The 57,671-nt window shown below is 71.7% G+C and carries 48 protein-coding genes (1 of these 48 running past the window's edge); 18 read left to right on the top strand and 30 right to left on the bottom strand.

Translation table 11 applies throughout. The annotated features are described in order from the left end of the window. Positions 1–1,523: the 3' portion of a cellulase family glycosylhydrolase gene (locus tag AB0K14_RS28620; protein WP_360465602.1), read on the top strand. It extends 466 nt beyond the left edge of the window; 1,523 of the gene's 1,989 nt are visible here — the last part of the coding sequence; its start codon lies beyond the left edge, outside the window; it ends in the stop codon at positions 1,521–1,523. Positions 1,524–1,684: 161 nt separating this feature from the next. Then, positions 1,685–2,464, top strand: a complete 780-nt coding sequence (locus AB0K14_RS28615; protein WP_364339238.1) for a Calx-beta domain-containing protein — start codon at positions 1,685–1,687, stop codon at positions 2,462–2,464. Here AB0K14_RS28615 and AB0K14_RS28610 read toward each other — a convergent pair. Then, positions 2,448–5,378, bottom strand: a complete 2,931-nt coding sequence (locus AB0K14_RS28610) for a BTAD domain-containing putative transcriptional regulator (RefSeq protein ID WP_360464514.1) — start codon at positions 5,376–5,378, stop codon at positions 2,448–2,450. The genes AB0K14_RS28615 and AB0K14_RS28610 overlap by 17 nt on opposite strands. A gap of 105 nt (positions 5,379–5,483) precedes the next feature. Here AB0K14_RS28610 and AB0K14_RS28605 point away from each other — a divergent pair, with 105 nt between their 5' ends. Continuing rightward, positions 5,484–5,927: a hypothetical protein gene (locus tag AB0K14_RS28605; protein WP_360464516.1), complete on the top strand. Its 444-nt coding sequence runs from the start codon at positions 5,484–5,486 to the stop codon at positions 5,925–5,927. On the opposite strand, the gene AB0K14_RS28600 is transcribed toward AB0K14_RS28605, so the two are convergent. Next, positions 5,908–6,756, bottom strand: coding sequence for a hypothetical protein (locus tag AB0K14_RS28600; RefSeq protein ID WP_360464519.1), 849 nt, complete (start codon positions 6,754–6,756; stop codon positions 5,908–5,910). The genes AB0K14_RS28605 and AB0K14_RS28600 overlap by 20 nt on opposite strands. An 82-nt stretch (positions 6,757–6,838) precedes the next feature. On the opposite strand from AB0K14_RS28600, the gene AB0K14_RS28595 reads away from it, so the two are divergent. After that, the gene (locus tag AB0K14_RS28595) at positions 6,839–7,792 is read left to right on the top strand and encodes a helix-turn-helix domain-containing protein (RefSeq protein WP_360464522.1); all 954 of its coding nucleotides are present in this window, start codon (positions 6,839–6,841) and stop codon (positions 7,790–7,792) included. Between the two features lie 117 nt (positions 7,793–7,909). Here AB0K14_RS28595 and AB0K14_RS28590 read toward each other — a convergent pair whose 3' ends face one another. The 4 genes from AB0K14_RS28590 to AB0K14_RS28575 all read right to left on the bottom strand — a co-directional run bounded on the left by AB0K14_RS28590 (position 7,910) and on the right by AB0K14_RS28575 (position 14,559). Then, on the bottom strand, positions 7,910–9,751 hold the full coding sequence (locus AB0K14_RS28590) for an RICIN domain-containing protein (protein WP_360464525.1): 1,842 nt from the start codon (positions 9,749–9,751) through the stop codon (positions 7,910–7,912). A 366-nt stretch (positions 9,752–10,117) separates the two neighbouring features. Beyond that, positions 10,118–11,440 (bottom strand): cellulose binding domain-containing protein, encoded by a 1,323-nt coding sequence (locus tag AB0K14_RS28585; protein ID WP_360464528.1) that lies wholly within the window; start codon positions 11,438–11,440, stop codon positions 10,118–10,120. A 145-nt stretch (positions 11,441–11,585) separates the two neighbouring features. Then, on the bottom strand, positions 11,586–11,792 hold the full coding sequence (locus AB0K14_RS28580) for a hypothetical protein (RefSeq protein WP_360464531.1): 207 nt from the start codon (positions 11,790–11,792) through the stop codon (positions 11,586–11,588). A gap of 625 nt (positions 11,793–12,417) precedes the next feature. Then, the gene (locus AB0K14_RS28575) at positions 12,418–14,559 is read right to left on the bottom strand and encodes a glycoside hydrolase family 36 protein (protein WP_360464534.1); all 2,142 of its coding nucleotides are present in this window, start codon (positions 14,557–14,559) and stop codon (positions 12,418–12,420) included. 180 nt (positions 14,560–14,739) lie between these two features. On the opposite strand from AB0K14_RS28575, the gene AB0K14_RS28570 reads away from it, so the two are divergent. Beyond that, on the top strand, positions 14,740–15,735 hold the full coding sequence (locus AB0K14_RS28570; RefSeq protein ID WP_360464537.1) for an acetylxylan esterase: 996 nt from the start codon (positions 14,740–14,742) through the stop codon (positions 15,733–15,735). On the opposite strand, the gene AB0K14_RS28565 is transcribed toward AB0K14_RS28570, so the two are convergent. Both AB0K14_RS28565 and AB0K14_RS28560 read right to left on the bottom strand, forming a co-directional pair. Then, positions 15,693–16,772 (bottom strand): LacI family DNA-binding transcriptional regulator, encoded by a 1,080-nt coding sequence (locus tag AB0K14_RS28565; protein ID WP_360464540.1) that lies wholly within the window; start codon positions 16,770–16,772, stop codon positions 15,693–15,695. The two genes, AB0K14_RS28570 and AB0K14_RS28565, sit on opposite strands and share 43 nt — an antisense overlap. 46 nt (positions 16,773–16,818) lie before the next feature. Further along, positions 16,819–18,450, bottom strand: coding sequence for a cellulose binding domain-containing protein (locus AB0K14_RS28560; RefSeq protein WP_360464543.1), 1,632 nt, complete (start codon positions 18,448–18,450; stop codon positions 16,819–16,821). Between the two features lie 524 nt (positions 18,451–18,974). On the opposite strand from AB0K14_RS28560, the gene AB0K14_RS28555 reads away from it, so the two are divergent. Continuing rightward, entirely contained in the window at positions 18,975–20,360 is a 1,386-nt protein-coding gene (locus tag AB0K14_RS28555) for an endo-1,4-beta-xylanase (protein WP_360464546.1), read from the top strand. A gap of 176 nt (positions 20,361–20,536) precedes the next feature. Continuing rightward, a complete protein-coding gene (locus AB0K14_RS28550) occupies positions 20,537–21,967 on the top strand; it encodes an Nramp family divalent metal transporter (RefSeq protein WP_360464549.1) in 1,431 nt (476 codons plus the stop codon). A 48-nt stretch (positions 21,968–22,015) separates the two neighbouring features. Here AB0K14_RS28550 and larE read toward each other — a convergent pair whose 3' ends face one another. From larE to AB0K14_RS28490, 12 genes are all read right to left on the bottom strand, one after another. Further along, on the bottom strand, positions 22,016–22,834 hold the full coding sequence (larE, locus tag AB0K14_RS28545) for an ATP-dependent sacrificial sulfur transferase LarE (RefSeq protein WP_360464552.1): 819 nt from the start codon (positions 22,832–22,834) through the stop codon (positions 22,016–22,018). Beyond that, the gene (gene larC / locus AB0K14_RS28540) at positions 22,834–23,982 is read right to left on the bottom strand and encodes a nickel pincer cofactor biosynthesis protein LarC (protein ID WP_360464555.1); all 1,149 of its coding nucleotides are present in this window, start codon (positions 23,980–23,982) and stop codon (positions 22,834–22,836) included. The genes larE and larC overlap by 1 nt, the downstream gene beginning before the upstream one ends. Next, on the bottom strand, positions 23,979–24,662 hold the full coding sequence (gene larB, locus AB0K14_RS28535; protein WP_360464558.1) for a nickel pincer cofactor biosynthesis protein LarB: 684 nt from the start codon (positions 24,660–24,662) through the stop codon (positions 23,979–23,981). Before larB ends, larC begins: the two co-directional genes overlap by 4 nt. Further along, positions 24,640–25,944: a nickel-dependent lactate racemase gene (larA, locus tag AB0K14_RS28530; protein WP_360464561.1), complete on the bottom strand. Its 1,305-nt coding sequence runs from the start codon at positions 25,942–25,944 to the stop codon at positions 24,640–24,642. The genes larB and larA overlap by 23 nt, the downstream gene beginning before the upstream one ends. Then, complete coding sequence (locus AB0K14_RS28525) at positions 25,944–26,795, bottom strand: amidohydrolase family protein (RefSeq protein ID WP_360464579.1); 852 nt, start codon at positions 26,793–26,795, stop codon at positions 25,944–25,946. Before AB0K14_RS28525 ends, larA begins: the two co-directional genes overlap by 1 nt. A 5-nt stretch (positions 26,796–26,800) precedes the next feature. Continuing rightward, complete coding sequence (locus AB0K14_RS28520) at positions 26,801–27,652, bottom strand: fumarylacetoacetate hydrolase family protein (RefSeq protein WP_360464564.1); 852 nt, start codon at positions 27,650–27,652, stop codon at positions 26,801–26,803. A gap of 37 nt (positions 27,653–27,689) precedes the next feature. Then, complete coding sequence (locus tag AB0K14_RS28515) at positions 27,690–28,676, bottom strand: aldo/keto reductase (protein WP_360464567.1); 987 nt, start codon at positions 28,674–28,676, stop codon at positions 27,690–27,692. A gap of 32 nt (positions 28,677–28,708) precedes the next feature. Beyond that, positions 28,709–29,461: an SDR family oxidoreductase gene (locus AB0K14_RS28510; protein ID WP_360464570.1), complete on the bottom strand. Its 753-nt coding sequence runs from the start codon at positions 29,459–29,461 to the stop codon at positions 28,709–28,711. A gap of 126 nt (positions 29,462–29,587) precedes the next feature. Then, the gene (locus tag AB0K14_RS28505; RefSeq protein WP_360464573.1) at positions 29,588–30,769 is read right to left on the bottom strand and encodes a mandelate racemase/muconate lactonizing enzyme family protein; all 1,182 of its coding nucleotides are present in this window, start codon (positions 30,767–30,769) and stop codon (positions 29,588–29,590) included. 1 nt (position 30,770) lies between these two features. After that, entirely contained in the window at positions 30,771–31,598 is an 828-nt protein-coding gene (locus AB0K14_RS28500; RefSeq protein WP_360464576.1) for a carbohydrate ABC transporter permease, read from the bottom strand. Next, a complete protein-coding gene (locus AB0K14_RS28495; protein WP_364339224.1) occupies positions 31,598–32,413 on the bottom strand; it encodes a sugar ABC transporter permease in 816 nt (271 codons plus the stop codon). Before AB0K14_RS28495 ends, AB0K14_RS28500 begins: the two co-directional genes overlap by 1 nt. Before the next feature lie 176 nt (positions 32,414–32,589). Then, positions 32,590–33,861 (bottom strand): extracellular solute-binding protein, encoded by a 1,272-nt coding sequence (locus tag AB0K14_RS28490; protein WP_360465419.1) that lies wholly within the window; start codon positions 33,859–33,861, stop codon positions 32,590–32,592. 151 nt (positions 33,862–34,012) lie between these two features. Between AB0K14_RS28490 and AB0K14_RS28485 the strand changes: the two genes are divergently transcribed. Beyond that, on the top strand, positions 34,013–34,786 hold the full coding sequence (locus AB0K14_RS28485) for a FadR/GntR family transcriptional regulator (protein ID WP_360465422.1): 774 nt from the start codon (positions 34,013–34,015) through the stop codon (positions 34,784–34,786). A gap of 179 nt (positions 34,787–34,965) precedes the next feature. Here AB0K14_RS28485 and AB0K14_RS28480 read toward each other — a convergent pair whose 3' ends face one another. Beyond that, positions 34,966–35,511 (bottom strand): GrpB family protein, encoded by a 546-nt coding sequence (locus AB0K14_RS28480; RefSeq protein WP_360465425.1) that lies wholly within the window; start codon positions 35,509–35,511, stop codon positions 34,966–34,968. Between the two features lie 538 nt (positions 35,512–36,049). Here AB0K14_RS28480 and AB0K14_RS28475 point away from each other — a divergent pair. From AB0K14_RS28475 to AB0K14_RS28435, 9 genes are all read left to right on the top strand, one after another. Beyond that, on the top strand, positions 36,050–37,075 hold the full coding sequence (locus AB0K14_RS28475) for a hypothetical protein (RefSeq protein ID WP_360465428.1): 1,026 nt from the start codon (positions 36,050–36,052) through the stop codon (positions 37,073–37,075). After that, positions 37,065–38,744, top strand: a complete 1,680-nt coding sequence (locus AB0K14_RS28470) for a polyprenyl synthetase family protein (RefSeq protein ID WP_360465431.1) — start codon at positions 37,065–37,067, stop codon at positions 38,742–38,744. The genes AB0K14_RS28475 and AB0K14_RS28470 overlap by 11 nt, the downstream gene beginning before the upstream one ends. Continuing rightward, a complete protein-coding gene (locus tag AB0K14_RS28465) occupies positions 38,741–41,470 on the top strand; it encodes a hypothetical protein (RefSeq protein ID WP_360465434.1) in 2,730 nt (909 codons plus the stop codon). The genes AB0K14_RS28470 and AB0K14_RS28465 overlap by 4 nt, the downstream gene beginning before the upstream one ends. A gap of 202 nt (positions 41,471–41,672) precedes the next feature. Beyond that, the gene (locus AB0K14_RS28460) at positions 41,673–42,830 is read left to right on the top strand and encodes a M6 family metalloprotease domain-containing protein (protein ID WP_360465437.1); all 1,158 of its coding nucleotides are present in this window, start codon (positions 41,673–41,675) and stop codon (positions 42,828–42,830) included. Between the two features lie 149 nt (positions 42,831–42,979). Continuing rightward, on the top strand, positions 42,980–44,197 hold the full coding sequence (locus tag AB0K14_RS28455; protein WP_360465440.1) for a cytochrome P450: 1,218 nt from the start codon (positions 42,980–42,982) through the stop codon (positions 44,195–44,197). Between the two features lie 241 nt (positions 44,198–44,438). Next, the gene (locus tag AB0K14_RS28450) at positions 44,439–45,485 is read left to right on the top strand and encodes an ATP-binding protein (RefSeq protein WP_360465443.1); all 1,047 of its coding nucleotides are present in this window, start codon (positions 44,439–44,441) and stop codon (positions 45,483–45,485) included. Continuing rightward, the gene (locus AB0K14_RS28445) at positions 45,478–46,581 is read left to right on the top strand and encodes a hypothetical protein (RefSeq protein WP_360465445.1); all 1,104 of its coding nucleotides are present in this window, start codon (positions 45,478–45,480) and stop codon (positions 46,579–46,581) included. The genes AB0K14_RS28450 and AB0K14_RS28445 overlap by 8 nt, the downstream gene beginning before the upstream one ends. Beyond that, on the top strand, positions 46,560–47,216 hold the full coding sequence (locus AB0K14_RS28440) for a response regulator transcription factor (protein WP_360465448.1): 657 nt from the start codon (positions 46,560–46,562) through the stop codon (positions 47,214–47,216). Before AB0K14_RS28445 ends, AB0K14_RS28440 begins: the two co-directional genes overlap by 22 nt. Before the next feature lie 147 nt (positions 47,217–47,363). Beyond that, on the top strand, positions 47,364–48,014 hold the full coding sequence (locus tag AB0K14_RS28435) for a hypothetical protein (protein ID WP_360465451.1): 651 nt from the start codon (positions 47,364–47,366) through the stop codon (positions 48,012–48,014). A 117-nt stretch (positions 48,015–48,131) separates the two neighbouring features. Here AB0K14_RS28435 and AB0K14_RS28430 read toward each other — a convergent pair whose 3' ends face one another. Then, positions 48,132–48,422 carry a hypothetical protein gene (locus AB0K14_RS28430; protein ID WP_360465454.1) on the bottom strand — a complete coding sequence of 97 codons (291 nt, stop codon included), beginning with the start codon at positions 48,420–48,422 and terminating at the stop codon, positions 48,132–48,134. A 137-nt stretch (positions 48,423–48,559) separates the two neighbouring features. On the opposite strand from AB0K14_RS28430, the gene AB0K14_RS28425 reads away from it, so the two are divergent. Next, positions 48,560–49,828, top strand: a complete 1,269-nt coding sequence (locus tag AB0K14_RS28425) for a lysyl oxidase family protein (protein ID WP_360465457.1) — start codon at positions 48,560–48,562, stop codon at positions 49,826–49,828. Between the two features lie 99 nt (positions 49,829–49,927). On the opposite strand, the gene AB0K14_RS28420 is transcribed toward AB0K14_RS28425, so the two are convergent. The 8 genes from AB0K14_RS28420 to AB0K14_RS28385 are packed head-to-tail and all read right to left on the bottom strand — an operon-like array spanning position 49,928 to position 57,401. Then, positions 49,928–50,878, bottom strand: a complete 951-nt coding sequence (locus AB0K14_RS28420) for a PDR/VanB family oxidoreductase (protein WP_360465460.1) — start codon at positions 50,876–50,878, stop codon at positions 49,928–49,930. 12 nt (positions 50,879–50,890) lie between these two features. Then, the gene (locus tag AB0K14_RS28415; RefSeq protein ID WP_360465463.1) at positions 50,891–51,115 is read right to left on the bottom strand and encodes a hypothetical protein; all 225 of its coding nucleotides are present in this window, start codon (positions 51,113–51,115) and stop codon (positions 50,891–50,893) included. Then, a complete protein-coding gene (locus tag AB0K14_RS28410) occupies positions 51,112–52,164 on the bottom strand; it encodes an aromatic ring-hydroxylating dioxygenase subunit alpha (RefSeq protein ID WP_360465466.1) in 1,053 nt (350 codons plus the stop codon). The genes AB0K14_RS28415 and AB0K14_RS28410 overlap by 4 nt, the downstream gene beginning before the upstream one ends. Next, positions 52,161–53,513: an MFS transporter gene (locus AB0K14_RS28405; RefSeq protein ID WP_360465469.1), complete on the bottom strand. Its 1,353-nt coding sequence runs from the start codon at positions 53,511–53,513 to the stop codon at positions 52,161–52,163. The genes AB0K14_RS28410 and AB0K14_RS28405 overlap by 4 nt, the downstream gene beginning before the upstream one ends. Positions 53,514–53,563: 50 nt before the next feature. Then, positions 53,564–54,022 (bottom strand): MaoC family dehydratase, encoded by a 459-nt coding sequence (locus AB0K14_RS28400; protein ID WP_360465472.1) that lies wholly within the window; start codon positions 54,020–54,022, stop codon positions 53,564–53,566. Positions 54,023–54,054: 32 nt separating this feature from the next. Then, a complete protein-coding gene (locus AB0K14_RS28395) occupies positions 54,055–55,581 on the bottom strand; it encodes a long-chain fatty acid--CoA ligase (RefSeq protein WP_360465475.1) in 1,527 nt (508 codons plus the stop codon). 10 nt (positions 55,582–55,591) lie between these two features. Continuing rightward, positions 55,592–56,476 (bottom strand): amidohydrolase family protein, encoded by an 885-nt coding sequence (locus AB0K14_RS28390; protein WP_360465478.1) that lies wholly within the window; start codon positions 56,474–56,476, stop codon positions 55,592–55,594. 13 nt (positions 56,477–56,489) lie between these two features. Then, a complete protein-coding gene (locus tag AB0K14_RS28385) occupies positions 56,490–57,401 on the bottom strand; it encodes an SDR family NAD(P)-dependent oxidoreductase (RefSeq protein WP_360465481.1) in 912 nt (303 codons plus the stop codon). Between the last annotated feature and the right edge of the window lie 270 nt (positions 57,402–57,671).

The raw sequence follows: 57,671 nt of genomic DNA, 5'->3' as shown, positions 1-57,671 counted from the left end.
GCAGCGACGAGACGTCCTGGGGCAACCCGCGCATCACGGAAGCCCTGTTGGACAACGTGAAGGCGCAGGGCTTCAAGAGCGTCCGCCTTCCCGTCACCTGGAGTGCGCACCTCGGCCCGGGGCCGGACCACGCGATCGAGGCGGCGTACCTGGACCGCGTCAAGGAGGTCGTGCGCTGGGCGCTGGCGCGCGACCTGTACGTCATGATCAACCTCCACCACGACTCGTGGCAGTGGGTCTGGAACATGCCGGGCGACCGCACCGGCGTGCTCGACCGGTTCAACCGGATCTGGACGCAGCTGGCGGGCGCCTTCACCGAGTTCGGGCCCAAGCTGACGTTCGAGAGCTGGAACGAGCCGCAGTTCACCGGTAGCACGGGCAAGCCGCAGGAGATCCAGCTGAACGCCGAGCTGAACGCGTCGTTCCACGACATCGTGCGCCGGTCGGGCGGCAACAACGCCACCCGCCTGCTGGTCCTGCCGACCCTGCACACCTCGTCCGAGCAGACGTACGTCGACCCGCTGGTGGAGCAGATCCAGGGGTTCGGCGACCCCAACCTGATCGCGACCGTGCACTACTACGGCTACTGGCCGTTCAGCGTGAACGTCGCGGGTGGCACGCGCTTCGACGCGGTTGCCCAGAAGGACGTCACCGACACGTTCGACCGCGTCCGCACCAGCTTCGTCGCGCGCGGCATCCCGGTGATCATCGGTGAGTACGGCCTGCTCGGCTTCGACCGGCACACCGGGACCATCGAGCAGGGCGAGAAGCTGAAGTTCTTCGAGTACTTCGGCCACCAGGCGCGCGTCAACAAGGTCACCACGATGCTCTGGGACAACGGCCAGCACTTCAACCGCAACGCGTTCCAGTGGAGCGACCCGGAGCTGTACGCGCAGATCAAGTCGAGCTGGACGACCCGCTCCGGCACGGCCTACACCGACCAGGTGTTCACCGCGAAGTCGAGCCCCATCACCGCCAGGACGATCGCGCTGAACCTCAACGGCACGTCGTTCACCGACCTGCACCACGGCAGCACGAAGCTGGTGCGCGGCCGGGACTACACGATCGAGGGTGACCAGCTCACCCTGACCGCCGCGGCGCTGACGAGGCTGAGCGGCTCGCGGGGCTACGGCACGAACGCGGTGCTGACGGCACGCTTCTCCCAGGGCGTGCCGTGGCGGTTCTACGTCATCACCCATGACACCCCGGTGCTGTCCGACGCCACCGGGACGACGGCTTCGTTCGCCATCCCGACGGCCTTCCGCGGCGACCAGCTCGCCACGATGGAGGCCAAGTACGACGACGGCACCAACGCGGGCCCGCACGACTGGACGTCGTTCAAGGAGTACGACCGGGCGTTCACGCCCGACTACACCGACGGCCGCACCACCCTGACACCGGACTTCTTCGCCGCTGTCAAGGACGACTCCCGGGTGACGCTCACGTTCCACTACTGGAGCGGCGACAAGGTGACGTACTACGTCACCAAGTCGGGCACGTCCGTCACCGGGACGACGGCCTGACCTGACCGGGTCGACCAGGAGACCGCCGAAGACCGTTCCCGGTCTTCGGCGGTCTCCGGCGGTCTTCGGCATGGCGCCCACCCCACTCGCCGCGACACCGGTGCACCGCGCTGACCTGCACCACAACCCGGCCACAACCGGCCGGGGTTAGGAATCACCCCATGAAGTTCACGATGAGACTGGTCCTGGCGGTGGTCGCCGCGGTCGGGGTGCTGGTTCCCGTGTCCGCCGCGCACGCCACCGAGTGCTCGCCCGCCCGGGTGGCGGCGGAGGACGTCAACGAGTACGAGGGCACCACGGCGGACAACCGCCTGGTGTTCCAGGTGACCGCGACGGCGGACGCCGGCTGTGAGCCGATCGGCTCGGTGCACTACTACGTCGAGGGCACCACGGCCACCGCGGGCAACGACTTCACCGCCGTCCCCGAGGGCACCCTGACGTGGACCGCCACCTCGTCCGCGACGCGGACGGTGGCGGTGACGGTGCACCACGACGAGCAGCGCGAGTACGACGAGCAGCTGGAACTGCACCTGGTCGGGGCCGGCGGGGTGGTCGTGACGGACCCGGTGGCGATCGGGTGGTTGCGCGACGACGACGGCATGGTCGTCCGCCCGGTCGAGACGGAGGTCGACAGCGGGAAGATCTGCTGGGTCCCGGACGTCTGCCGGGTGCCGATCAGGTTCTCCGTGCCGCTGCGCGCCCCCGTCACGCTGTACTACCGCACGCACGACGTGACGGCGATCGGCGGTCAGGACTACGTCGTGGTGACCAGGGCGAAGGTGACCGCGAAGCCCGGCGTGACGAGCGTGGTCGTGCCGATCAGACTGGTGCCAGACCAGTCACCGGAGCCGGACGAGGTGTTCGAGCTCGAAGTGCTCACCACGTCCGCCGGTCGGGTGGTCGGCGGCAACGGCTCGGTGACGATCAGGTCCGGTCAGTAGCCGCGGCCTCGGCCGTCGCGCCCACCTGCCGGTACAGCCGGATCGCCCGGTCCCGGTGGTGTCGTGCGGCGGCCCGGTCGCCGCGGCGGTCGGCCAGGTCGGCCAGGTCGCGGTGCACGCCGGCTTCCTCGAAGGCGTCCGGCACGCGGGAGCGCTCGGTCAGGGCGGCCGACAGCGCTCCCGCCGCCGCGTCGAGGTCACCGGCCCGCGCGTGGGCCCGGCCGAGCAGGTTCAGCACCGTGGCCAGGCCGTGGCGGTCGTCCACCTCGTGGCAGATCTCCAGCGCCTGCTCGAAGAACGCCACGCCGTGCCCGTCGCGGTCGAGGTGGGCGGCGCCGATGTCGGCCAGCACCTCCCACTCCAGCCAGCGGTCGCCGATCTCGCGGCTCAGGTCCAGGGCGCGGTCGAGGTCCCGCAGCGCCACGTCCGGTTCACCGCGCCGCAGGTGCGCCTCGCCCAGGGTGTTCAGCGTGCCCGCCTCGAACCTGGTGTTGCCCAGCTCGCGGAACGCCTCCAGCGCGTCGCGCAGCGGCGCCAGGCTCGCGTCCGGGTCGCCCATGCGGATGTAGGTGTGGCCGAGGTTGCGCTGCGACAGCGCCCGGCCCAGCGGGTTGCCCGCGCGGGCGCAGCAGTCCACGGCGCGCAGGTGCGACGGCACCGCCTCGTCGAACCGGCGCAGCTCGGCCAGGGCGTTGGCGATGTTGTTGTGCACGTGGCCCTCGCCGGCCAGGTCGCCGAGGTCGCGGACGATCGCGAGCGCCTGGTGGTTGGCGTCGATGGCCTCCGCCAGCCGGCGGGTCATGAACAGCGCGACGCCCAGCCCACGCAGCATCTCCGCCTCGGCGGCCCGGTCGCCCAGCTCGGCGGCGGCACGGACGGCGACCCGGCACATCGCCACCCGCTCGTGCCAGTGGCCGGTGGCCTCGTAGAAGCTGGTCAACAGGTAGGTCAGGTGCCAGGCGGCGGTCAGGTCGCGCCGCTCGCGGGCGAACTGCACCACGGGTAACAGGTTCTCCCGCTCCCCTTCGAGGAACGCGAGCGCGGCGTGCCGGTCCGGGGGGAACGGCGGCTTCTGCCACGGGTGCCGGATGACGGGGCGGACCAGGTCGCGCGCCGGGTTGGCCACCAGGTTCACCTCGTGCGCGGCCTGCGTGTACCAGTCCAGCAGCCGTTCGCCCGCCTCGGTCCGCTCGTCGCCGGTCGGCAGGCCGCGGGCGAACTCGCGGATCAGGTCGTGGAAACCGAAGCGGTGGGGCCCGACCTCGGTCACCAGGTGCGCGGCGGCCAACGACGCCAGGGGCGCCCGTGCCGACTCCACCTCGGAGACCGCCGCGGCCAACCAGGATGTGAACGTCGCGCCCGGGGTGACCGCGGCTCGGCGGAACACCCGCGCCTGCTCCTCCGCCAGCGGCCGGTAGGCGCCGGCGATCACCGCGCGCACGCTCCGCGAGTCGCCCTCCACCTCCAGCCCGTCGAGCCGGTCCTCGGCCAGCTCGGCCACCAACGCCTCGATCCGCCGCTTCGGGCTGCCCAGCAGGCGGGCGGCGGCGATGCGCAGCGCCAGGGGCATGCCGCCGCACAGCGCGGCCAGCTCGCGTGCCGCCGTCGGCTCGGCCGCGACCCGCCGCTCCCCCAGCACGGCGCCCAGCAGCGCCAGGGACTCCTCGTGCGATAACGCGTCCAGCAGCACCGGGTGGACCGCGTGCCGGGCGGCCAGCGCGGCGGGCGATCGCCTGGTCGTCACCACCAGCAGCGACGCACCGCCGCCCGGCACCAGCGGTTCCACGTCCCGCACGTCCCCGGCGTTGTCCAGCACGACCACGCACCTGCGGTCGTGCACGAGCGTCCGGTACAGCGCGACGCGCTCGGCCTCGTCGGCGGGGATGTGGTCCTCGGGCACGTCCAGCACGCGCAGCACGTGCGCCAGCGCGTGGGCGCCGGACAACGCCTGCTCCGGGTCGTGGCCGCGCAGGTCCAGGAACAGCCGTCCGCCGGGGAACCGGTGCGCGACCCGGTGGCCCCACTCCACCGCCAGCGCCGTCTTGCCCATGCCGGCCGGGCCGGAGATCACCACCACCGACGGGTCGTCGCCCTCGGCGAGGAGCCGGTCGAGCCCGGCCAACTCGTCGTCCCGGCCGGTGAAGTGACCGACCCGCGCGGGCAGCTCGGCCGGCGCGCGGGCGACCGGCGGGTCCAGGTCCGGGTCGCGGCGCAGGATCGCGGTGTGCAGCTCCACCAGCTCGGGGCCGGGGTCGACGCCGAACTCGTCGGCGAGCTGCTCGCGCAGCCGCCGGAAGGCGTCCAACGCGTCGACGTGCCTGCCGGACCGGTACAGGGCGAGCATGTGCAGCCGGGTCAGGCGTTCGCTGGTGGGGTTGGCGGCCAGCAGCGCGGGCAGCTCCACCACCGCCGCCTCGTGGCCGCCGGCGCGCAACTCGGCGTCCCACAGGTCTTCCAGGGTCGCCGACCGCAGCTCGTGCAGCCGCTCCACGTCCCGCAGCGCCCACCCGGCCGGTTCGGCGTCGGCGAGCGCGTCACCGCGCCACAGCTGTGCCGCGGCGCGCAGCAGTTCGGCCGCGCGCCTCGGCGACCGCTCCGCCCGACCGGCCCGCAGCAGCTCCTCGAACCGGCGCGCGTCGACCTCGACGCCGGTCAGCAGGTAGCCGGGTTCCTTGGTGAGCAGCACGTCGGGCAGCCCGCAGTCGGCCAGCGCCCGGCGGATGCGGGCGACGTGGCTGTGCAGGGTCTTGATCGCGGTGCGCGGCGGGTCGTCGCCCCACAGCACGTCGACGAGCCGGGTGAACGGCAGCACGGCGCCGGCGTGCAGGGCCAGCACGCCGAGCACGGCCCGCTGCCTCGTGCCGACCAGCGCGGCGGGGCCGAGCGGACCGACCGCCTCGACCGGTCCCAGCACCCTGATCAGCCCCGCAACCGGCTCGCAACCGGACGACAGCCCACCGTCGGTAGACCTTTCCCCACGACGGTCGACCTGATCGTCCACAAGGGGAAAGGTACCCGGATGAGCGTCGAGGCCCGTACCGGATATCGAGTGCGGCGCAACGTCGTCGTGCCACTGCCGGTGATCGTCGCCACGGGGCCCTGGCAGGCCGTCCCGCGGGCCCGGATCGCGGCGGCCGGCTGCCGGTCGCCGCCGACTCCCGGACCGGTCTCGCCGGAGCGGGGCAACCCGCGGGTCTTCTCGCCGGCCCGGGACGCTGACCACGCCCGCGGCCCGGTCGTCGCGACGGCCGGGCAGCTCGTGACCGCGTCGGCGACCACCCGGGCCGCGCGGTTCGGCGGGCACGGTGCCCTGACCGTCGCCCGGTACCGGGCGCCCGGCTTCGCCGGTGGGTTCCGAACCGGCACCGGAGGGTTCTCCCGGCTGGGGGTCGGGGGAACCCTCCCCTGCGCCACGACACTTCCCGCCCGCGTGGCGCGCCGCGTCAGCCCACACCGGGGATGAGCTCCGTCCGCAGCTCGTGGCTCGCGTCCGGCAGCCGGGCCTCGTAGTAGAGCCGGCACCCGCCGTCCAGGAGCCGCAGGACGTCCACGTACCGGACGTCCACCACCGGCGCGTCCGGCACGGCGACCAACCGGCCGCCGACCGGCGCGGCCAGCCCGGTGCGCTCGAACCAGTTCTCCGCCGGGGTGGCGCGGCCGTCGTAGAACGCGCGGCCGTCGGGCAGCACCGCGGTCAACCGGGCACCGCGGGCGTCCCACTCCCCCGGTCGGCCGCTCAGCACCGTCCCGTGCCACGTCCAGGTGAGCCCGTCGGCGCTGGTCGCGTACGCGGTGCTCATCCGGTCCTCCTCGCCCGGGACGTCCAGGGCGTGGCAGCAGATCCACGCCTCCCAACCCCCGGCCGTGCGGCGCACCACCGGGTCCTTGACGGCCGTGACCGGGTCACCGGAGAAGATCCGCGTGATCGGCGCGAGGGGCAGGGCCCGCAGCGTCGGCGCCTCGACGGCGTCGATCCACCACCGCGACGTCCCGGGCTCCGCACAGCAGACGTAGAGCCGCCACGCCCCGCTCTCGGTCCGCACCAGCGCGGGCCGTTCGAGCATGGAGGCGCCGAAGCGGTCCCTGGTGATCGTCGCGACCGTGGTGAAGTCCTCGCCGTCGGCCGACCGCGCGATGACGTTGTGGTCGCCGTCGCCGCGCACGCGGTAGGCGAGCACGAACGAACCGTCGTCGTCCAGCAGGGCGCACGGAGCACCGGCCCACTGGTGCGGACCGGCGCCCGGCGCGGGCGCCACGACGGTGTAGGGGCGATTGCCCGGGAAGTAGCTCATGACGGCAAGCCTGATGCCGCGGCGCGGGCCCGGTGAGTGGCAGGAATGCCAGGGTTCCGGAGGTTCCTGCCATACTGGTGGCGTGATCCGGAACGTGGTGGCCGTGGTCGGGGAGCGGGCGGCGGTCTTCGAACTGGGCCTGGTGTGCCAGGTCTTCGGGCTGGACCGCACCGACTGCGGGCTGCCCGCCTTCACCTTCGAGGTGTGCGCTCCCGTGCCCGGCCGGATCCCGACGACCTCGGGCTTCGCGCTGGACGTCGAGCACGGCCTGGACCGCGTGGCCGCGGCCGACGTGGTCACCGTGCCCGCCTGGGACGTCGACGCGCCGGTGCCGCCGGAACTCGCCGACGCCCTGCGCGCGGCGGCCGACCGGGGCGCGCTGGTGGTCTCCGTGTGCACCGGCGCCTTCGCGCTCGCGGGGGCCGGGCTGCTGGACGGTCGCCGCGCCACGACGCACTGGCAGTTCGCCCGACTCCTGGCCCGACGCCACCCGCGGGTCCGGGTGGACGCGGACGCCCTCTATGTCGAGGACGGCCCGGTCGTCACCAGCGCGGGCGCGTCCGCGGGCATCGACGCGTGCCTGCACGTGGTGCGGCGGGAGTTCGGCGCGGAGTCGGCCAACGCGCTGGCCCGGCGGATGGTGGTCCCGCCCCACCGCTCGGGCGACCAGGCCCAGTACGTCGAGACCCCCGTGCCCGCCCGGGCCGACCACGACGACCTGGCCCGGCTGTTGGACTGGGTCCAGCAGAACCTCGACCGGCCGCTCCCCGTCGACACCCTGGCCGCACGCGTGCACATGTCTCCGCGCACGTTCGCCCGCAGGTTCCGCGCCGCCACCGGCACCACGCCACACCGCTGGATCCTCGACCAACGGCTGAACCTGGCCGAACGGCTGCTGGAGACCACCGAGCTGACCGTGGACACCGTCGCCGCCCGGGCGGGCCTGGGCAGTCCGGACACGCTGCGGCACCACTTCACCGACCGCCGCGGCATCACACCGACCGGCCACCGCCGGGCGTTCCGGACAGTGCGCTGAGTTGCTGCGCCGGCGCCCTCGACCCGTGGTGGATCAGCCAGCCGGCCGCGGGCCGGTGGTTCTGCCCGACCCCGTCGCCGACGGGTGCGGGGTCGGGCAGAACCGCCGCGTGCGGGTCTAGCGACCGGGCAGTCGCCAGGTCTGGTTGAGCGGGCTGCCCTGGGTCACGGGGTTGCAGGTCCACTGGTGGACCAAGGCGCCCTGCGCGGTGGAGATTCCGCTGACGTCGACGCACTTGCCGCTGTGCCGGGCCACGAGCTGGTGGTCGTCGGGGTCGTTGCCGGCGTAGGTGACCTTCCGCAGGGTGAACTGCTGGTTGGCACCGCTGTTGCAGGCCCACTGGATGACCGCGGCGCCGTCCGCGGTGGACGCCGCGTTGACGTCCAGGCACTTGCCCGACTGCTGGTTGACGACCCTGTAGGTGTCGGCGAGCCCGGCCACCGGGGCGAAGCTCCACCGCTGCTCGTCACCGGTGCCGCAGGTCGACTGCCGCTGCTGGGTGCCGTCGGCGGTGCTGCGGTTGGGGTTGGTCAGGCACTGCTGCGAGTGCTGGGCGACCGCGGTGGACTGGAAGGAGCCGTCACCGGGGCCCGAGGGCGGCAGGACCGTGATGGTGAACGAGTCGTCGACGTTGGAGTGCGGCAGGTTCACGGTGGTGGCGTTGCCGGACAGGGTCACGATCGTGTTCAGCACGGTGACCGGGCCCGAGACCGCCCCGCCGCCGTTGTGCGGGATGCGCTCGGCGAGCACCCGGACCTGGTTGTTCACCACGATGCCCTCGGTGGCGTCCAGGCGGCGGAGGTTGACCGCGATGTTGCCGGTCGTGCGCCCACCACCGACCAGCACCTTGGCCTCACCCGGCGCCTTCGTCGCGAACGCGTCGTAGTTCTGGCTGGGCGTGACCGAGGCGATCTGACCGGTCTGGGAGCCGTAGAACCGGTAGACCCACCACTCGCCCTTCGGCTGGTGCCGGCCCGCCGAGTCGCGGACCAGCAGGTTGCCGAGGTCGTTGTGCAGGTTCCCGGCGCTGGCCCAGTTGGCGCGCAGGCCGTCGGCTCCGGCCCGCTCCAGTCGGGCGATGTACCAGGAGCCGTCGCCCGGGTTCTGCTCGTTGGACGCGCCGTACTCGTTGATCTGGTACGGGCGCGGGTGCGGGATGCCGCGCGCGTCGAGGGTGGCGTTGGCCGTCGCCACGTTCGCGACCGGGTCACCCGGCAGGGAGTGCCAGCTGATGATGTCGGGCACGACGTTGTTGGCCTTGACGAAGTCCAGGTACTGCGTCCACCACCCGGAGGTCGACGGGACGCACGCGCAGCTCGGACCGACGATCAGGTGCGTGGGGAACGCCGCCCGGATGCGCTGGTACGAGCGCCGCCAGAGCTCGAAGTACTGCGCCTGCGGGCGGTTCCAGAACAGCGTGATGTTGGGCTCGTTCCAGATGTCCCACTGCACCGGCGCCCCGGTGGCCCGCACGTCGTTGATCAACCGGGTGAGGAAGTTGTCGTAGTCGGTCCAGTTGCCGTTGTCGCCCGGGAACCGGGAGATCGGGTAGCCGTCGGCGCCCCACAGGTCGTGCGGCAGCAGGACGAACTCGCCGCCCAGCGACCGGGTGCGCAACAGCTGGGCGCGGGTCGCGTTCCACCTGCGGTCGTACTTGCCCGACACCCAGCCACCGGGGCTGTCGAGCTGCGCGCCACCGGCACGCATGTACCGGAACTTCACGTCGCGGAAGAAGTTGTCCGCGGGCGCCGAGGCGTCCTCGGACATGCCGTAGATCCAGCCGGACGCCCGGTAGGTCGGGGAACCGCCCGCCACGGAGAAGTCGACCGCGATCGACTCGTCACCGGCCTGGGCGGGCCCGGACATCGTGATCAGGGACGACGCGACCAAGGTGCCGACGGCGAACAGGCCGGCGAGGCCGCGGCGACGAGGGCGCCGCCTCGGGTTTGTGGTGTCCACAGGAGACTCCTGGTGCAGGGTTGGTGGCCGCGGTTCCCGGACTCCGTCGTGGATGCGGTCGGCCCAGGTCGATCGGACCAGAGATGAGGTCGAACCGATTCGAGTGACAGGGGTCACCGTACGCGCAGTCCTGCCAGGGATGCAACGGTTGTCCGGATCGTCGCAGGCAGCATCGACCGAACCGGTTCGACAACGCGAAGACGAATGGCCGAGCGCAAAACCGCAGGAGCCGCCGTGCGGTCGGCCGGCGCGGGCTGGTTGCCCGCACCCGGCCGATCCGCAACGGCGGCTCCCGCGGTGGTGTTCTGGCGGAACCCGTGGCGCGGGCGCCGGGCCGGGTCTACCGGCCGAGCCCGCGCCGGTGGGTCAGGCGACGGTGCAGGCCGCGCCGTTGAGCGTGAACGACGACGGTTCGCCGGTGTTGCCGGTGTGGGTGGCCTGGAACCCGATGCTCACCGACCCGCCGGGTGCGATGGTGCCGTTGTAGGCCACGTTCCTGGCCGTGACCTGCCCCGACGTGGGCGAGTAGGAGGCGTTCCACCCGGAGGTGATCGCCTGCCCGCCGGGCAGCGCGAACGCCAGCGACCAGCCGCTGACCGGCGTGTCGGCGGTGTTGGTGATGACGATCTCCGACGTCAGGCCGGAGTTCCACGCGTTGATGGTGTCGGTCACCTTGCAGCCGTCACCGGGCGGGTTCGTCGTCGTGGTCGTGGTGGTCGTCGTCGTGGTGGTGGTCGTCGTGCTCGTGGTGGTCGTCGTGGTGCCGGGGGCGCCCTGGAACTGCGAGATGAACTTCCACGCCTCGCCCTTGGTCCAGGTCCGGATGCCGCTCTCGGTGTAGGTGCCGTCCACGGGACCGGGCATGTGGCCGTTGTCGAACGCGGCCCACTGCACCGGGTAGCCCGCCCGGCACGAGTACGTCGTCGTGATGTGGGACATGCTGCCCTGCGCCGGTTCACGCGGGCTCTGCGGCGAGCAACCGTTGTTGGCGACGAACTTGTCCCGCAGCGAACGCCCCATCGAGATGTTGAGCACGTTGTCGGTCAAGCCGTGCATGCCGAAGTAGGCGATCGGTTGGGTACCACCGCTGCACCCGCTCAACTGGGCGCCCGCGTACACCACCACGGCCCGGAACACCGTCGCCCGGGCACATGCGAGCGCGTAGCTCATGCCGCCGCCGTAGCTGAAGCCCATGGCGAACCGCAACGCCGTGTCGACGCACAGGTCGCTCTCGATCCGCCTGATCATGTCGTCGGTGAAGGTGACGTCCTCACCACCGGAGTTCGCCCAGCCGTTGCCCAGGCCCTGCGGAGCGACCAGGATCGCGCTGTTGTTCGACTGCTCCTGCATCCCGTAGTACGACCACGCGGTCCCGCTGGTGCCACCGGAGGAGACGTCGTTCATCGTCCCGCCCCGCCAGTGGAACCCGAAGATCAACCGGTACGGACGCGTGTTGTCGTAGCCGTCCGGCACGCGCAGGATGAAGCTGCGGCTCTTCCCGCCGCTCTGGATCGTGTGGCTGCCGCTGCGCAACGTCGGCGCCTTGCCGCAGCCTGCGCTCGACGCGAGCGCACCGACGTTCGAGGCCGGCGCGGTCTCGCCCAGCCCCCCGCTCAACGCCGTGCCGGTCGCCGCCGCGGTGAGGAGCACCGCGGCGAGCGCGGGCCCGAGAAGCCTACGCGTGATCATCAAGGACTCTTTTCTGCCGTTCGGACATCGAGTGCGTGGGTGGGCGGTCACCGCGGAGGCCGACCACCCGGCGGCGGCGGAAGTGATCAGGTGCGTCCGGTCGGCGCGGGACGTCGTCGTGGCGTCCCGCGCCCGGATCCGCGTGTCAGCAGGGGGAGTTGGTCTGGGTGGGCAGGCCGGGTCGCCAGGGCAGGCGGTCGTAGTCGCCACCGGCGTTGGGGTCCGTGCCCTGGTAGAGGAAGCGGAGGTGGCGAGGGCTGATCTCCATGAGCACGGACGGGGCGCCCACCGGTGGGAACGCCGCGACGGCCGGCTTGGTCCGCCTCGACCTGGGACGTCGTGACAAGAGCATGGCTTTCGCCTTCCTGAGGTGATCGTGCCGGGACCGGCTCACGGGCTCGTGCGGCGATCGGATCGCGGGAGGTGCACCGGATCGACCCGCGCGGACAGACCGTCCTCAAAGGAGGGTTGAGCGCCGGGGAACCGGGCCGGCCCGGGGGCGGGCACCAAGCCGGGTACGACCGGCCGACGACACCAGGGCTCACCGCGACGGGTCGACGGGGAGAGCGCGGAGGAGGGGTGCGCGGCTGACGCGCACGGCGCAGGAGGCGATCGCATCCGTGTCCCCATCGTCGTCGTTGACGGACGGTCGCGGCGGAGTTGCCCGACCGACAGGGTCGAAAGTTTCGATGCAGAGACCACTACTTTCGGAGTCAATCTAGCCGGCACCCCGGCGGTGGTCAACGCTCAAGGGAGCTAAAACTGTTAGCGCTCACTTTCCGCTGTTCACCGCGTTGTTGTCGAATGCCATCGACTGACCTCGGAAGATAGGCAGTGATCAGATAGCGCGTTCGGAGTGACTGCACGGTTCAGGTCAATGAACAAAGACTGCACGACAAGCAGAATTGTTAGCGCAAACACGACGGGTCGCGGTGTGCTGCGGACGCGGTAATCCCCTACCGCGACGCGACGCGCGGCTACTCGGCGTCCGTCGCGGAACGCCTCAGGCGCAACAACACGGCCGACGGCGCCGCCGGCATGGTGAGCGCGAGCTCGGCCCTGTCGGGGTGCCACGTCGTGACGGCCTGAGTGGCGCCCGGGTAGAGCACGTCGACCACGACGTCCGCGCCGCGCAGGTGTGGCAGGCGCAGCGTCGCGGTGTCCTCGGTGCCGGGCCGGCGCCACGCGCTGAGGTAAGTGGTGGCGGGTGCGTGCAGGGCGAGGGCGATCCACGGGTCGTCCCAGGCGGGCAGTCCGAGCGGCCAGGCCGGCACGGCCCGCGGCAGGTCGGCGCGGATGTCCTTGTACACGGTCACGGCCTCGTGCACCAGAGCACGGGCCTCGGGGCCGAGTTCCGTGATCCGCCCGGACAGGTGCACCCGCCCGAGGAGTGCGTTGACCATCGTGAAGGCGATTTCGTCCAGCGAGTCCTCCGGCCGCGGGTAGGCCCAGACCGCGCCCTGCTCCGGGGTCACCGCGGTGGGCGCGGCGGCCGCGATGGGCGCGTAGAGCACCAGGTCCTCCTGGTCGCTGGTGGACTGCAACTGCAGCCGGGACAACAGCGCGTGGTCCATCCGCATGCCGCCGGAAGCGCAGTTCTCCACGACCAGGTGCGGGTACCGGTCCAGGACGCCGTCGAGCCAGTCCAGCTGGGCGCGGTTGTGCCCGAGCAGACCGGCGCCGGGGCTCTCGCCGGGGTGGCCACCGGTGCCGACGCCGACGTCGACGTTGTGGTCCAGCTTGAGGTAGCCGACGCCCCACTCGCCGACCAGGCGGTCCACCACACCGTCGAGGTGGGCGCGGGCGGCGGGGTGGCGCAGGTCGAGGTGGTAGCGGCCCGATTCGACGACGCGCACGCCGTCGCGCCGGAAGAACGCCTCCTCGGGCAGCGCGTCGGCAACCGTGCTGCGGACCCCGATCACCTCCGGTTCCAGCCACAGACCGGGGACCAGGCCGCGTTCCCGGATGCGGTCCAGCACGTCGTGCAGACCTCCCGGTCCGGGGAAGCGGGAGTGGGACGCCTCCCAGAGCCCGACGGAGTCCCACCAGTTCTCGGCCTCTTCGGCGTACCAGCCGGCGTCGATGACGAAGTACTCCGCACCGGCGTCGGCCGCGGCGTCGACCAGGGGCAGCAGCTTGGCGGTGGTGGGGTCGCCCATCAGGCAGTTCATGTAGTCGTTGAAGATGACCGGCAGGCGCTCGTGGTCGGGGTGCGGTCGACGCGTCGCACGGCGGTAGTCGGTCAGCGCGGCGAAGGCGACGTCGGTCCCGCCGTCGGAGCTGAACGCGAGGGACGCGGGCACGGTGCGGAACTCCGCGCCGGGTTCGAGGGCGTGGCGCCAGCCGTGGTGGCCGTCGCAGGGGCCGAACACCGCCAGGTAGGCGGAGTCCTCGCGCTCGCCGCACTCCCAGCGCCAGCCGCCCCCGTTGTGCTCGACCTGCCACACCCACGCCCGACCGGTCCGGCGGTCGGCCAGACCACCCATCGGCAGGTGGCCGCAACTGGACCAGGCGCCCTGGCCGGCCAGCACGAACGCGCCCCGACCGTTGGCCATCCGCACGCGCCGGGTGAGGGCCGGCGAGGTCAGCCGCAGCGGTCGGCGCTGCCAGCGGCACTCGGCGAACCAGTCGTTGTCCGCCCACAGCAGGTCGGCGTCGTCCAGCGCAGCCGCCCGCGCCGGCGTGAGGCCACCCACCGCGAGTGAGCTGACCGCCTGGAGGTGCAAGGTGGTGTCGCCCTCGTTGCGCAGGACGACCTCGCCGCGCAGCGCGGGGACGCCGTCCGGCGAGCCGTAGACCACCTCGGCGACCAGGCCGGTGTCCGGGTCGCCGAGTTCGACGGCGAGCCTGTGCCAACCGTCCTCGTGGGTCGAGCGGTGCGTCCGGTAGCGGAGCCGCTCGCCGATCGTGGAGTGGATGAAGCGGTTGCCCGACCACCGGCGGCCGTGGCCCACCGCCGTCACGGCCACCAGCGGCACCGCCGCGCCCGGCTGGTGCTCATCGGTGGCGTCACCGGGCGAGCCGAGCCGGGCCAGCCGGATGACGCCGTCCTCGGTGAGGTCGAACTCGGCGGCCAGGGTCTCGTGGCCCCACCGGATCGTCTGCGGTTCGTCGGTCACGGTGCATCCCCGGTGTCGAAGCGCTTGACCTGTCGCGTCGAGACTAACCACGCGCATGGACCTCCAACAAGGGCCACAACAGCGCGAAAAGCCGTTGCTGTCACACGATTGACATTCGCGGCGGACGCGTGCGAACGTCGAAGCGCTTCACCCCGCCCGTGCACCACCGGAGGACTCCCCATGCCCCTGACGGACTCGCCGCACGACGAACTGGTCCACTACCGCCCGGACTCCAGCCCTCCGGAGGACTTCGACGCCTTCTGGGAGCGCACCCTCGCGACGGCACGCGCCCGCGGCGGGGCGGTGGAGGTCGAGCGGGTCACCGACCGGCACCTGCTGCGCACCGTCGACGTGGACGACGTGCGGTTCCCCGGCTGGAACGGCGACCCGGTCGCCGCCTGGCTGCTGCGCCCGCGCGGCGCCGAAGGCCCGCTGCCCGTGGTCGTGACCTACATCGGCTACAGCGGAGGTCGCGGACTGCCCACCGACCACCTGCTCTGGTCCGCCGCGGGGTACGCGCAGCTCGTCGTCGACAGCCGCGGGCAGGGCCACGACACCCCGGACTCGACGGAGGGTCCCGGCACGCAGTGGGCCGAGGGCTTCATGACCCGCGGCGTCGACTCCCCCGACCACTACTACTACCGACGCCTCATCACCGACTGCGTCCGGGCGGTGGACGCGGTCGCCGACCTGCCCGGGCTGGACCCCCGGCGGGTGATCGTCACCGGCGGGAGCCAGGGTGGCGGTCTCGCGCTCGCGGTCGCGGGGCTGGTGCGGGACGACGTGGCCGCGGTCCTGCCGGACGTGCCCTTCCTGTGCCACTTCCGCCGGGCTGCGGAGATCACCGACGAGGGTCCGTACCCGGAGCTCGCCAAGTACCTGCGCTGGCACAGCCGCGAGCACGTGGAGCGGACCTTCGCCACGCTGTCCTACTTCGACGGCGTCCACTTCGCCCAGCGGGCGACGGCGCCGGCGCTGTTCAGCGTCGGCCTGATGGACCCGATCTGCCCGCCCTCCACGGTCTACGCCGCCTTCAACCACTACGCGGGCGACGAGCGGACGATGACCGTGTGGCCCTTCGCCGACCACGGTGGTGGCTACGGTTCCAACACGGCCGTGCAACTGGCCTGGCTTCACGAGCGCGGGTTCACCGCCGCGGCGGACGCGTCCGCCTGACCCGACACCCGGTCGAGGCGTCCGCTCGACGGCGGGCGGACGCTGTCGCGCTCCACCAGGGTCGGTGCGATGGTGCGCTGCCAGTCGCCGACCTCGCGGTCGCCGACCTGGGCCAGCAGCAGGTCCAGCGTTTCCCGGGCGACGGCGTCGAAGTCCGGCCGGACGGTCGTCAGCGCCGGGATCAGGTAGCCCGCCTCCGGCACGTCGTCGAAGCCGACCACGCTCACGTCGTGCGGCACGCGCCTGCCGTGCTCGCCCATCGCACGCAGGATGCCGAGCGCCAGGTGGTCGTTGGCCGCGAAGACCGCGGTCACCTCGGGCATCCGCGCGAGCTCCTGCCCCGCCCGGTACCCCGCCGCCGCGCTCCAGTCCGCGGGCAGCGGCGGCGGCGCCTCCAGACCCGCGTCGGCCAACGCCGACCGCCAGCCGCGCACGCGACCCGCGCTGTCGAACCAGTCCGGCGGACCGGACACGTGCCACACCGTGCGGTGGCCCGCGTCGAGCAGGTGGCGGGTCGCGGCGTAGGCGCCCGCCGCCTGGTCGACGGTCACCAGCGGGGTGGACCGCTCCGGGTCACCGTCCACCATCACCAACGGCACGCCGGGTGGGATGGCGTCGATCGCGTCGCTCACCGAGGCGGTGGGTGCGATGACGACGATGCCCGCCACCCGCTGGTCGCGGTGCCACTCCAACGCGCTCGTGACCGACTCGCGGTCCGCCACGTCCACCCGGTGCGCGGTCACCACGAAGCCCACCTCGGCCGCCGCCTGCTCGAACGCCGCCACCAGCGAGACCGGCCCGTACAGGGTGGAGTTCTGCGCCACCACGCCGATCAGCTGCGAGCGCCCCGTCACCAGGGCGCGGGCCAGTCGGTTCGGCCGGTAGCCCAGCTGGTCGATCGCCGCCCGGACCCGCATCCGGGTCTGGTCCCGGACGTGCGGGTGCCCGTTGAGCACCCGCGACACCGTCTGGTGCGAGACCTGGGCGAGCCGGGCGACGTCCGCCATCGCCGGCGGGTTGAAGGTCCTCTTCCCCACTACCGTCCCATCTACGTGGTGCTCGCGCGCTGCTCCGCGGCGGCGGTCAGGCGCTGGTGCAGGTCGCGCCGTTGAGGGCGTACGAGGCCGGCTTGGCCGCGTTGCCGGTGTGGGTGGCCTGGAAGCCGATGGAGACCGACGCCCCCGGCGCGATGCCGGCGTTGTAGGAGACGTTCCGCGCCGTCACCTGCCCTGAGGACGGCGAGTAGCTCGCGTTCCAGCCGGAGGTGATGGTCTGACCCCCGGGCAGGGCGAACGCCAGCGACCACCCGTTGACGGGCGTGGACCCGGTGTTGGTGATGGTGATGTCCGAGGTGAGGCCGTTGCCCCAGGCGTTGGTGGTGTTGGCGACGCGGCAGGAGTCGCCCGGCTGCGGGGTGGTGGTGGTGGTGGTGGTGGTCGTCGTGGTGGTGGTGCTCGTCGGCATACCGGAACCCTTGGCCAGGTAGACGACGGTGCCGTGGGCCGGCACGGAGGCGGAGATGCCGTCGCTCCCACTGCTGACCGCGTTCGTCCAGGCGTCCCGCAGGGTGATCGACACGCCTTCCAGGCCGACCTGGTAGCCGGCGGTGGAGATCGTGGTCGTGGTGGAGCCCTGGTTGAACAGGGCGATCGCGACCTCGCCGTTGTACAGACGTTTCGCCAGCACGCGACGGGTGCCGTCGTTGGAGATCTGCACGGCCTGCAACCCGAGCGGGTCCTGGCTGATGGCGATGAGGTTCGGGTTCTTCAGGATCGTCTGCGTGGCGGCGTCCATGTTCCGCAGGTCGTTGCCCGCGATGAGCGGCGAGGCCATGATCGCCCACAGCGCGAAGTGGCTGCGCATCTCCGTGTCGTTCATGCCACCGCGGCCGACTTCGAGCATGTCCATGTCGTTGAACGACCCCGGCTTGGCGTAGGAGGCCAGTGGCACGGTGACGTTGACGATGTTCTGGATGCCCATCGGGTAGCCGTTGGTCTGCCCGGTGTCCCACTTGTTGGTGATGTCCTCGGTGGTGCGCCACATGTTCGACACGTCGCCCCAGTTGCGCCGGGGCCCGGTCTTGTCGTGGATGCTGTTGGAGTTGATGCTGTAGACGATCGGGCGGCCGGTGGCGCGCAGCGCGTCGCGCATCTTCGCGAACGCGCGCACCTGGTCGTCCATCGACCCGGTCGGCGAGCACCAGTCGTACTTGAGGTAGTCCACGCCCCACGCGGCGAACTGGCGGGCGTCCTGCTCCTCGTGGCCCAGCGCCCCGGTCGAACCGGGGTAGGAGTTGAAGTACTGGGCGCATGTCTCGGTCAACGGCGCCTGGTAGATGCCGAACTTCAAGCCCCTGGCGTGGATGTAGTCGCCGAGGGCCTTCATGCCGCTGGGGAACCGGCCCGGGTCGCCCTGGAGGTTGCCCGCCGAGTCACGGTTCGGGTTCATCCAGCAGTCGTCCACCACCACGTACTGGTAGCCCGCTTCGCGCATGCCGGAGCTGACCATGGCGTCGGTCATCTGCCTGATCAACGTCTCGTTGATGTTGCAGCCGAACGTGTTCCACGAGTTCCAGCCCATCGGTGGGGTGCGCGCCACGCCGTTGTCCAGTGCTCGGGCGGAGTCGGTGTTCAGCACCGTCACCACGCTCGCCGCCACCAGCAGGGCCGCGGACGTGACGAGCGCGAGGCGATGCCGCCGGGGTAGGTGTGCCATGGTTATCGGTCCCTTCGCTGTTCGGTGTCGTGGCTCGCGCGACGCGCGGCGGCCCAGCGTCGTTCGACAGACACCGGCAGGGTCGGGTCGCGGCCCGCTGGGCGACCCCGATTGCCAGTCGAATGTAGCGATACGCGATTCGACCGGTCAAAGCTAAATATGTGAGCGCTAACTTTAGCTACCGCTCCCCGGACTGCGTTGCGCAACTTTTCGAAAAAGCCTCATAAACACAGTTCAAGTACTACCACAGCGCTTAAACTGCTCCATTCAGCTCAATTGACCGCACATTTTTCACGGTTAGACCTTGTGAGCGCGAACAATGGGGTGCGACACTCCTGGCACCAGCTCGCGGATCGCGCCGACCACACCGTGCGCCGTTTCGCGAAGCACCGGCCCGCGCTCACACCGCCGCGACGCTCGCGCGCCGCCCGCACCCGGCGACACGGCGACGCCGGACCGGCCGAACGGTTCTGCCCATCTCACCCGTCACGGACGACGGGTGCCTTTCTGCGAAGGTGTCGAAGATGAAGCTGACAGCGAGGTCAGTGTCACGGGTGGTGCTCGCGGCGACGTTGATCGCCTCGACCACGGGCGGCGTCGCGTTGCTCGCGACCACGTCCGCGAGCGCCGCGAGCACCCTGGGCGCTTCCGCGGCCCAGAGCGGCCGCTACTACGGCACGGCCGTCGCGGCAGGCAGGCTCGGCGACTCCACCTACGTGGGGATCCTGAACCGCGAGTTCGACATGGTGACGGCCGAGAACGAGATGAAGATGGACGCCACCGAGCCCAACCAGAACCAGTTCAGCTTCTCCAACGGCGACCGCATCGTGAACCACGCGCTCGCCCAGGGCAAGCGCGTGCGCGGCCACACCCTGGCCTGGCACTCGCAGCAACCGCGGTGGATGCAGGGCATGGAAGGCTCGGCACTGCGCTCCGCGCTGGTCAACCACATCAACCGGGTCGCCTCCTACTACCGGGGCAAGATCTACGCCTGGGACGTGGTGAACGAGGCCTTCGCCGACGGCGGCTCCGGCGGGCGGCGTGACTCGAACCTGCAGCGCACCGGCAACGACTGGATCGAGGTCGCCTTCCGCACCGCCCGCGCGGCCGACCCCGGCGCCAAGCTGTGCTACAACGACTACAACACCGACAGCTGGGCCGCCGCCAAGACCCAGGGCGTCTACCGGATGGTGCAGGACTTCAAGGCCCGCGGCGTCCCGATCGACTGCGTCGGCCTCCAGTCGCACTTCGGCACCGGCATCCCCAGCGACTACCAGACCACCATCCAGCGCTTCGCGGCGCTCGGCGTCGACGTGCAGATCACCGAGCTGGACATCGCCGGTTCCGGCACCCAGCAGGCCGACAACTACCGCCGCGTGACGCAGGCGTGCACCGCGGTCGCGCGCTGCACCGGCATCACCGTGTGGGGCATCCGCGACACCGACTCCTGGCGCTACCCCAACGACTCGCCGCTGCTGTTCGACGGCTCCGGCAACAAGAAGCCCGCCTACAACGCCGTCCTCGACGCCCTCAACGCCGCGTCGCCGACCACCACGACCACCACGACGACGACCACAACCACCACGACTACCACCACCACGACGCAGAACCCCGGTCCCGGCAGCTGCACCGCGACGGCGTCGCTGAACAGCTGGAACGGCGGCTTCGTCGCCAACGTCAAGGTCACCGCGGGCACGTCGGCGCTCAACGGCTGGTCGGTCTCGGTGTCCCTGCCGTCCGGGACCACCGTCACCAACCAGTGGAGCGCCAACCGCAGCGGCACCACCGGCACCGTCGCGTTCACCAACGTCGACTACAACGGCTCCGTCGGGGCCGGCCAGTCCGTCGAGTTCGGCTTCCAGGCCACCGGCAGCGCCACCGGCCTCTCCCCGACCTGCTCGGCGCGTTGATCCGCGGCCGCCGGTCGGCGCCTCGGCGTCGACCGGCGGCCGGCTCGGCGACGTGACCACTCGTTGGTGCGATCACGCGTCGGGCCGCGAGGCCCGGCCCCTTCCCTCGCCCGATCGTGCGGGTTCCCCGTATGATCTCCACGGAGATCTCCTAGTTCCGGCGAAGGGATCACCAGATGACCAGGCAGCACGACGACGTGACCAGCCGGTTCCCCTCCGGCCGCCACCTGCCACCGCCCGAGGTGCGGCCGTTGCCGGAGGCCCCGACCTCCACCTGGCGGATCATCGGACCGGGCATCATCGCCGCCGGCGTCGGGCTGGCGTCGGGCGAGTTCATCCTCTTCCCCTACATCGCCTCCCAGGTCGGCCTCGTGTTCGTCTGGGCGGCGCTGATCGGGCTGGCCACCCAGTTCTTCCTCAACATGGAGATCGAGCGGTACACGCTCGCCACCGGTGAGACCGCCCTCACCGGCTTCAGCCGCTTCTGGCGGCACTGGGGCCTGGTGTTCGCGGTGCTGACCATGCTCGCGAACCTGTGGCCCGGCTGGGCGACCAGTTCGGCGACCATGGTCACCTACCTGTGGGGCGGCGACGTCCGCTGGATCTCCGTCGGGATGCTGCTCGCCATCGGGCTGATCCTCACGCTGGCGCCGGTGGTGTACGTGGCGCTGGAACGGGCGGAGATGCTGAAGGTCGCGGCGGTGCTCGTGCTGCTGGCGGTCGGCGCGGTGGTCGCGATCTCCGCGGACGCGTGGGCCGACGTGCCCGAGATCGTGACGGGGGCGAGCGTCCCGGTCGGCACGCTCGGCCTCGCGCTGCTGACCGGCGCGCTCGCCTTCGCGGGCGCCGGTGGCGGCCAGAACCTGGTGCAGAGCAACTGGATCCGGGACAAGGGCTTCGGCATGGGCAAGTACGTGCCGCGCATCAAGAGCCCGGTGACCGGCAAGCCCGAGGCCGCGCCGAGCACCGGGTTCATCTTCGAGCCGACCGACGAGAACCTGACCCGGTGGCGCGCGTGGTGGCGGTTCGCGAACCGCGAGCAGCTCTACACCTTCGTGCTGATCACCTTCCTGTCGATCGTGTTCACCTCGCTGCTCGCCTACTCGACCGTCCACGGCCGGCCCGGTCTGCCGAACAACATCGGGTTCCTGCGCATCGAGGGCGAGGTGCTGAAGGAGACCGTCGGCGCCTGGTTCGGCACGCTGTTCTGGGTGACCGGTGCGTTCGCGCTGTTCGCCGCGGCGCTGGGCATCGTGGACTACTCGAGCCGCCTCGTCGCGGACGTGATCAAGACCTCGTACGCCAAGAAGCTCAAGGAGAGCACGCTCTACTTCGCCATCGTGTGGGCGTTGGTGCTGGTGGGCTGCGTGATCGTGCTGGCGGGTCTCGGGCAGCCGCTGCTCCTGCTGGTGATCTCCGCGTGCGTGGGCGCCTTGATGATGTTCATCTACTCCGGGTTGTTGATCGTCCTCAACCGCAAGGTGCTGCCGGAGCCGATCCGCATCCGCGCCGGCCGCATGGCCGTGCTCGGCTGGGCGATCGCGTTGTTCGGCGCGCTGAGCGTCATGACGATCATCGAGCAGACCCGCAAGTTGTTCGGCAGTTGACGTGCGGCCCGGGCGGCACGGTCCTCGGCCGGGACCGTGCCGCCCGGCTCACGGGGTTGGTTCGTGGTTGAGGGCGCCCGACCGGAAGACGGTGATCTCGGCGTGGTCGAAGCCCGCCGCCCGGACGATCCCGGTCAGCGCCGGTGCGATGTCGGGTCGGCGGGCCAGGTGTGGGTCGAGTTCGATCCTGCCGGTGTCCCCCAGGTCACGGACCCGCAGGTCCCGGACGGGCGTGCCCGCGTCGGCGAGCCACGTCCGGACGGCGACCTCGGCACGCTCGACCCGGGCGAGACGGGCCGGGGTGATCGCGATCCCGTAGCGCACCCGGCTGGCCAGGCACGGCATCGCCGGCTTGTCCCACGTCGACAGACCCCACAGGCGACTCACCGCCCGGACCTCGGCCTTGGCCAGGCCCAGATCGCGCAACGGGGTGCGCACACCGATCTCGTCGCCCGCGCGGATACCCGGCCGGAACGGGTCCACCGCGTCGTCGGCGTTCACCCCCGTCGCCACCGCGCGCAGACCGTGCTCCCGCGCGACCGCGGTGATCGCGTCCAGCACCGTCGACTTGCAGAAGTAGCACCGGTCCCGACCGTTGGCCGCATACGCCGGATCGTCCAGCTCAGCGGTCGCGGGCGCCACGTGCCGCACCCCGAGGCCCTCGGCGAACGCGACCGCGTGGGCCAGTTCGGCGGCGGCGAGGCTGGCGGAGTCCGCGGTGACGGCCAGTACCGCGTCGGGGCCGGTGGCGCGCGCCGCGGCGGCCAACACCAGCGCGGAGTCCACCCCACCCGAGAACGCCACGGCCACCGGACCGACCGCCCTCAAGTGGTCCACAAGCCGCTCCGCGACCGCGTCGACGTCCATCACGACTCCCTGGGGTGTTCGGCGGCCTTGGCCAGCACGGTGCGCAACGGCAGACCCGTACGACGGGCGACGGCCACGGCGTCGTCGAACTCCGGCTTGCCGTGGTGCGGCCCGTGCTTGCGCCGTACCGGCATCCCGTCGACCTCGACGGTGTCGATGGTGCGGGGTTGGGCGGTGCGCCGCACGACCGTGCGGCGCACACCCAGAGTGCCCGTCTCCGCCAGCATCCGCCGCTCGACCCCCACCGCGGCCTCCGGCGTGGTCAGCGCGTGCACCACATGCCCCGGCCTGCCCTTCTTCATCACCACCGGCGTGATCCAACTGTCCAACGCACCCGAATCGAGCAGGACGGCGACGAGGTAGCCGAGCACCTCACCGGTCACGTCGTCCACGTTCGTCTCCAACACCACCAGGTCCCGCACGTCCGCGGGCTCCCGGTCGCCGAGCCGGACGACGGCGACATTGGGTCGGTCGGGCAGTGTCCTGGTGCCGACGCCGTAGCCGGTGGCCGACTGGCGCATCTCCGGCGGCGGACCGTAATCGGCACCCACCGCCCGCAACAACGCGGCGGCGGTCGGGGTCACCGTCTCACCCGGCAGGCTGGTGCCCACCACCCGTGCACCCGCCAACAGCGCCGCGGTCGCCGGAGCCGGACACGGCAGCACCCCGTGCGCCGTCCGAACCACCCCCGCACCGATCGGCAACGCCTCACAGTGCACCGCGTCGACCTTCAGGGCACGCAACGCGGCGGCGACACCGACGATGTCCACCAACGTGTCGTGACCGCCGAGCTCGTGCAGGTGCACCCGGTCCGGGTCCTCGCCGTGCAGACGACCCTCGACCTCGGCGATCGCCCGGAGCGCGGCCACCGCCGTCTCCGCCACCACGCGGTCGCGGACCCGTCCGGCCATGGCGATCAACTCCCCCGCCCGACGGCTCGTCGCGTCGTCCGACACCGACACCACCGCCCGACACCCCGTCAACCCGTGCGTCAGCACAGGGGTGACGGACAGGTCCCAACCGGTCAGACCCGTCTCCGCCACCGCCGCCCGGATCCCGTCCAGCGGCGCGCCCGCGTCCACCAGGGCGGCCAGCAGCATGTCCCCCGCCAACCCGGTGAACGGCGACACCACGCACACCCCGCTCACGTCGCCGTCCGCCCCGCCACGCGGGCCAGCCGGAACGCCGCCATCGCCGCACCGAACCCGGAGTCGATGTTCACCACCGTGATCCCCGCCGCGCAGGAGGCGTGCATCGCCAACAACGCCGTCACACCCTCCAACGCGGCGCCGTACCCCGTCGACGTGGGCACCGCCACCACCGGACACGCCACCAGACCACCGACCACACTCGCCAACGCACCCTCCATCCCCGCCACCACGACCACCATGTCCGCCGCCCGCAACCGCTCCCGCTCCCCCAACAACCGGTCCAACCCCGCCACACCCACATCCGTCACCACGGACACACCCAACCCCACCGCACCCGCCACCCCCGCGACCTCCCGCACCACCGGCAAGTCCGCCGTCCCCGCCGCCACCACGACCACACCGAACCCCACCGACATTGCCGGACGCCACACCAGCAACCGAGCCTCATCGTCGTACGAACCACCCGGCACCGCCGCCAACACCGTTGACGCCACACCCGGCCCCACCCGCGTCACCAACACCGGACCCACGTTGTGCACCAACAACGCACCCACGATCCCGATCACCTGGTCGGACGTCTTCCCGCCGCCGTACACCACCTCCGGCAACCCCTGACGCACCTCACGACCCACGTCCACCCTCGCGAACCCGAGATCAACCGCGTCCGGTTCGGTCATGTCCACCCTCCCTGTCGACGTACGGGATCGTCTGGGGGCCTTCGGGCAGCACGCACAGCCGGGCGTCCGGCCCGGCCGCCGCAAGCGCCTCGGCGACGGTCGCGGAGACGTCCGCGGTCTGCTCCAGGTGCGCGGTCGCCAACTCGGCGTCGCTGAGGTAGGAGGTGTGCATGACGACCCGGCAGTCGGCCTGGATGCGCGCCTGGATCTGGACCTGCCACTGGTCCGGCACGGTGGTCGACCGCGCGGAGATCTCCGCGAACAACGCCGCCGGCGAACCCGCCGAAGCGAGCACCTCGCGGTAGGACCCGTGGTCGGGGAAGCCGTCCCGGCACTCGGCCGCGCACACGATCACGCCACCCGGCTTGACCACCTGGTAGGCGGCCGACATCCCCTTCACCGCCTGGTAGAGGTTCTGGTCGAGCGGGTAGCCGGAGTTGGTGGTCACCACCACGTCGAACAGCTGCGGCACCGGCCGCATGGCGACCTCGCGGGCCGTGCGCACCGCCTCGGCGTGCATGGCGAGCAGGTCACCGCCGAACGCGGCGACGACCTCCTTGTCCTGGTTCAGGACCACGTCGAACCCGAACGTCACGCCGGTGGCGGCCGCGATGGCGCGCACGTCGTCGTGCACGGGGTTGCCCTCGATGATCCCCCACGCCGCCCGCGGGTGGCCGATCCGGTGCGCGTCGTGCAGCACCAGCACCGTCTCCAACGCGGCCAGGCCGGGTGCGACCAGCTTCGGACCACCCGAGAACCCGGCGAAGAAGTGCGGCTCGACGAAACCGGTCGTGATGCGCACGTCCGCGGCGACCCACTCGCTGTTGAGCCACACCGGCACGCCCGCGCCGATCTCGCCCATCCACGTCAGGGCGCTGCGGTCGCGGGCGTCGTGGTTGACGATCCGCACCGAGTCGACCACCTCGTCGCCGAACATCCGGCGCAGCTCGGCCTCGGAGTTGCCCCGGTGCGTCCCGGTCGCGACCAGCACCACGACGTCGTCGAGGTCGACCAGGCCGTCCAGCTCCTCCAAGATCGCCGGGATCATCAGTTCCCGCGGCTGCGGACGCGTCCCGTCGCACGCGGAGATCGCCACGGTCTGGCCGCGCCGCACCCGGTCCCGCAACGGCGGACCCGCCGCCGGCGTCCGCAACGCCCGGCGCAGGATCTCCCGCGGCGCCTCGGTGGCCCGGTGGTGCCGGGGCGTCACCACGGTGGTCACCGCCGGGTCGACCCGCAGGTCCAGACCCGTCTCGCCGTAGGCCAGTCGCACGGTGCGCATCAGCTGTCCCCCAACCGGTAGACGCGGGTGGCCGTGCCGCCGAAGACCTGGTCGTGCTCGGCGGTGGTGAGGTCGGCCGTCAACTGCTCGGCGGCGTCGACGACCTGGTCGTAGGTGGCGGCGAGCAGGCTGACCGGCCAGTCGGAACCGACCATCAGCCGGTCCGGTCCGAACACCTCCAGCGCGAGGTCGACGTAGGGCCGCAGGTCGGCCACGGTCCACCGCCGCCGGTCCGCCTCGGTCACGAGGCCGGACACCTTCGCGGCCACGTTCGGCGAGGCGGCCAGCTCGGACAGCCGCGTCGCCCACGGCTCGAAGGTCCCGCCGGCGATGTCCGGCTTGGACAGGTGGTCCAGCACGAACACCAGGTCGGGCATCTCCCGCGCCACCCGCACCGCCGCAGGCAACTGGTGAGGCAGGGTGAGCAGGTCGTAGACCAGTCCCGCGTCCCGCACGGCTCGCAGTCCGGCGAGCACGTCGGGACGCGTGAGCCAGTCCGGGTCCGGTTCGGCCTGCACCAGGTGCCGGACACCCACCAGTCGGTCGCCGCCCGGTCCCGAGCGCAACGCGTCCAGCTGCCCGGTGACGTCGGGCGCGGTGAGGTCCACCCACCCGACGACGCCCGCGACCAGGTCGGACTCCCCCGCCAGCGCGAGGAACTCGACCGTCTCGTCTACGTCGGGGAGCACCTGGACCAGGACCGTGGCGTCCACCCCCGCCGCGCCGGTCACCGCGCGCAGCTCGGCCGGCCCGAAGTCACGCCGGATCGGCTCCAGCTCCGGCCCGTCGAGCCAGTCCTGCGACCGGGCGGAGAGGTCCCAGAGGTGGTGGTGCGCGTCGATCCGGCGCATCGCGGTCACGCCTGCCCGATCAGGTGCCGCTGCACGCCCAAGCGGTCGATGCCGACCTCGACGGCGTCGCCTTCGCGCAGGTAGCCGAAGTCGTTGGCGCCGAGCGCCACACCCGCGGGCGTGCCGGTGTTCACCACGTCACCGGGTTCCAAAACCATGAACTGGCTGAGGTACCAGATGACGTGGTGCACGCCGAACAGCATGTTCGCGGTGTTGCCGTCCTGCCGGAGCTCTCCGTTGACGCTGAGCCGCAACCCGAGGGCCTGCGGGTCGCCCACCTCGTCGGCGGTGACCAGCCACGGCCCCAACGGGTTGAACGTCTCGCAGGACTTGCCCTTGGTCCACTGGCCGCCCCGCTCGAGCTGGAAGTCGCGCTCGCTGACGTCGTCGGAGATCGCGTAGCCCGCGATGACCGCCGCCGCGTCCCGCGGGCTGTCCAGGTAGCGCGCGGTGGCGCCGAGCACGACGGCCAGCTCCACCTCGTAATCGGTCTTCACGCTCGTCCTGGGCACCAGCACGGTGTCGTTCGGCCCGACGACCGTGTTGGTGGCCTTCATGAACACCACGGGTTCACGGGGCGGTTCGGCCGCCGTCTCGGCCGCGTGGTCGGAGTAGTTGAGCCCGATGCACACCAGGGCACCCGGGCGGGCGACCGGCGCGCCGATCCGCATCCCCGTGGTGTCCACGGTCGGCAGGCCGCCACCGGCCAGGGCGTCGCGAACCCGCGACACACCGCCGCCGGCCAGGAAGTCACCGTCGATCCCGCTGGTCACCGACCGCAGGTCACGCGCGTCACCTGCCTCGTCCAGCACCACGGGAACCTCCGATCCGGGATCGCCCACTCGCAGCAGTCGCATGCCGTTCCTCTCTCGTCCGGGTCGTGTTTGTCCTGGGTCACGGGGTCGGCACGTCAGCCGCGAGCAGCCCTTCGCCGCGCAGGTCCGCCCACAGCCCAGGGGGAGGTGGCGCGGTGAGCGCGGCGACGTTCGCGCGGATCTCGGCCTCGGTGCGGGCACCGACGACCGCGCCGGTCACCGCCGGGTGCCCGAGGGGGAACCACAGCGCCGCGGTCGGCAGGGTCGTGCCGTGCCGCGCGCAGACCGCGGCGATCCGCCGGGCGCGGTCGATCAGGTCCACCGGCGCGGCGCGGTAGTCGTGGGTGGCGTCGTCCGGCACCTCCTGCAGGGCCAGCAGGCCGGAGTTGAACACCCCGGCGGCGACGACCTCCACCCCGCGCTCCGCGCACAGCGGGAGGAACTCGGCCAACGCGGACTGCTCCAGCAGGGTGTAGCGGCCGGCGAGCATGACCACGTCCACATCGGACTCGCGCACGAACCGGGCGGGCATCCGCCACTGGTTCATCCCGACACCGATCGCGCCGATCACGCCCTGCTCCCGCAGTTCGACCAGCGCGGGCACCGCTTCGCCCACCGCCTGGTCCCAGTGGTCGTCGGGGTCGTGCAGGTAGACCACGTCCACCCGGTCGAGCCCGAGGCGTTCGAGCGAGGACTCCAGAGCGCGCAGCACGCCGGCCGCGCTGAAGTCCCACACGCGGCGCAGGGTTGCCGGCACCGCGAAGCCGTCGTCGTCCAGCCGCCCCGCTCCCGTCGGATCGGGCACCAGCAGCCGTCCCACCTTGGTGGACAGGAGGAACTCCTCGCGCGGACGGCCCGCCAGCGCGGCGCCGAGCCGTCGTTCCGCCAGACCCAGCCCGTAGTGCGGGGCGGTGTCGAAGCTCCGGATACCGGCTTCCCACGCCGCGTCGACCACGGCGCGGGCCCGGCTGTCGCTCACCTCGGTGTAGAGGTTGCCCAGCGGGGAGGTCCCGAGGCCCAGCCTCGACGAGGGCGACCTGTCGCCGGCGACCTGGTCGGTGGTCATCGTTCCTCGATTCACTGTGCCAGTCGGGTTCGTCAGGCCTGCGGGCGAAGCCGGAGCCCGTCCATGCCGCCGTCGACGGCGAGCACCGTCCCGGTGGTCGAACCCGACACGGGACTGGCGAGGAACGCGATCGCCGCGGCGATCTCGTCGGCCTGGACCAGCCGGCCGTGCGGCTGCCTGGCCTCCAGCGCCGCGCGCTCGGCCACCGGGTCCGGCGCCGAGTCGAGCAGCCTGCGCACCCACGGGGTGTCGGCGGTGCCGGGAGCGACGGCGTTCACCCGGATGCCCTCACGCACGTGGTCGGCGGCGAGCGCACGGGTGAAGGCGTGCACCGCGCCCTTGCTCGCCGTGTAGACCGCCCGCTGCGGCAGACCCGCGGTACCCGCGATCGAGCCGGTGTTCACGATGGCGGCGGCGCGGGAGCCGCGCAGGTGGGGCACGCAGGCGCGGGCCACCCGGGCCATCCCGAACACGTTGACGTCGAACACCCTGAGCCACTCCTCGTCGGTGGCGGCGGTCACGTCGCCCTGTGCTCCGATGCCCGCGTTGTTCACCACCACGTCGAGGCCGCCGAAGCGCTCGACCACCGCCTCCACGGCGTCGCGGACGCTCTGGTCGTCCGTGACGTCCGTCCGCACGAAGAACACGCCGCTCGGGAGGTCGCTCGCGGCCAGGTCGAGCACGGCCACCCGCGCACCGCGGTCGAACAGCAGCTCAGCCGTGCTCCGACCGATCCCCGAACCGCCACCGGTGACCAGGGCCACCAGTCCGTCGAAGTCACGCATGGTCGATCGCTCCATCCACGTCGCTTGACGATGTAGTCGAGGTCCGGCGTAGTCGAGGTCCGGCGCGGTGCGGCCGGGTCGGCGCTGTCCACGTCCGTTTCTCCAGGGGTGTCCGGCGGCACCGGTTCAGGCGTTGAGGGCGGCGCTCGACGGTTCCCCGCGCGCGTCGACCGGGAGCAGGCGACGTCCGGCGCGTTCCGGTCGGATGTGGGCGCCGCCGGACGTCGGGTCGGGGAGTCGGTGCCCGGAGGCGGCGATCGCCTCCTCGTCGAGGCGGATGCCCAGGCCGGGGCGGTCGCCGAGGACGTACGCGCCGTCCTCGACGTGGTGGTCGAGGGAGACCCCCAGCGGTGGCCGGAGGTCCTGCAGTTCGCTGGCCAGGTGGTTGGGCACCGACGTCGCGGCGTGCAGCAGGCCGACCGGTGTGGTGCCGATGGGGCTGACGGGCAGGTCGTGGGCGTGGGCGAAGGCGGAGACCCGCAGGAAGTGGGTGATGCCCCAGACCGCGGCCGTCTGGACGACGTCGACCGCGCCGGCCGCGATGAGCGGGCGGAACTGTTCGAGGCCGGTGAGGTTCTCCCCGGTGGCGACCGAGGCGCGGATGCCGCGACTGACGGCCACGTGCCCTTCCGCGTCCCACCTCCGGACGGGCTCCTCGACCCAGGTCAGGTCCAGGGTCCGTTCGAGTTCGCCGACGTGGCGGACGGCCTGCTTGCGCGTCCAGGTCTCGTTGACGTCGAGCATCAGGCCCGGTCGTGTGCCGCGGCCCGCGTCGGTGAGCACGTCGCGGACCAGGGCGAGGCGGTGCCGGTCGCGCTCGACGTCGAGACCGCCCTTGATCTTCGCCGCGCGCAGCCCGCGGTCGGCGTAGGCCTGGTACACCGCGACGAGTTCGTCGTCGTCCAGGGCGATGTCCAGACCCGAGGCGTAGGCGGGGACGCGGCGGTCGCGGCCGCCGAGCAGCCGCCACAGCGGTTCGCCGGCGGCCTGTGCCTTGATGTCCCACAACGCGGTGTCCAAGGCGCCGATCGTGCCGAACACCGTGCCCGCGTGGCCCGCTTTGAACGCACGGCGCAGCATCCGGTCGTACAGGGCGGTGACGCCGCGCGGGTCCTCGCCCTCGACGGCGGCGAAGATCGCCTCGATCTCCACGTGCGGTCCGAGTCCGACGCCGGTGATGCCCACGTCGGTCTCGACGAGGACGATCGGCACCCGGACGAGGCCCCCGGCGTAGACGCCGTTGGCGTCGCCGATCGGTCGGCCCCAGTCCTGGACCGCGGTGAGGGTCCGGTAACCGGTGATGCGCATGTCAGCCCTTCGTGGACCCGGCGGTGACACCGTCGGCGATCTGGCGTTGCAGGAACAGGTAGACGACCAGGACGGGTACCGCGGCTATGAGCACGCCGGAGGCGAACGTGGGTATGTCGTCGGAGTACTGCCCGCGCAACGAGGTGACCCCGACCATGAGCGTGCGGTGCTCGGCCGACGGCATCATCAGCAGGGAGATGAGCACGTCGTTCCAGCAGAACAGGGCGTTGAGCACCCCCACCGACAACAGCGCGGGTGCGCCCATCGGGAGCATGATCCGCCAGTACACGCCGTACACGGTGTTCCCGTCGATGCGCGCCGCGTCCACGATCTCCGGCGGCACGGTCGAGTAGTAGCTGGTCATCAGGAAGATCGTGAACGGCAGGAACTGCGCCACGTAGGCGAGGACGAGACCGGGGTAGGTGTCGATGAGGCCGGCGTCGGCCATCACCCGCGCCAGCGGGACCATGATGACCTGGAAGGGGATGAACAGCGCCGCGAGGACACCCAGGAACAGCGTTGACGACCCTCGGAAGCGCAGCCGGGCAAGCGCGAAGCCGGCCATCGACCCGAACAGCAGCAGCAACGCCACCGAGCACGTCACCACGATCACCGAGTTCACGAAGTACCGGGACATCCCGACGCTCGTCCACGCCTTGACGATGTTCTCCCAGTGCAGCGAGCCGGACAGGGAGAACCGGTCGAGGACGTACTCGCGGCGGGTCTTCATCGCGACGTTGGCGGTGAACACCAAGGGGTAGACGGTGGCCAGCGCGAGCGCGGCCATGGGGACCGCGACGACCCACTTCGTCAATCGGGTGCCGGACATCAGTCCTCCTTGCCCGCGCGGCGCAGGACGGCGATCTGGGCCAGCCCCACCACGAGCATGATCAAGAACAACGCGGTCGACGCCGCGGACGCGAGCGCCGGCTGGTTGAACTGCCCCTGCTGCACCCAGATGTAGTACTCAGGCAGGTAGGTCGACGCCTCCGGTCCACCGTTGGTCATCACGAACAGCAGGCCGAACATCGACGTCAACATGCCGATCATCGTGGTGACGAACACGAACTGGATCGTGCGGGACAGGCTCGGGATGATCACGTGCCAGATCGTCTGCGGCAGCGACGCGCCGTCCACCTTGGCCGCATCGAGCAGCGAGGGGTCCAGGGTGGAGAACCCGGCCAGGAAGACGACCAGCGCCATCCCGAACGTGGCCCAGACGTGCACACCGACCACCGCGAAGATCGCCACGTCCGGATCGCCCAACCAGTCCACCGGACCGAGCCCCACCGCGCCGAGCACCGTGTTGACCGGGCCGTCGTAGGCCAGCAGCAGGTTGAAGATCGCACCGACGATCACCGGCGACAACACCGCCGGGAAGAAATAGACACCCCGGTACACCCGATGCCCCGGCACCCGCAAATACACGAACGTCGCCAACAGACCCGGAATCGCCACCGCCACTGGAAGCAACAACACCAACAAACCCACATTACGCAACGCCATCCGGAACAACGGATCACCGAACAACGTCACGTAGTTCGCCAACCCCACCCACATGCCGTTACGGACACCGTCACCGGTGAACGAGAAGTTCACCCCCAACACCAACGGCCACAACCGCAACACCACAATGATCAACACCGCCGGCGCCAACAGCACGAACGGCGCCAGACGCTCAGCCCTCGACCCACGACGGTTGCGCCGCGGCGACCGCCCGGCCGGACGCGGTCGGCGTGCCGGTGGGGCGCCGACGGGCCCCTCGGTCGACCCGGCCGGAACCGGGCCGACCGAGGACAGGGAGTGTGCGGCCACGCCGATCAGCCCGTCTTGTCGGAGGCGGCCAGTTGCTGCACGACCTCGTCCACGGTGATCGAGCCGCTGAGCAGCTGCTGCGAGAGGCGACCCATCAGGTCGATCGTCTTGCTGGACAGGGCGACGTGCAAGGCAGGCTTCCCGGACTCGACCTCCGAGACGATCGTCTTGACGGACGGGCCGCCCTCGGAGACGTCGATGGTCGTGTCGGACGCGATCGCGCCCCCGTCGACGTAGAAGGCCTTCAGGGCGTCGGTCGACGTCAACGACCGCACCAGGTCGGCGGCGACCTTCGGGTCCTTGGTCCACTTCGCCACCCCGTAGCCGATGCCGCCGTCGTAGGGCAGGCTCGGCGTCGCCGCGGGGTTGACCACCGGCGCGTCCATCACGCCGACCTTGTCCGCGTCGAGGAACTCGGCGAAGTCCTTCCAGTGCCCGATGTCGGACATCAGGCCGATGACGTTCGCCGCCTTGCCGGACTGGAAGGCCGCGAACGCGTCGTTGAACATCGCGGTGGAGTTGGCGCCGTCGGTGTTCAGGCCGGCGTCGTTGGTCTGCTTCCACAGCTCGAAGACGCGCTTCACGTCCGGCGACGACCAGTCACGCTTCCCGGCGATCCAGGCGTCGTACTCCTGCGGCGTCAGGACCGCGGATCCCATGGCCGACAGGAAGAACTGGATCCCGATGCCCTCCTTGTTGCCCAGCGCGAAGCACTTCGCGCCCGTCTTCTCGGTGATGACGCCGCAGTTCTTGACGAAGTCGTCCCACGTCTTGGCCGGGGCGTCCGGGTTCAGCCCGGCCTTCTCGTAGAGCGCCTTGTTGTAGTAGAGCGGGTGCCCCTGGAGCGTGACCGGCGCGGCGTAGGTCTTCCCGTCCTTGGTGAACGCGTCCCAGCCGGCCAGCCGCTTCTCGTCCTCGGCGAGGTAGGTGTCCAGCGGGGCGAGCGCGTCGACCCGGTCACGGATCTGACCGCCACCGTTGAACAGGATGACGTCCGGTCCCTTGCCGGCCTGGATCGCCGTCCCGAGCAGCGTGTAGTACTGGTCGAACGGCTGGGCCACGAACTCGACCTGGACGCCCGGGTGCTTCTTGGCGAAATCGGCCTTCGCCTTCTCGACGTAGCCGGCCGCCTTCGCGTCACCGGACTTCCAGTCCCAGACCACGAGCTTGTCGCCGGAGCCGCCGGCGGGGGAACCCGGTCCCGCGGCGCTCCCGCAACCAGCGGTCAGGGCCAACCCCACGACCAAGGCGGTCGACCATAGTGTGCGCTGCTTCATCGCTGCTCACTTCTCCCAGATGGTGGCCGGGCGGCGAAGGCCCGACGGGATGCGGTGAACCTAACTCGTATGACGTATGACGTCAACGCCTCCATTCCAGTACACTCGTCCCCACGCTCAGCGCACGTGGGCGAGCGCAACCGGAGGAACGATGACGGCACCAGGCCAGCAACCGACCGCGGGCGCACCCGCCGCCCCGGCGTGGCCACGTCGGCCGGCGAACCTCGCGAGGGCGATCACCGCCGAACTCGTCGGACGCATCGTGCGCGGCGTCCACCCCTCCGGGACGTCGCTGCCGTCCGAGCCCGCGCTCGGCGAGACCTTCTCGGTGAGCCGGACCGTCGTCCGCGAGGCGGTGAAGATCCTCCAGGAGAAGGGCCTGGTCCAGGTGCGCCAGGGCGCCGGCACGGTGATCAACCCGCCGTCGACGTGGAACATGCTCGACGAACTCGTCCTCGGGGCCGTCATCGCCGAGGACGAGACCCTGGGCGTCCTGGACGACCTGGTGGTCACCCGACGGCTGCTCGAATCGGACATGGCGCTGGTCGCGGCCCGCACCGCCGACCAGGACACCGTCGACCGGCTGCGCGACCTCGTGGACCTCATGGACCGGCTCGTGGACGACCCGGTCGCCTACCGCGCCCAGGACCACGCCTTCCACGACGCGATCATGCAGGCGTCGGGCAACCGCATCGCCCGTGGCGTCGTGCGCGCGCTGGAGAGCCAGGTCGTCAACACCGCCCGCTACACGGGCAGGAGCGAACGCGCCCTGTGCGTGGCGTCAAACCAGGGACACCGCCGGATCCACCAGCGGATCGCGGCACGCGACCCGGCGGGCGCCGCCGAAGCCATGTCCAGCCACATCACCGAAGCCTGGCTCGTGCGCCGGAGCGCGCTCGGAGACCCCAGCCGCCTGGAGCGCTAGCCCTGCCGCCGCAGGCTTGCGGTCCGGTGTGGACGGTCCACTCGCGTGAACCCGCTCGGGGAGGAAAGGACACGGGAAGGCCTGTCAGGGCCCAGGGCGAGCGAACCACAAGAGAGTACTACCACCGGCGTCAGTGGTCACTCACCGTTGACACACCGACCGCGTGGAGGCGGGCGTGATCACCGCTTCTCCCACACGGGCTCCGGTGGCAGGCCGAGTCGTGCGCGGGCGCGGTCGGTGAGTTCCTGCACCAGCGCCGTCTTCGCCCGCGCGTACCCGCCCGGTGCCGTGCCGGCGGCGGCGATCGCCCGCTTGAGCCGCGCGTAGCGGGCCGCGTCCTCGGGGTGGGCGCGCAGGTGGTCCCGGAAGATCCGCTGGTTGCGCGCGGGCCAGCTCTCCAGGCTCACCACGTGCAGGATGTGGCTTCGAGCAGCCCTGTCCGCGCGGACGAACAGCAGCCGGTCGGTCATCCCGTTGTCGTGCGGCCGGAAGCCGAGGCGCGCGAGCGCCGACCGGTGCGGACGGACGTGCGCGAGGTCGTGGACGGCGGCCATCAGGTCTATGACGGGCTTGGCCGCCAGTCCGGGAACCGCAGTGGAGCCGATGTGCTCGACCTCCACGAACAGCCCGGGCGCCGCTGCCCGGAGGGCGTCGATCGCGACAGCGGCCTGCCGCGGCCAGTCGGGGTCGTAGTCGACCACGTAAATGCTGCTGGGTTCCGGCACGGCCGTCATCCTGCGCCGCCGCACACCGCGACGTCCACCGGACTTCCGCCGCGCTCGGGGAAGGTCGGCGCCGCCCCGCCGGGCACGGCGCGCGAACCGCCCGCGCGAGTGAGGCGCACACGGTCGTGCGGTGAGCGTGGTGACCGCCGACACGGACCGCGACGACCGTGGAGGCACGCGACATCCGGCATCGGGAAGTCGCGTCCACCCCAACGCACGAAGCGCTCCCCCGCGCCACGCCGCCGATGCACCGGCTCGACGTGGGCGTCCTGCCCGTCCGCGACGACGACCGGCTCGCCGCGATCATCACCGACCGCGACACCGTCATCCGGTGCACTGCTCCCGTTCCGGGGCATGACACTCGATAGGTGGTACTCCCTCGCGCCCACTCAGCCCGGTGCGATATCCCTTGGTCACCCGGGTGCAGCGGACGTCACCGATGCCGGATCCGCAGCGGGTCGGGTTGTCGCTCCGCCCGGTGTGCACGAACGATGTCGAGATGAACCGGCTGCCGCGGCGGCCTCATGAGGAGCGTTGGATGCTGGGCGTGCCAGGCCCTTTTCCCGAGTCGGAGTTGTGCCACCCGCTCGATCGCCAGTGGTTGCACTACGCGTTCCTGTCGTCGACCGGTCCGCACGCGGTGATCGCGAACCTGTCGGTGCTCGGCCCGGAGCCGCCCGCGGACGGGTCGACCGCCCGGTCGGCACCACAGGCCATGGCCATCCTTTTGGTGTACGACCCCGACGGGGGTTGGTCGTCGACCCAGTTCAACGCGAACGCGCCCGACCCGGCGTGGTCGGCGTTCCGGCTGCCGCACCCGCACGCGTCGCCCGGCCCGTTCGAGGTCGCGGCCGTGGCGGGCCGGCCCGCGGTCGACCTGCGACTGTCCCGCACCAGCAGGCCGTGCACGTCCCAGTGCGCCCCGTTCGGGCACGACCAGTTCCTGCGGTGGCAGTCCGAACCCGGCGTGCGCGGCACGGGCACGCTGCGATCACCGCGCGGTGACGCCGACTGCGAGCTGGTCGGCTACCACGAGCGCGTCCGCGGCCGGTGGAGTTGGCCGGTGCTGGGCGGCTGGGTCTTCGGCTTCGCCAACGCACCGTCCGAGGGCGAGGTGGGTCCGCCGCCGTGGTCGGTGGTGTTCACCCTCATCCAGCCGCAGTACCCGCACGACGCCGCCAACGGCTCGGTGATGCTGTGGCGCAACGGTCGGATGGTGCGGCACTTCCCCCGACGCGGGCTGGAAGTGGCCGTGCACGGCGAGCTCGACCGCGACCGGGTGGTTCTGGTACCGCCGCTGGCAGCGACCCTGGCCACCGCGCCCGCCCCGGTGGTGCCCCGCCGGTTGCTGATCACCGCACGACTGGGCCAGGACCGGCTCGTGCTCGACTTCCGGTCCACCACCGCCGCCCGGATCGCCAACCCGTCCGAGACCAGCCTGAAGCCGTTCAGCGTGCACGAACTGCTCGGCGACTGCGCGATCGAGGGCGTGGTCTCGGGGCGCGGGTTCGGCTTCGAGGCGCGCGGCATCGTCGAGTTCGCCGGAGACGCCCGTGACGACTGAAACGCCCGTGACCGCGGCAACCGGGCCGTACACCGGTGCCCGGCTGCTGACCGAGACCGTGACCGCGCTCTCGGAACGCGCGCCCGCCATCGTGGCCGCCGCCGCGGAGGAGCTGCGGGAAATCCGCCTGGGACTGCACTTCCACGACGGCAGCCGGGCGACCATGACCGCCCGCCACAGCCGCCTGCTGGTCGAACCCGACCTGGTCGGCGAGCCGGACGTCGAGGTGGCGTTCGACGACCGCGCGATGAACCTGGTGTTCGACGCCCAGCGCCCCCCGGTGGAGCAGGTGCTGCCGCAGAGCCTGGACGTGCGCGGGGCCCGTGACCGGGTGTTGGCGGTGTGGCGCGCGTTCGTGCTGCTGTCCCAACGCGCCTCGGGTCTGCGGTTCGTGCAGCAGCTGTGGCGCGACTACCGGGACCAGGCGCCCCGGCTGTGGGGCGTGACCGCCGGCGGCCCGGCACCGCGGGTCTCACCGCACGGCGACGAGCCGACCGGCTGGCGCGCCGTCGACTTCCTCGCCGACCGCCGACCGCTCGAACCCGGCGACCAGGCGACCATCGGCGGCACCGCGAACGCCGTGCCCAGGCTGCTCTGGGACGGCCGCCGCAGCACGGGCTGGTGGGAGGTGCGGCCGGTGAGCGACGCCGACCTCGTGGAGACGATGAGGGCCTGCCGCAAGCGGGCCAACCAGGAGATCGACCGGCTGCTGCCCGACCGGGAGCCGAAAGCGGACCTGTACGACCTGATGCGGTCCTACCCGACCCGCCAGGGCAAGGGCCTGCGCCCGACGTTGGTGTTCGCCACCTGCGCGGCCTTCGGCGCGAAACCCGAGAACGCGGTGCGCGCCGCCGCCGCGCTCGAACTGTTCCACAACGGCTTCCTCGTGCACGACGACATCGCCGACGAGTCGACCCACCGCCGCGGCCTGCCCACGATGAACACCGAGTTCGGCAACGGGCTGGCGGTCAACACCGGTGACGGGCTCAACCTGCTCGCGGTGGACGCGGTGCTGGCCAACCTCGAAACGCTCGGGTTGGCCCGGACGCTGGGACTCATCCAGGAGGTCATGCACATGTGCCGGGAGTCCATCGAGGGCCAGGCCATGGAACTGGGGTGGATCCACCGCCGCGTGGTGCCGTCCCGGGACGAGGACTACTTCACCATGAGCACCAAGAAGACCGGCTGGTACACGTGCATCACCCCGTGCCGGATGGGCGCGGTGTGCGCGGGCGTCACCGACCCGGCGGTGCTCGGCCGCTTCGACGAGGCGTTCCGCCTGATCGGCATCGCCTTCCAGATCCAGGACGACATCCTCAACCTCGTCGGCGACGAGGCGCTCTACGGCAAGGAGGCCCTGGGCGACCTGCTGGAGGGCAAGCGCACCGTCATGCTGATCCACCTGTTCCGCCACGCGAGTGGACGCGAGCGGGAACGGCTCGGCGAACTCCTGCACCAGCCGCGGGCCGACAAGACCCAGGACAACGCCGACGAGGTGCTCGCCGCCATGCGGCGGCACGGTTCCATCGAGTACGCCACCGACCTCGCCGACCGGCTGGCCGCCGAGGGCATCGCCCGGTTCGAGCAAGACCTCGCCATCATCCCGGAGAACGAAGGAAAAGCAGTGCTGCGACAGATCGCCCACTACGTCACCACCCGACCGCTGTGACGGGCCCCGACTCCGCCCTGCGCGACGGCGACCGGGTCGCGATGCGTTACCTGGGCAGGATCGGCACCCGGCTGCGCGGGGTGTTGTGCACCCTGGCCCGCCGCGGCGTCGCGGTCCGGCGGGACGACCCGCGGCGCGCCCGGCAGATCCTCGACGCCCTGGCACCGTGGCCGTTCTACAAGGGCGGCCAGTTCCTGTTCGACCTGCTCGAATGGGAGGACTTCATGATCGACGGCGAGCCGCCGCCGGTCGTGTCCCGCGCCGAGCTCGTGGCACTGCTGGACCTGCCGATGCGCTGGGTGGACACCGCGGTCGCCGCGGTCGACGCCCACGTGCCCGGACCGCTCCGGCAGATCGGCGCGAACCCGCAGCTCCGGTGGTTGGCCGCCACCGCGCAGTCCACCCTGCACGGGGTGGTGCGCGGCCTGACCGAGGTGCTCGCGCCACCGCCGGGCACGCCCGGTTCCGACGGCGGTGCGGCCGACGAAGCGCTACCGCCCTTGGAGGGCGGCTTCTACCTCTACGAAGACGTCGTGCTCGGCCTGTTCGACCTCGTCGGCGGCCACCTGCCCCGCACGGCCGAACCCGAAGACCCGCCCCAGTCCCCGTCCCCGTCCCCGGAGGAGCCCGACCAGGAACACGACCAGGAACACGACACCGAAGGAAGTGCGATGACCACCAGCCGACAACCCGCGCCGACCACGAGCGCGCCCTCGACCGAGGTCTTCCCGATCGAGGAGACGTTCCGGGTCAGCCGGGTCGACGACCTCGACCACAACTGGACGTTGCGCGGTGACGCCACCCTGGTGGGCGACGACGGCCTGCAACTGACACCGGCCGCGAACAACAAGGCGGGAACGGCGTTGCTGAACGTCCCGTTCCCCTCCGCGGCCGGGGTCGCCATCGAGTTCGACTTCTACTGCGCCGGCGGCGACGGCGACGGCTTCGCCGTCTACCTCATCGACGGCGCCCACGACACCGACGTCGGCGGCTACGGCGGCGGGCTCGGGTACGGGCTCGGCCCCTCCGGCGCGGGCGTCACCAAGGGTTGGGTCGGCCTGGGCTTCGACAAGTACGGCAACTTCTCCACCGCTTGGGGCGGGCCCACCACCGAGAACGTGGCCAAGCCGAACCGGATCGTGCTGCGCGGCTCCGGTGACCGCGCCGCCGGGTTCAACTACATCTCCGGTGCCGCCGCCCCCGGTGGCTTGAACGCGGTCTGGGCAGACCGGGCGCACGTCCAGGTGGTGATCGTGGACGCCGTGATGACGGTGCACGTGACCCGCGGCGACACGACCACGACCGTGTTCGACGGTCTCGACCTCAAGCTGGCCCAGGGCCAGGCGCCGATGCCGGAGACGTTCAAGCTCGGCCTGTCCGCGAGCACCGGCGCGGCGATCTCCCGGCACTGCCTGCGCAACCTCGTCATCGCCCTGCCCGCCGCCATGCCGCTGACCGTCGACGGACCTGCCGAGGTCCCGGCCGGCGAACAGGTCGCCTTCACGATCGACGTGCGCAACGACGGGCCGAACGACGTCCCCGACGCCATGGTGACCGGCACCCTCGACCCGGCGCTGCCGGACGCGGGCATCGCGGTCTCGCAGACCGGTGGCGGCGGGTCGGCCACGGTTCCGGGCAGCGTCGGTGTCGGCGTCTTCCAGCAGCCCCTCGACCTGCCGGTCGGCAGCACCGCCACGATCACCGTCACCGGCACCGTCGCCCGCGAGGCCACCGGCAAGGTCACGTGCGCGGCCGGGGTCGAGTCGCCCACGCGCAGCAACACCGCCCCGGACAAGTCCGACTCGCACGACACGCTCCTGACCGCGCACATCCCGAAGGACGACCTGCGGGTGTGCCAGCACGCGGCGGTCTCGGTCGCGCCGGGCGCCGAGGGGCACATCGCCTTCAGCGTCGAGAACCCGGACAACAACCCGATCGACCTCGCGAACGCCGAACTGGTCTTCGACGCGCCGACCGGGTTCGAGTGGACCGGCACGATCACGTTCACCTACTACAACGCCGGCGGCCAGACCAAGGGCAGCGGGAAGACCAAGCTGAAGCCCACCCTGGAGAACGGCAACCGACGCCTGCGGCTGACCGGGCTGCAGAAGTTGCAGGCCACCCAGGGCTACGTGCTCACCTACGCCCTGGGCATGAGGGCGAAGGCGGACGCCCAGCCCGGCCGGTACACCGACGGCAAGGCCGTGCTCGGCGACTCGCGGCCGCTGCGCCTGACCGCCACCGTGCAGGGCACCGCGCAACCGCAGACGTTCACCAACAACGACACGGCACTGCCGGTCATCCAACCCGCCCTGCTGGAGGTCAAGCAGGGTGAGTCCGGGTTCATGGCCGTCACCGTCGGTTTCGAGCAGGCAGCCGGCCAGGACGTGAGCAGTCTCGACCAGGTGTTCCGCGCCCCGTCCGGGTCACGCTGGAACGGTTTCGTCTCGTACTCCTACTACAGCGGCGGCCAGACCACCCAGGGCAGCCACGGCGACATCCAGCACCAGGTCACCGGGAACGGCACGGTCCTGAAGATCACCGGGATGCCACCGCTCAAGGTGTCCAAGGGCCTGTACCTGACCTACGTCCTCGGCCTCACCGCGGACGAGGACGCCGTGACCGGCCCGCACGACGACGGCGAGGCCAAGGTCGGCACCGCCCGCCCGCTCGACCTGCACATCAAGGTGTTGGACAAGAACGAGCCTTCACGCTGCAACCGGTGACACCGGCGCGCCCCTGTGCGGACCCGGTCCGGGTCCGCACAGGGGCGCGTCCTCGCACCGACGGCTACGGCCGCGGCGCTGTCGTCACCAAAGCGGCTCGTCCGGGCCACGACCCGGGTGAAGCCCGTTCCCGGGGACTCCACCGGGGACCGGGGCCGAACTAGCGTTGCACGCATCCGATCGCCGAGTGCGGGAGATCCCCATGGCACGCCATCGATTCCTCCTCACCGCCGCGGTCGTGATCGCCGCGACGGTGCTGCCCACCGGAACGGCACACGCCGACGTGCCCGCGGGCGCGTGCGCGCTGCCACCGACCGGCGCACACCTGACCGAAGGCGTGCCCACCCCGGCGGGGCACGCACCGTCGCACGGCACGCTGCGCGCCACGATGGTGTTCGTCGACTTCCCCGACGCGCCGGCCACCGACTCGACCACCGGCCTGCGCGACCAGCTGCTGCCCGGTGGCCCGAACTGGTTCGCCACCAGTTCCTACGGCAACCTGACGCCGGCGGTCGACGCCGTCACCGCCCGGTTCTACCGGATGCCGCGACCGTCCGCCGACTACGGCTACCGACGCGGCCTCACCTCGGAGGCACACGCCCGCTACCTCAACGACGCGTTGCGCGCGGTCGGCCGGACGGTGTCGTTCAGCGGCACGCACCTGCTCTACGTCGTGCCCACCGGTGCCGCGAGCGAGATCTCCTTCGCCTCCGCCTACATGGGTCAGCTCACCGCGCCCGACGGCACGGTGATCACCCGGTCGGTCACGTTCGGCCACGACACGCCGTCCTGGGGCAGCAAGGTCCTCAACCACGAGACCGGGCACGCGATCGGTCTGCCGGACCTGTACGCCTACGGCGCCGACCAGCACCGGTTCGTCGGCGGCTGGGACCTGATGGGCCTGATCACCGGACCGAACCCGGACCTGTTCGCCTGGCACAAGTGGAAGCTCAACTGGCTGCGCTACGACCAGATCGGCTGCGTGAGCGCGGCCGGCCGCTACGTCGACACGCTCGTCCCGGTCTCGGCGCTCGGCGGACGCAAGGGCGTGGTGGTCCGGACCAGCGCGACCACCGTGCTGGTGGCCGAGGCGCGAGCGCGGACCGGTCTGGACTCCGCCGCCTGCGCCACCGGTGTCCTGGTCTACTCCGTCAACACCGCCGCCGCGAGCGGCAACGGCCCCGTGCTGGTCAAGGACGCGCGGCCGGGCTCGGGAGGGTGCGGCGGTCACGAGCTGAACGACGCGCCGTTCGACGTGGGTGGCCGCTTCCACGACGCGGCGAGCAACACCACGATCGACGTGGTCGGCCGGTCCGGCGACGACTACCGGATCATCATCGCGTTCGGCGTGGCCCCGTAGCGCCCGCAGCCGCGGAGGGACCTGTCGGCAGGGAATCCGACCGACAGGTCGGCGGGACCGCGCAGGTCGGCCTTGCTGTCACCCGGTGCGCCCGGCGATACTCGTGTGCGTCCGCCGGCGGGCGTGTGCCACGGCGAAAGGCGCATCCGATGAAGACCGGCCTGCCCCCGTTCCCCGCCGCCGACGAGAAACCGCTCGACACCTGCCTCCGACTCCGCCGGATCGCGCCCGTGGTCGAGGTCGAGTTCCCCGGTGGTGTGCCCGCCTACCTCGCGTTGACGTCCAGGGCGGTGCGAGAGGTCCTCGCCGGCGACAACAGGACGTTCGCCCGGGACCCCGGCCACTGGCCCGCGCTGCACGACGGGTCGATCCCGCCGGACTGGCCGCTGCGCGGCATCGTCGAGGGCGACCACCTGTCGACGAAGGACGGCGCGGACCACCGGCGGTTGCGCGGTCTGGTCGGCAAGGGGTTCACGCCGGGACGCGTGCAGGACCTGGGGCCGCGGATCCAGGAGCTCGTCGACCGGTTGCTGGACGACGTGGTGGCCGCGGGCGACGGGGTCGACCTGGTGCCCGCGTTCACCGAGGCGCTGCCGATGGCGGTGATCTGCGAGCTGTTCGGCGTGCCGGAGCCGGAGCGGGCCCGGTTGCGGAACTGGACGTCGACGCTGTTGGCGCACACCACCACACCCGAGGAGGCCTTCGCGACGCAGCACGGCCTCATGGCGTACCTGCGCGAACTGGTGGAGCGCAAGCACCGCGAGCCCGGTGACGACCTGACCTCCGGCCTGGTCCAGGCCCGCGACGAGGGTGACCAGCTCACCACCGACGAGCTGGTCGGTGTCCTGTGGTTGATGCTGGTCGCCGGTCACGAGACCACGGTTCACCTGATCGGGAACGCCGTCGTGGCGCTGTCCCGCCACCCCGATCAGCTGGAGCTCGCGCAGGCCCAGGACCTGTGGGCGGACGTGGTCGAGGAAACCGTGCGGTACCGCCACTCGGTGATGATGACCAGTTTCCGGTTCGCGCTCCAGGACGTCAGCGTCGCCGGCGTGCCGATACCCAAGGGCAGCGCGGTCGGCGTGGCCTACCAGGCCGCCGGTGTCGACCCCGCCGAGCACGGCGAGACCGCGGACCGGTTCGACATCACCCGTGAGCAGACCGGGCACCTCGGGTTCGGACATGGCCCGCGGTACTGCATCGGCGCTCCCCTGGCCCGGCTGGAGAGCCGGCTCGCACTCGCCTCGCTGTACCGGCGGTTACCGGACCTCTCCCTCGCGATCGACCCGGACGACATCCCGTACTCGCCGTCGTTCTTCACGATCGGACCGATGTCGATACCGGTCGACCTCGGCCTGACACCCTGACCCGGGCACCTGGCGTTCCACGCGGTTTCCACCGTCGCGAGCAGGCTGCCGCGCGGTCCGACGGGACCAGGGGTGGTTTGTTAAGGTCTTCGGGTGTTGTCGGAGCGCTCGCCGTCCTGTGACCGGGCCGCGGCGACCGCGGTCCCGCGCCAGGGCCCGGAGGACCGCGATGTCGCCGCCTTCCCCGCGAGGTAGCGTCGAGGCCGAGTTCCTGACCGACGCCCGCAGGGTGGTTCGACCCGTGCGAGGCATCGGACTGCTGCTCATCAGCGTTTTCGGGGTCCTGACCGTGCCCGCCGAGGCCCTTCCGCTGGGGCTCGCGCTGCTCGGGCTGGTGGTCGTCGGCGCCGTGGTGGACTGCTGGTCCGGGCTCTCCGGGCGGGCGGCCCCGTTGGCGCTCGGGTTCGCCGTGGCGCGTGTGGTGGCGGTCTGCGCGGCTCAGGAGTGGACCGGCGGACACCCGAACCTGTGGGCCCTCAACGTCCTGACCACCACGGCGATCACGTTGCAGTGGGAGTGGTCGCCGAAGGTCGCGGTACCCATCACCGCCGGGTTGCTCGCGGTCGACCTCGCCGTGATCGGTTTCGGCGAAGGTGGGGCGGTCGTGCCCCGGCTGCTGATCGAGTGCGTGCTGTCGCGCCTGGCGTTCGTGCTGCTGTGGCGGTCGAGCAGGCGGGTGGACGTGTTGCGGGCGCGCCGGGCGGACCTGGAACGGGCGGAGGCCCTCGCGCTGGAGCGCCACCGGAGGGAACGCGAGTACCTGGCGCTGCTGCACGACACGGCCTCGGCGACGTTCCTCCTGGTGGCCGTGCACGGGCGCGACGTCGATCCGACGCAGGCGGCCGGGTACGCCCGGCACGACCTGGCCGCGCTCACGGGTTCGGCGGGCGGGCCGACCGCACAGGACAGCCCGGTCGACCTGAACGCCTCGTTGCGCGCCGTCGTGGAGCGCGGCCCGCTGACCGTCGAGGCCCGGTGGTGGGACGCACCGCTGGTACCCGCGTCGGTGGCGCTCGCGCTGGTGCGGGCGTTGCGGGAGGTGCTGGCCAACGTCGAGCGGCACGCGGGCGTGGACACGGCGACGCTGGACGTCCGGGGCGACGGCGACGGCGTCGTCGTGGAGGTGAGCGACACCGGCGCGGGGTTCCGCCCCGAGGAGGTGCCGCACTACCGCCGCGGGCTCCGGGGCTCGGTCGTCGAACGCATGACCGGGGTCGGTGGCAGCGCCGCGATCACCTCGCGCCCCGGTGCGGGGACCTCGGTGCGGCTGGTGTGGCCGGGTGGCTGAAACCCTCGCCGCGGCGACCGCGGCCGACAACGTGCACGCCACCATGCGGCTCGCGCTGCTCGGCGTCGCCGGGGCAGTGCCCGCGCTGAGCGTGGCGCCGCTGGTCGCGCTCGAGTACCGATCGGGGTGGGTCGCCGTCGCCGCTTTCACCGCGCTGGTGCTCGTCCCCGTCACCTGCGGTGCGTGGGTGGTGCGCCGGAGACCCCTGCCGACCGCCGTCGTGGTCGTCGGCACCGTCATGGTGCTGACCGCCGCACTGGGCGTGGTCGCCGTTCTGCCGGCGGACGCGCACTTCCGCGCACCGCACTGGTCGTTCGGCCTGGTGGGGTGGAACCTGTTGCTGCTGCTCCTCGACCGGGTCGCCGTGCTGCTCGCGGCGGTGGCCGTGCACGTGGCGGCGAGCGTCGCCCACTTCCTGCTGACCGGCGCGCCGGAGCACGCCGAGGTGGGCGTCGCCGGGGTGGTCGTGCTCAGCACCACCAGCATTCAGCTGGCCGTCGTGGTGATCACCCGACTGCTGCGCCGCAGCGCTCGCCAGGCGACCGGGATGGCCGCCGAGCGGGATCGGATGGCGACCCGGGTGGCGCTGGCCGAGCAGTGGGAGCAGGAGCAGCGGATCGGCTTCGCCGGGCAGTTGGGCGTGACGCTGCCGTTGTTGGCGGACCTGGCCGACGGTGTGCTGGACCCCCGCGACGACGACACCCGGCGGCGGTGCGCCCTCGCCGCGACCCAGCTGCGCCGGTTGTTCGCCGAGAACGACGACGTCCCCGACCCGCTGGTGCACGAGGTCACCGCGTGCGTCGACGTGGCCGAGCGGAGGGGCGTCGAGGTGTCGCTGGCGGTCAGCGGCACGGCCGTGCCGGTGCCCGCCGACGTGCGCCGTGAGCTCACCGGCCCGGTCGTGGCCGCGTTGTCGGCGGCGCGGGTGCGCGCACGGGTGAGCGTGCTGCGCACCGACGAGGAGGTGCGGGTCGCCGTGGTCGCGGACGCCGGTGTCGAAGTGGCGGTCACCCCTTCTTCCCGGGTCGAGGTGGACTGCGGGACCTATGGTGAACACGTGCGGATGGAGGCCAGGTGGAGGCGGACGAGCGCTTGAGCGCGGTGGTCGTGGACGACCACCCGGCGGTGCGGGCCGGGGTCGCCCACTGGCTGTCGTCCGGCACGCCGCCGATCCGGGTGGCCGCCGCGGGCGATGACGTGCGCGTCGCGTGGCTCGGTGAGGGCGCGGACGCCGACGTGGTCATCCTCGACCTGCACCTGGGTGGCCCGGCCCCGGCGCTGGGTGACCTGCGGAGGCTGGCCCAGGCGGGCAGGCGGGTCGTGGTCTACTCGATGCGGGCCGACGACGACATCGCGCTGCAATGCCTGGAGCTGGGTGCGTTGAGCTACCTGACCAAGGCCGAAGGCGCCGACCACCTCCTGCAGGCCACGAGGGCGGCCGCGGCGGGCCGGGCGTACACCCCGCCGTCCCTGGCGGGCGCGCTCGCCGGCGACCGCTCCGACCAGCGGCCGGTGCTGTCGGCGCGGGAGACCGAGGTGCTGGTCGAGTGGTTCCAGTCGGAGTCCAAGGACTTCGTCGCCCAGCGGCTGGGGATCTCGCTGAACACGGTGAACTCCCACCTGGAGCGGATCCGGATCAAGTACGCGCTCAGCGGCCGCGAGGCGCCGACCAAGGCTGCCCTGGTGGCGCGCGCGATCCAGGACGGCCTGGTCCTCCTCGACGACCTGTGACTTGTGGTGTGAACGGACCACAGTGCGCCGGCCCGATCGCGGATACGGTCCGGCCATGCGGTCGGGGGCGACGACGTGCGAGCCCGTGCCGCACCGAGTCCTTCACCGAACCCGCCATCTCCCAGGCGGCAGCGAGGAGATCCGTTCATGCCCGTCAGTCGCACTTTGATCACTGCCGTGAGCGCGGCGGCCCTCCTGTCGTCGGCCTGTGGGAGCAGCACCGGGGGTAGCGCGGCACCGGCCCCGGTCGAGTCCTCCACCGAGGCCTCGACCGGGACGTCGACCACGTCGGCCAAGTCGAGCTCCGCGCCGTCGAGCTCGGCCAAGCCCAAGGCGGCCTCGGGTGACGTCACCCCGCCGAACGCCGAGCTCAAGGTCGGTGATCGCGCGGTGGTGCCGTTCGAGTACGGCACCGACCAGAAGGGCACGATCGCGATCGTGGTCACCGCGATCGAGCAGGGCTCCAACGCCGACCTGGCCGCCTTCGGGGACAAGGCCAAGGGCATCACGCCCTACTACATCAGGGTCTCGGTGGAGAACGTCGACGGCACCGACCTGTCCTACAGCTCGGTGCGCTTGCGGGCGGTCGGCGCGGACGGCCGGTCCACCGGCGTGATCATCACCGGCGAGACCCCCCAGTGCCAGTCGGAGACCGCGAAGAAGGACTTCACCACCGCGGGGGCGAAGTACGAGACCTGCGTCCTGCAGGGGGCCCGTGAGGGCGACGGAGCCGTCACGGGCGCGGAGTACAGCGAGGGCGACGACTACCTGAAGTCACCGATCACCTGGAAGCGGTGACCACCAGGTCCGGCGTCACCGGACGGGCTTCGCCTGCTTGGTGAGCGCGGAGCACGGTGGTCGAGGCGCTCGGCGGGTCGGCCGGGCACCCGCACGAGCCGGCTCGGGTCCCGTCGGTCAGGGGCACCGCAGCGCCGCCAGCACCAGGTTCGGGTCGGTGGCGGTGGTGTAGGCGGCGCTCAGCACGTACGCGACGTCGCCGCGCACAGCCACCGAGGTCGGGTTCTGCAGGCCGTCGGCGGAGCCGAGCAACGTCGTGGCGGTGCCGTCGGGGGTGACGCGGACCAGTTCACTCCGCTGGACCGACCGGGGAACCGCCGCCACCGCGGCCGGGCCCCGCACCCGCGAACTGCGCCGGCTCGACGGCGAGGTCGAGGCGGTGCGCTCCGGCGACACCATCACCATCACCGAGGAGCCCGTCCTCCTCGCCACGACCCCGGTGCCGCGCCGCTGACCGGATGAACGGCCCGGTCCCCTGTCGGCGGCGCACCCGATCGGGGTGCGAGGGCTGACAACCGCCGCTCCGCGGCGGGAGGCTGGTCGGTATGAGGGGTGCAGCCGTGGTCGTGCCGGTGTTGGTGGCGCTGCTGACCGCCGCGGTTCCCGCGGCCGCGCGCGGTCCGGGCGTGGTGGTCGACTCGGACCGGTCGGAGTCGTGGCGCGGCTCGGTGGTCCGGGACGACCCGCGGGTGCGCGACGTGCCCGAGTGCCGGCCGGTGGGGTGCGACCGGGCCGACGTCGCGGTGCGGCTGCCCGCGCGGCTGCGGGACCGGCCCGGCGGGGTCGAGCTGGCGATCCACACGGTCGGCGCCACGCCCGACGACAGCCTGGGCTTCGCCGTCTACCGGGGTGGTCGCCGGGTCGCCCTCGCCGACGCGCAGATCGGCCCGTCGCGCTCGGTGTGGCTGCCCAAGACCACCGCCCGCTACACCGTCTACGTCTTCCAGAACCCGTTCGTGCCCGAGTTGGCGTCGCGCTCGGTCCGGTACGAGGGGCTGGTGGAGAACGAGGACTCCCGCGTCGAACCCGCGCCGCGCGACCTGCTGCCCGACCTGGAGGCGTTGCCGCAGCGCTTCGCGACGTTCGACACGCCGCCGCCGTTCTTCGGCGACGCGGCCGAGCCGGGCTCGTCGTGCTTCCGCAGCGAGGTCGAGGAGCGGGACGCGCGGCTGTGCCTGCGGTTCGGTCAGGCCATGGCCAACACCGGCGACGGCCCGGTGGACGTCCGCTACAGCACGCCCGCCGGGCAACGGCCGCACGAGGTGCCCGGCGCCCAGCGCGTCCACCGCTCCGACGGGACGTTCACCGACGTCGCGTCCGTGGGCGCCATGCACTACCACCCCATCCACTCCCACTACCACTTCGAGGACTTCTCCGTCTCCGAGCTGTGGGCGGTGGACGCCGCCGGGCGGCCGACCGGAACCGCCCCCGCCGCCACCGGGAAGAAGAACGGCTTCTGCATGGCCGACACCGAACTGGCGTGGTGGGACCGGAAGGGCAACTCGCCGCAGACCTACCCGGCGCCGCGCTGCCTCGACCCCGAACCGGACTCGCCGCCCGGAGTGGACGCGTTCAAGAACGGGATCGCCCGCGGCTGGGCGGACGGGTACTGGTGGGCGCTGCCCGACCAGATGATCGAGGTCAGCGGCCTGGCGGACGGCACGTACGCGCTCGTCACCCGCGTCGACCCCGGGAACAGGCTGCGCGAGCTCGACGAGGGTGACAACTGCGTGCGCGTCCCCGTCACGCTGACCGGGCTGACCACCGGCACGCCGACGGCGGCGTTGGGGAGCCCGGCCGTGCCCTGCGGCTGAACCCGTCCGTGCGGAGGAGCGGCTGGAGCCGTTCGCGAGCCGTTCGCGACCGCGGGATTCGTGATCGACGGGTCCGGCTCGCAGGTCACAGGTCGCGGTTCACAGGTCGAGGACCAGCCGCGGGCCGCGGGATCGCGACACGCAGATCATCATCACGTCGCAGGCGGCCCGCTCCTCGGCGTTGAGCACCGCGTCCCGGTGATCGGGAACCCCCTCCAGCACACCTGTCTCGCACGTGCCGCAAGTCCCCTGCTGGCACGAGGACAGCACCGGGATCCCGGCTTCCTCCACCGCGTGCAGGATCGACTTGTCCTCCGGCACGACCAGCGTCCGGCCCGTCCGCGCCAACTCGACCTCGAACGACGTGCGCTCGCCGTCGACGGCCTTGGGCGTGAAGCGCTCGACGTGCAGGCGAGCGGGGGCGGGAGCGCGCTGCTCGACGGCGGCGAGCAGCGGCTCCGGCCCGCAGCAGTAGACCTCCGCGTCCGCCACCAGGAACGAGTCCAGGTCCAGCAGCCCGGTCTCGTCCTGCGGCCGCACGACCACCCGGTCGCCGTACCGGTCGCGCAGTTCCCCGGCGAAAGCCATGGACGACCGCGTCCGGCCCCCGTACAGCAACCGCCACGACGCGCCACGAGCCGCGACGGCCCTGATCATGGGCACGATCGGCGTGATGCCGATGCCGCCCGCGATGAACAGGTAGCGGTCCGCCGTCACCAGCGGGAACTGGTTGCGGGGCCCTCGAACGCGCACCGTGCGACCCTCGGTGAGCGTCGAGTGCACGTGCCGCGAACCTCCACGGCCGGCGGGCTCGTGCAGCACCGCCACCTGGAGCACCGAGCGGTCCGCCGGGTCGCCGCACAGCGAGTACTGGCGGACGAGGTCCGGCCCGAGCACGAGGTCCACGTGGGCGCCGGGCTCCCAGGCGGGCAGCGGTTCGCCGTGCGGGTGGCGCAGGGTCAGCCGCACGACGCCGTCCGCGATGACCTCCTTGCACTCCAGCAGCACGCCGAACTCCACCTGTGCCGGTGACTCGGTGGACGCGGTCATCGGGGCTCCTGTTCAGGGGTGGGCGCCGACCGGCTGCCGGTCGGCTGTCGGCGTGGGCACGGCCGCGGGCGGCTCGTGCCCCTCCGGGTGGGCCAGCAGCCAGTCCCACAGCTGCACCGGGTCCTCCGAGTCGTGCTCGGCGCCGCAGTGGCACACGCCCACCAGCAGGTCGGTGCCCGGCTTCCAGTGGATGCGGTAGACCTTGTCGCCGCGCAACATCGAGACCCGGTCACTCATGTCGCCGCCGCCTTCGCGGGATCGTCGGCCTCGGCCACCATGCGCTTGAGGATGCGGCGCGCCGCCAACCCGCCGGTGTCGATGTTGATCGACAGTTCCTGGTAGTCCGGCGGCTCCGCCTGGATCACGCGCTCCAGGATGTCCAGCGCGGTGACGTCCTGGAGCACCACCGTGCGGTTGCTCTCCCTCAGGAAGTCCGACACCTCCCGGTCGTCCAGCGCGAAGTCCCTCGCCACGGCCCAGAAGTCGTGCGTGCTGTGCTCGGTCTCGGGCGTGATGGCGTAGACGACCTCGACGTGGAAGCCGTGCGGGTCCGAGCCGTCGGCCTCGGGCAGCACGCCGACCGGCGCGACCCGGCTGTGCAGCAGGTACAGGCACGGCGGGTGGTACTCGATGTCCTGCCAGCGCGTGATCCGGCCCTCGATCCCGGTGGACTTGGCGTAGAACGGCGGGCACGCGGCGTCGGCCATGTGCCGGCTGACGTAGATGACTCCGTTGTCCTCGTCCACCTCGGTGGTGATCGGCGTGTTCGCCACCTCGGGCGTGCCGATGTACCCGCCGTGCAGGTAGGTCTCGTGCGACAGGTCCATCAGGTTGTCCACCAGCAGCTCGTACCGGGCGGCCAGCGGCTCCATCCCGCACACCGTGGTGTAGGCGGGGTCGGCGAGCCAGGGCGCCCGCGGGATCAGCGCCCGGTCGGCCCGGTCGCGCTCGCCGATCCACACCCAGACGAACGAGTCCTGCTCCACCACCGGGTAGGACGGCACGCGCGCGGTGCGCGGTATCCGCGCCTGCCCCGGCACGAACACGCAGCTGCCGGCCTTGTCGTAGGTGAAGCCGTGGTAGCCGCAGACGATCGTGTCGCCTTCCAGCCTGCTCTCCGAGAGCGGGTAGCGCCGGTGCACGCACCGGTCGGCCAGCGCCACCACCTCGCCCTCCTCACTGCGGTAGAACACCAGCGGCTCGCCCAGGATCGTCCTGGCGAGCAGCTCGCGGCCGATCTCGCGGCCATAGGCCGCCACGTACCACTGGTTACGCGCGAACGTCATGATGTGGCAACCTCCTGCGGTGGCAAGGTCCGGGTCGTCGGGTCCACGAGTCCGGTCCGGTGGGTCTCCGGCACGAACGCGATCGCGACGAGGCTGATGAGGCAGATGGCGGCGAGGTACAGGGCGGTCGACACCGACGTGCCGGTCCTGGCGTACAGCGAGGTCGCGACCAACGGCGCCAGCCCACCGCCGAAGATCGCGCTGAGCTGGTACCCGAGCGACGCGCCGCTGTAGCGCACCCGCGTCGGGAACAGCTCGGCGGCGATGGCGGCCTGCGGGCCGTACATCGCGGACAGGAACGTCACCGCCACCACCAGGCCCACCAGCACCGCCGCCGGGCTGCGGGTGTCGAGCAGCATGAACAGCGGCAACGACCAGAGCGCGGACAGGGCCGCGCCGGCCAGGAAGACCTTGCGCCGGCCGAGCCGGTCGGACAACGCGGACAGCGCCGGCGTCGCCACCAACTGCACCACGCTCGCGAGCAGCACGAGCAGCAGCACCGTGCTCCGCGGCATCTGCAGCGGACCGGTGGTGTAGGACAGGACGTAGACCAGGGTGATGTAGCCGATGGTGTTCGCGGCCATGAACGCCAGACCGGCCAGCACGACGCGCCGCCAGTGGTCGCGCAGGAGTTCCACCACGGGCATCCGGGAGTCCGTCCGCGCCTTTTTGGCCGCCAGGAACAGCGGCGACTCCTCCAGTCGCAGCCGGATGTACAGGCCGACCGCGATCAGGACCGCGCTGAGCAGGAACGGCACCCGCCAGCCCCACGAGGCGAACTGCTCGCGGCTGAGCGCCGAGCTCATCGTGAGGAACACCAGGTTCGACAGGATGATCCCGGCGGGCACGCCCATCTGCGGGAAGCTGCCGTAGAAGCCCCGGCGGGACTCCGGCGCGTGCTCCACCGCGACGAGGACGGCGCCGCCCCACTCGCCACCCACCCCGAGGCCCTGCATGAACCTCAGCGCCACCAGCAGGATCGGCGCCCACACCCCGATCTGGGCGTAGGTCGGCAGCAGCCCGATGAGCACCGTCGCCACACCCATGACCAGCAGGGACGTGACCAACATCGACTTGCGGCCGACCCGGTCGCCGTAGTGCCCCATGACGACGCTGCCCAGCGGCCGGGCCAGGAAGCCGACCGCGAAGGTGGACAACGAGGCCAGCGAAGCGGCGAGGGGCGACAGCGACGGGAAGAACTGCGTGCCGAAGACCAGCGCGGCGGCGTTGGCGTAGATGAAGAAGTCGTACCACTCGATCGCCGTGCCGATGAAGCTCGTGCCCGCGATCCGGCCGATGGATCGCGTTGCGCCGGAGTCCTGCCCGGAACGGGCGGGCGTCACTGCCATGGGTGCCTCCGCTGCGAGGGCGGGTGTGCTGCCGGTCCGCGGCGCGGACCTCAGGTGTAGTGGCGGAGCACCGCTTGTGCGACGCACGCGGGCTTGTCGCCGCCGTCGATCTCGACGGTGAAGTCGATCAGCATCTCCACGCCGTCGCCCTTGACGTCGGTGACACCGCCGACGGCACCGTGCAGCCGGATCTTCGCGCCGACCCGCACCGGTGACGGGAAGCGGACCTTGTTGAGCCCGTAGTTGACGCTCATGGACACGCCGTTGATCTTCAGCAGTGCGGTGAACAGCGGGATGATCAGCGACAGCGTGAGGTAGCCGTGCGCGATCGTGCCCCCGAACGGACCGTCGGCCGCCTTGTCGACGTCCACGTGGATCCACTGGTGGTCGTCGGTGGCCTCGGCGAACAGGTTCACCCGGTCCTGCGTGACCTCCAGCCACCCGGTGTGGCCGAGGTCGGCGCCGGCGAGTGCTTTCAGGCCGTCGATGCCCTCTGCGGTGATCTCCATGCGGTGTGTCTCCTGTGGACCGTGCGGACGGGTCAGCCCGTGCCGTAACGGGCGCGGACGAGTTTCTTCAGCAGCTTCCCGGTGGCGCTCTGCGGCAGCTCGTCGACGAACACCACGGACTTCGGGATCTTGTAGCCGGCCAGCCGACCGCGCAGGAACGCCAGCACGTCCTGCTCGCTGGCCGCTTCCGCACCGGGGTTGACGGTGACGACCGCCCGGCCGACCTCGCCCCACCGGTCGTCGGGGACGCCGATCACGGTGCACTCGGCGATCGCGGGGTGCTCGTGCAGGACGCTCTCGACCTCGGCGGGGTAGATGTTCTCCCCGCCCGAGATGATCACGTCCTTGATGCGGTCGACCACGGCGATGTAGCCGTCCTCGTCCGGCGTGGCGATGTCGCCGGAGTGGAACCACCCGTCGGGGCCGAAGGCGCCCGCCGTCTCCGCGGGGCGCTGCCAGTAGCCGCGCATCACGTTGGGCCCGCTGATCACGATCTCGCCCTTCTCGCCGGGCGCGACGTCGGTCATACCCGGTCCGACCACGCGCACGTCGGTGAAGAAGTGCGGCACTCCGGCGGTGCCCGCCTTGGCCTCGCTCATCTCCTTGGTCAGGTACAGGGCGCCGGGCGAGGTCTCGGTCATGCCGTAGCCCTGGCTGAAGGACAGGCCGCGCCGCTGGTAGGTGCGGATGGTCGACTCCGGCACCGGCGCGCCGCCGCAGTTGACCTGCCGCAGGCTGGACAGGTCCGTCTCCGGCCAACGCGGGCAGGCGGCGATCGCGTTGTACATGGTGGGCACGCCGAACATGTAGGTGACGCGGTGGGTTTCGACCTGTTCGAGCACCTCGGCGGCGTCGAAGGTGGGCATCAGGACGACCGTGCCGCCCTTGATGAGCGTGGGCAGGCAGGTCATGTTCAGCCCGGCGGTGTGGAACAGCGGTGCGACGACCAGCGTCACCTCGTCACTGGTCAGGTCGACGTCGACCAGCACGTTGACGGTGTTCCAGGTGATGTTGCCGTGGGTCAGCACGGCGCCCTTGGGCCGCCCGGTCGTGCCGGAGGTGTACATGATCAGGCAGAGGTCGTCGAGCGTGACCGGTTCGTCGATCGGATCCGCCTCGGACGACGCGATCACCTCCTCGTACGAGGACTCGCCCGCGGCGGGGTGGTCGAGCGCGATGATCCGCAACGGCCCCACGTCGCCCCGGACCGCCTGGACGAGGGCCGCTTGCCCCGGGGCGTACACCAGCACGCCACTGCCGGAGTCGGTCAGGACGTGCGCCACCTCCGCGGGTGCCAGCCTCGTGTTCAGCGGGACGAACACCGCGCCGACCGCGCCTGCGGCGAACAACGTCTCCAGGAACGCCGGGTGGTTCGGCCCCAGGTAGGCGACCCGGTCGCCCCGGCCCACACCGACCCGCCGCAGGCCGTGCGCCAGCCGGAGCACCCGCTCGTGCAGTTGCCGGTAGGTCGACGCGCGACCCCCGTGGATCACCGCCACCTTCTCCGGCGTCTTGCGGACCCTCCGCGCGGTCCACGAGCCGATGCCCTGGTTGCGCATGACGACCCCTTCAGTCCTTGACCAGGCCCAGCAGGCGGGCGGCGTTGTCCTTGAGGATCTTCGGGCGGACCTCGGGCTTGATGTCCAGCTCCGCGAAGTCGGCGAGCCAGCGGTCGGGGGTGATGACGGGGTAGTCGGAGCCGAACAGCACCTTGTCCTGCAACAAGGAGTTCGCGTAGCGGACGAGCTGCGGCGGGAAGTACTTCGGTGACCAGCCCGACAGGTCGATGTGGACGTGCGGCTTGTGCGTGGCCACCGCGAGCGCCTCGTCCTGCCACGGGAACGACGGGTGGGCCAGGATGATCCGCAGTTCCGGGAAGTCGACCGCGACGTCGTCGACGAGCATCGGGTTGGAGTACTTCAGCCGGATGCCGCCACCACCCGCCACGCCGGCGCCGATACCGGTCTGCCCGGTGTGGAACAGCGCGGGCACGCCGAGTTCCTCGATCACCTCGTAGAGCGGGTAGGCGAGGCGGTCGTCGGGCGCGAACCCCTGCAGGCTCGGGTGGAACTTGAAGCCGCGGACCCCGTGCTCCTCCACCAGTCGCCGCGCGGTCCGCGCGCCGGCCCGGCCGCGCCAGGGGTCGACGCTGGCGAACGGGATGAGCGTGTCGGCGTGCTCCGCGCACGCCTGTGCGACCTCTTCGTTGCCGATGGGCGGGTGCCCGGTGGCGTGCTCGGCGTCGACGGTGAACACCACGGCGGCCATCCGCCGTTCGCGGTAGTACGCCGCCATCTCCGGGATGGTGGGCTGACGGTGTCCGTGCGCCTTGAAGTACTTCTCCGACGCGGCGAGCAGGTCCTGCGGCAACGAGGGTCGACCGTCGGCGGAGACCTCGGCGTGGGTGTGGACGTCGATGGCCACCAGCTCGTGGACGTCCGGCGACGTGGTCATGGCGGGACCCCCCTCACGCGGTCGGTGCTTGGGGGGCGGGGATGCCGTAGGTCTCGGGTCGTCGTCCCACCGACGTGGCCCACGCCGCCGCGAGGGCGTCCGCGTCCCAACCGCCGTCGAGGTAGGCCGTGCTGACCTCCTCCGGGTGCGACCACAGCGAGACCTTGTCGCCGCCGATGCCGATCGCCTGGCCGGTGATCCCCCGCGCCGCGTCGGAGGCCAGGAAGACCAGCAGCCCGGCGGCGTCCTCCGGCGTGCCGAACCCCTCGCCCTTGCGCAGCCACGCCGGGAGGGGCTCACCCCGCAGCTCCGCCGCCTCGACGAAGGGCGCGAACGCCGGGATGGTCCTGGTCATCGCGGTGGCCGCGACCGGGATGACGGCGTTGACCGCGATGCCCGCCTTGGCGCACTCCATCGCCCAGGTGCGCACCATGCCGACGACGCCCGCCTTGGCCGCGGAGTAGTTGGTCTGGCCGAAGTTGCCGCGTTGTCCGGCCGGTGAGCCGACCACGACGACGCTGCCACCGCCACCCTGTTCGCGCATCCGCCGCACGGCGGCCCGGACGCAGGTGAACGTGCCGCGCAGGTGCACGTCGACGACCGTGTCGAAGTCGTCGTCGGTCATCTTCCACAGCACCCGGTCGCGCAGCACGCCCGCGTTGGTCACCAGCAGGTCCAGCCGGCCGAACTCCTCGACGGCACGTCCGACCAGGCGGTCGGCCACCTCGGTCGGACCCACCGCGCCGACCTCCGCGACCGCGGTGCCGCCCGCCGCCCCGATCGCGTCGACGGCCGCCTTCGCCGCCTGCTCGTCGGCGTCGTTGACCACCACCGAGGCGCCCGCGCCGGCCAGGGCGGTGGCGTAGGCGAGCCCGAGCCCCCGTCCGCCACCGGTGACCACCGCGACCTTGCCCGCCAGATCCATCGTGAGTCCTTCCCGCCGACCCGTGCTCGAACCGGCACCCGTTTGAAGTTAGGCTGATCCGTGTCGGTCGTCAAGAATCTGCCTAACGTCATGAGGTGAAGGAGGACCATGGACGGCACGGGCCGCGCTCACCCGGAGATCACGCGTGACGATCCGCCGGCTCAGGACGCGCAGGTCCGGCCGCAGTCGTTGATGTTGAGCTTCCTGGGCATCCACGTGCTCAACCGCGGCGTCGCGGTCTTCTCCGGCAGCGTGATCGACGTCTTCGCC

Origin of the sequence: Actinosynnema sp. NPDC050801 (assembly GCF_040673975.1) — a bacterium.
GTDB lineage: Bacteria > Actinomycetota > Actinomycetes > Mycobacteriales > Pseudonocardiaceae > Actinosynnema.
Note: the sequence above shows the minus strand (reverse complement) of the source record. Positions and strands in the feature narration are given on the sequence as shown.

Coding starts and splice junctions, on each gene's coding strand:
- AB0K14_RS28615 (WP_364339238.1), top strand. CDS start 1,685: ATGAAGTTCACGATGAGACTGGTCCTGGCGGTGGTCGCCGCGGTCGGG.
- AB0K14_RS28605 (WP_360464516.1), top strand. CDS start 5,484: ATGAGCGTCGAGGCCCGTACCGGATATCGAGTGCGGCGCAACGTCGTC.
- AB0K14_RS28600 (WP_360464519.1), bottom strand. CDS start 6,756: ATGAGCTACTTCCCGGGCAATCGCCCCTACACCGTCGTGGCGCCCGCG.
- AB0K14_RS28585 (WP_360464528.1), bottom strand. CDS start 11,440: ATGATCACGCGTAGGCTTCTCGGGCCCGCGCTCGCCGCGGTGCTCCTC.
- AB0K14_RS28580 (WP_360464531.1), bottom strand. CDS start 11,792: ATGCTCTTGTCACGACGTCCCAGGTCGAGGCGGACCAAGCCGGCCGTC.
- AB0K14_RS28570 (WP_360464537.1), top strand. CDS start 14,740: ATGCCCCTGACGGACTCGCCGCACGACGAACTGGTCCACTACCGCCCG.
- AB0K14_RS28560 (WP_360464543.1), bottom strand. CDS start 18,450: ATGGCACACCTACCCCGGCGGCATCGCCTCGCGCTCGTCACGTCCGCG.
- AB0K14_RS28555 (WP_360464546.1), top strand. CDS start 18,975: ATGAAGCTGACAGCGAGGTCAGTGTCACGGGTGGTGCTCGCGGCGACG.
- AB0K14_RS28550 (WP_360464549.1), top strand. CDS start 20,537: ATGACCAGGCAGCACGACGACGTGACCAGCCGGTTCCCCTCCGGCCGC.
- larE (WP_360464552.1), bottom strand. CDS start 22,834: ATGGACGTCGACGCGGTCGCGGAGCGGCTTGTGGACCACTTGAGGGCG.
- larB (WP_360464558.1), bottom strand. CDS start 24,662: ATGACCGAACCGGACGCGGTTGATCTCGGGTTCGCGAGGGTGGACGTG.
- larA (WP_360464561.1), bottom strand. CDS start 25,944: ATGCGCACCGTGCGACTGGCCTACGGCGAGACGGGTCTGGACCTGCGG.
- AB0K14_RS28525 (WP_360464579.1), bottom strand. CDS start 26,795: ATGCGCCGGATCGACGCGCACCACCACCTCTGGGACCTCTCCGCCCGG.
- AB0K14_RS28520 (WP_360464564.1), bottom strand. CDS start 27,652: ATGCGACTGCTGCGAGTGGGCGATCCCGGATCGGAGGTTCCCGTGGTG.
- AB0K14_RS28515 (WP_360464567.1), bottom strand. CDS start 28,676: ATGACCACCGACCAGGTCGCCGGCGACAGGTCGCCCTCGTCGAGGCTG.
- AB0K14_RS28510 (WP_360464570.1), bottom strand. CDS start 29,461: ATGCGTGACTTCGACGGACTGGTGGCCCTGGTCACCGGTGGCGGTTCG.
- AB0K14_RS28505 (WP_360464573.1), bottom strand. CDS start 30,769: ATGCGCATCACCGGTTACCGGACCCTCACCGCGGTCCAGGACTGGGGC.
- AB0K14_RS28500 (WP_360464576.1), bottom strand. CDS start 31,598: ATGTCCGGCACCCGATTGACGAAGTGGGTCGTCGCGGTCCCCATGGCC.
- AB0K14_RS28490 (WP_360465419.1), bottom strand. CDS start 33,861: ATGAAGCAGCGCACACTATGGTCGACCGCCTTGGTCGTGGGGTTGGCC.
- AB0K14_RS28485 (WP_360465422.1), top strand. CDS start 34,013: ATGACGGCACCAGGCCAGCAACCGACCGCGGGCGCACCCGCCGCCCCG.
- AB0K14_RS28475 (WP_360465428.1), top strand. CDS start 36,050: ATGCTGGGCGTGCCAGGCCCTTTTCCCGAGTCGGAGTTGTGCCACCCG.
- AB0K14_RS28460 (WP_360465437.1), top strand. CDS start 41,673: ATGGCACGCCATCGATTCCTCCTCACCGCCGCGGTCGTGATCGCCGCG.
- AB0K14_RS28455 (WP_360465440.1), top strand. CDS start 42,980: ATGAAGACCGGCCTGCCCCCGTTCCCCGCCGCCGACGAGAAACCGCTC.
- AB0K14_RS28435 (WP_360465451.1), top strand. CDS start 47,364: ATGCCCGTCAGTCGCACTTTGATCACTGCCGTGAGCGCGGCGGCCCTC.
- AB0K14_RS28425 (WP_360465457.1), top strand. CDS start 48,560: ATGAGGGGTGCAGCCGTGGTCGTGCCGGTGTTGGTGGCGCTGCTGACC.
- AB0K14_RS28420 (WP_360465460.1), bottom strand. CDS start 50,878: ATGACCGCGTCCACCGAGTCACCGGCACAGGTGGAGTTCGGCGTGCTG.
- AB0K14_RS28415 (WP_360465463.1), bottom strand. CDS start 51,115: ATGAGTGACCGGGTCTCGATGTTGCGCGGCGACAAGGTCTACCGCATC.
- AB0K14_RS28410 (WP_360465466.1), bottom strand. CDS start 52,164: ATGACGTTCGCGCGTAACCAGTGGTACGTGGCGGCCTATGGCCGCGAG.
- AB0K14_RS28405 (WP_360465469.1), bottom strand. CDS start 53,513: ATGGCAGTGACGCCCGCCCGTTCCGGGCAGGACTCCGGCGCAACGCGA.
- AB0K14_RS28400 (WP_360465472.1), bottom strand. CDS start 54,022: ATGGAGATCACCGCAGAGGGCATCGACGGCCTGAAAGCACTCGCCGGC.
- AB0K14_RS28395 (WP_360465475.1), bottom strand. CDS start 55,581: ATGCGCAACCAGGGCATCGGCTCGTGGACCGCGCGGAGGGTCCGCAAG.
- AB0K14_RS28390 (WP_360465478.1), bottom strand. CDS start 56,476: ATGACCACGTCGCCGGACGTCCACGAGCTGGTGGCCATCGACGTCCAC.
- AB0K14_RS28385 (WP_360465481.1), bottom strand. CDS start 57,401: ATGGATCTGGCGGGCAAGGTCGCGGTGGTCACCGGTGGCGGACGGGGG.